Below are 57,671 nucleotides of genomic sequence, written 5' to 3' on the forward strand. Positions count from 1 at the left end.
TAAGAAAGAAAAGCAGGCTTTCAATCTCAGAAAGCCTGCTTATTGTTTTACTGACTAGAACGGAGAGCGAGAACAGTGTCGTTCGTTGTAGGAGTAGGGGTAGAAGTCGCGTCTTGAATTTCGCTTTCTACAGTTTGACCCGAAGGTTGAACATGGGACATGTCTGGTTGACCAGAACCATTGTCGGGTGCTGAGATAGAGCAGATTTCTTCTGTTTTATCCCCACATTCAAATTTAGGCGTCAATGCATAGTTAGCTGGATTTGTAGGATCCGAATTGACCAGCTCATTGTTGTACCAAGTCTGGTTGGCTCTTGTTGTTGTAGTTTTTGGCTCTACTTTCACTTCTTCTTTTTCCGTAAAACTTTGAGTACCGTATGCAAGACCCAATCCTAATACTGCTAATGTGCCGGCACGTAGCCAGCTGTTTCTTTTTGTTGCCATGGCAAAAAATTTAGTTTATAAAATGTTTATTAGCCAGCACGCATCGCTGGCTCTGATACAAAGTTGCATGCTTCGTCAGTCTGATATGTGCTGATCTATAGGTGCTTTTTTTGCACATATTTTCCAGTAAGCAGAAAATACTGAGCCAGCTGTACTGTATGTCGTGATATGCCCAGTAGATCGGCCTGCTCTTGCTGTGTAGTGACAGCTTTAATTTCGGGCAACAGCCGGGTAAAGTTAAGGTAGCGCTCAAAAGGAGAATAGCCCAATGTGGCCTGCCTTAACAAAACCAGTTGTCTTTTCTTTTTATTACCCAATACGTCAATCAATGTATCGATGGATTTTTCCTGTTCCTGAAACTGCCGCAACACATGGTGTGGGATCGCAATAATAATTCCCGAACGGAGTGCCACTATATGCCCGCTGTGTAAATGATGTGTATAGAGGTGATTGGTCGTCATCAAAGCCATATTAGGAATAGCCAGACTCATGATCCTGCGCTTGCCTGTTTCGTTGTTTTCTTCGACCCGCGCCAGGAGGCCTTTCGCGACAAAATAGGTCATCTCCGTATGACGGTCAGCTGGACTGAGCTGCTCGCCTCGTTTAACGATCTTGACTTTGAGGTTGTCCTTTACCCACTGATAGTGAAAATGATCTATTGTGTGATATTTCCCCCAAAAATCAAATAATAGTTTGAATCCCGCCTTGGGGTTATGCTTAATTGACATAATATAGTTTTTTTGGTTTATATGGCTTACTGTCAGTAATATATATTGCACTAACAAAACTACGACGATTGAAAATCATTGACGAAACTACCCCTATAAGGCCTTTTGCCTCTAGAAAAACCTCTTTTGCCACCCAAATTATCTACAAAATGGAAAGTTTAGGGACCAAATGGTAGATGAAGGCGATGTCCTTTGGCTCTCCAATTATTAGTTGAAATTTTACTCCCGATCGATCCACAGTCTTCAGTGCCTGAAGCCGTAATGCTGTTGCGAGAACAGCCTATGGTTTTATCTTTTACGAGAAACAACGTGGAAATAACAACAATTTTGGCCCAATTTGGTCTATACAATCCACATCCTCTGACCATCACTGACCTGATGTTAGGTATTGATGAAGAGGAAGATGGAGGGAAATGCAATATCGTTTTCCCTTAAAAGCATAATATAATAACTGAGTATGCTGTGCCTTATCCTTGGGCATAGCATATTCCCAATATTAACCCTAACGTATTTTTATATGCAATTTACTTGGAGAGCCGCAATGCAGGCTTATACCGAAAAAGACTGGCGGGACTTTGTTTTTTTTTCGGCCAATGTGCAGCATCTTTTGGGTATCCATCAGCTCGATACCCAGCAAAATCTACACCGTGCGGCAATCAATTTCTCAAGGCGACAGGCAGAAACGGACACCACAAAATTTCAGTTCCAGGACGAAACCAATTGGATTTTACCAGAGCGTGCTCAATTTATCCTAAGTTTTCATTTTGGCTACTATCGGGCTGTTCCTGCCTTTCTGGTTCACCGCGGCTATAAACTTTGTATTCCTGTGGCTAAAGATGTTATATTGCAGCAGTCACAGCATTACGCAACTTTGCTCGGTGATCGTTGGCAAAAACAAGTTGTATTTCTAGACGCCGAGGATCCTTATCTTTTCTTTAAGTTAAGACAGCAGATGGATCTTGGCTTTCACATATTCTGCTACCTCGATGGCGGGGTAAGTGCCGCAAAAGATTTACAGGCGCAAAAATTAAGCGAAATTCCTGTTCTAAATGGCAGCATTAAGATAAAGCATGGGATTCTACATATGGCTTTTTTGCTCCAAAAAAATATAACCGTTTTGATTGCCAAAATAGCGGCAGAAAATGAGCCCATTGTTATTTGTGCATTGAGTCATTGGTATAAAAACTGGTTTCCGAGCGCCAGGCAGTTTGCGGACTATTTTAGCCGCATCATCTATCAGGATTTTGAAGAGGTCCTGTTGGAATATCCGGAGGCTTGGGAAGCCTGGCTCTACCTGCACAAAACCATGTCACCGAGCTCGGATGTAGCAACCTGGTCGGAAAATAATCGCATAATTTCATTTAGCATGCAAGATAAACAGCTGTTGCTCGATAAGTTTACTTACCTGAGTTATCCCCTTTCTGTAACGATTTTATAAGAAAATAGGGGGAATACTTGTTTAAACATGATGTTATAATTATCTTTAGGTTATCAATTATAAACCAATAATATGAATAGGTTCTTTAAAAGAAAGTGGCTGTTGCACTGCTATTTCTGGATGGGATATAGTTTTTATTTTTTTGCTGTAAATGCACTAGGCAATTCCAGACTGAATCTGGGAGCTTCCTTCATCACCGTGTTTTATTGTGCGACTATCTTCTATGCGGTGTATCTGATCTTGAAGTATGTTTACGATCGGGGGCATATTCTGGGAACTATAGTGTTGATGATAGGCTTTTATTTACTCTCCGCCCTGATTGTGTACTATGAATTGTACGGAAGATTTGGACTGGAGATAATAAATAATAGGTATGTCATCACTAAACACACTTTTAGTTGGGCGAAGTATATCCAGACCTTTCTCGTCATGCATAGTAATTATACGGTGATGGCGGTGGGCTATTATTACTATAAGAGTAAGCTTCGTGAATCAAGTGATAAGCTTGAAGCTGTAAACGCACGTCTCGCCGCAGAATCAACGATGAAATCTTTTCAATATACGACCTTATCTGCACAGGTGCATCCGCATATGATGGCGAATATCTTTAGCCATTTAAAAAATAAGGTAGACCCATATGATATTGAATTGGGTAAACAGCTTTCGGAACTTTATCGCTTAATGAAATTCTATATGGAGGCCCATCATGTGGAGGGGGCAACCCATATTTTATTAGCGGATGAAGTGACAGCACTGAAGCAGTACTTGTCGATACAGGAGAAAGTCGAACCAAATCCTTTTTACATAAAACTTTCCTGCTCGGGTAACCTGATGCGATTTAGTATTGCACCAACAGTATTGCAGACGCTCGCTGGTAACTTATTTAAGCATGCGGAGTTGTGGGATAAGGATCACCCGGCCCGAATCGACGTCCTTGTCGGCCATGCCGGTTATCGGATAACGGTTCAAAATAGAAAACGAAGCGGTCCTCAAATCCTACCAAGTCACGATGTGGGACTTCGAAATGTACGAACACGCATGGATTACCTCTTTGGAACGGACTTTTCACTGGAAGAAAAGCAGGACGATGAGCATTATGAACTCACGTTATGCGTACAACGCTACAACTAATTAAAGGAACAAAAAATGACGGAAAATATGAATAGAATATGGATAGGAATCATCATTGATGACCAACAGTCGCATATCGACCATCTGCTTAAGATGGTCGAAGAGATTGGCTATGTGCAGATTGCCAAAACGTTTAGTGATCCGCAGGAAGCCCGAATTTTTCTGCGTGCCAACAAAGTGGACTTTATGATCCTCGACGTGGAGCTTGGAAGGATTAACGCTTTCGATTTTTTAAGGACCTTACCCAGCTCAAATCTAAAAACGATACTTTATACGGCACACCGCCAATACGAAGATCCGGGATATGATCTGGGTGTCGTTGATGTGTTGCTTAAAGAGGTGTCTAAGAGCCGTTTCTATGCCGCACTGCGCCGGGTGGATGAAGCGCTCGCTAAACTGATCCCACTCGCTGATCACGATTCGCTGGAAAATTATACGTATTATTTTATGATCAAAGGGCCGGTACGTTATCAGCGTACGGAGGTTCGTATGAAAGAACTTGTTTATGTGGAAAGTACCAATGGACATGTTAAATTTCACATGATCGGGGGTAAAACACTGAGCTGCAGCAGTACCATGCGTGAAGTACTGGCGGGACTGCCGGTCAAGTGGTTTAAGCAATGCCATCAGAGTATTGTAATTAATATCAATTTTTTTTACAGCTATGGAGTCGGCGGTGTCTTGATGACTGAAGGGACGAAAAAAACACTTCCTGTAGGTGATAAGAAACTGTATGCAGACTTCTTTAGCTTCATTAATTCCAATATCCTTGGTGGCTAAGCGTATTTGTCATTATAAACAATTAAAAATATGAGAAAAGATTCGTTTAACAATATCGGCCGTAAGACAGATGCGCATCTCTTGCAGGCTTTACATATTCTTTTTACAGAAATACAAGTATTAAAAAAAGCAATACAGGATGGCTTTCAGACAGCGGATACCACTGTCGAACTTCGTGACACAGCATTTGTCAAAGACACCGTAGGCGTATCGGACCGTACGTTGCTGCGGTATCAAAACTTAGGCCTTATTCAGGTGTACCAGCGCGATAAAGGGGGCAAAAAGTATTTTAAGCTTGATGACGTGCTCCGGCTCAAACGTTACTTAAATGGCTAGGCGCCTCGCACCTGCTTATGCCTTTATTCACTCCTTCCATAGGCTTTGTTCGCCGATATCCCTAGTCCGCACCTAGTTTAGACCTCGTGTTTACCTACTAAACTAGGTCGGAACTAGGGGCTCCGTCGGTAGCTGATAGGTTAACCTCAGACGCAGGTCATAAGCAGCCCTGTCAATGGTCTGTGCCGCGGCGTTGGCGATGGCTATTGGCGGTCGTCAGACAATTCGTAGGCAACCTTCGGACAAGCGTCGGACAATCGGTTCTGTCCTGTATTTTTCTGTTTATGAATGTCTTATGTTTGTTCTGTCAAGCAAAAATACCGGTATAAAAATCTTGGCGATTTATTTTTTAATCCTTAAAATTTTTAAAAATGGGAACAATAGTAAACGGAGCAAACGGGGGCTTTAGTGGTAAGGCCGGCTCAGTGATCGGTGCCAGCTGGAAGAGCATCAACTACATCAGAGGACTCGCTAAAAAGAGCAACAAACCTTATACGGAAGCGCAGCTGATCGTACAGGCAAGATTTAAGACACTGATGCGCTTTCTGCTGCCAATCAATAATTTTCTAAAAATCGGTTTTGGCCAGAAGAAGGCAGACCGTATCACGCCACTTAACTATGCTTTTCAGCTGAATCAGGAACTGGCTATTCAGGGTGTTTATCCTGCACTTAATTTGGATTATAGCAAGATCAGAATTGCCGATGGAATCTACGGTGGTGGTGGAACAGTAGAAGCGGGATTCGATTCAGATGCCCTAACAGTGGTCTGGTCGACGGCTAATAACGATGTCTACGAAACAAAGGGTGACGATCTATTTTATTTAATCTGTTATCATCCGGTGAAAGATGAATTTATGACTTCGCCGACCGTGGCGAAAAGGCAAGATGGAGAGGTCACATTTGGGGTACCTGAGCATCTGCTGGGTGATGCTGTGCATATCTGGTATTTTATGTCCGATCGGACAAAGACCAAAATCAGTAGAAGCAGTTATCTCGGTGAAATAATGCTCGCATAAGCTGGATCAATTGCCAGGGGATCATTTGCCCCTGGCAGATTTTGGAAAGGAAATTTGAACGTTATCATTAGTACAGTTTCAGATGAAAAAAAGAAAACAAAATAAGAATATAGGGATGCTGCTAACGCAGCAGAAGTTTTACCTGGCGAGCCAATATCTGCTTCCATTGGCATCGATTATTAAGGATGGGTTTGCGCAGCGTGTACAGCGGGAAAAAGCAAAGCATCTGTCTGCACGCAATCTGGCGATGGCGCATGCTGTAAAATATGCTATCAGGGGTGAGTACCCCCAGTTGTATGTTGATCCGGCTCTTATCCTGCTATCCGATGGCCCCGTGCAGGATGTAAGCGTCGAAAATATTAGACTGGAAAATAATGCCTTGCGGCTGAGTTTTGACGGTGGTGAGATTACATCCTTGAACCACGATGACGAGCTGCTACTAGTGGTTTATGATCCGATAGCCGGGGTTGCTATCCGTAATGAGACGCTGGTAACGCGCTCGGACTCGGGCTTAATGCTCCAACTGCCTGATTACATGCAAAATGTCGGCCTCGATGTCTTTATCTTGGTGCGCGACCGGAATCGAAACCGCTATTCGCGCAGTCAATATGTAGGTAAGGTATAACTATTTTATATCATTAAATTATATCACTATGAACAGTGTAGAAATGAAAGGACCATGGTATGGTCTAACACAAAAACTGCCGATTGAGCCCAAGTATCTGCTCGGTATGGCAAGTATATTACTGGTAATTATTTTCCTATTTGTTGGGAGTATATTACAATTTTTCGACCCGGCATCAGCTGCGCTTGATCTGGGGGTACTGTCCCTGCTTTATTTTGGACTAATGGCCGGACTGGTCTTTATATGTTGCTGCATCTGGTTGCTGGAATACCTATGGAGACCCTTCAAATATTATAGACAGGATATTTATTACCATTTTAATCAATTGAACTCATGGCAACAGTCCATTCTTTATTTCTCGGTTTTCTTTCTATTGTTCTTTGCATTTCTGCTCCTACTGGAAATGCTGTTTTAGAGAAAACGTATAGCAATGCTTATACGACAGGACGTAACACCGATCTGCTTAGGCAGCAGATCTATGAAATTGCAACAAATGAAATTGGGGTAAGGGAGACCGGAGGCGATAATAAGGGGCCAGAGATCTCGAAGTACCTGGCCTATGTAGGCCTAGATGAAGGTTATGAATGGTGTGCCGCATTTGCCAGCTGGTGTTATGGGCAGGCTGGTCTTTCAATACCGCGGAGTGCATGGAGTCCTGCGCTCTTTCCGAAAGCACGTCGTCGCCCACAAAGCCAAATCGATAAGGGATATGTCAAGCAGGCTGATCTATTTGCTATCTATAGCAGCCAATTGAAACGGATCCATCATGTAGGGCTAGTCAAAGCAGTTCATGGCCAAATGTTGATCTCGTTAGAAGGAAATAGCCATGACCGGGTAGAATCGCGGCGGCGTCCACTTGCTACTATTTATGCTATCGCAAACTGGATCAATTGAGGAGGACGCTGTCATGAACAAATACACAATTTCAGTCTTTGGCAGCCTAGTGTTTTGCCTCTTAGTTATAAGCATTGTAATGGTCATAAGTTGTAGCGTTTTCCGGGGAAAGCGGCAGCTGGAAGAAAATTCTACGCAGCGCTATAGTCAATATGAACAGTGGGATCTGGCCTATCATCAGAAACAGCAGGATAGTTTATCTTCTTATTGGTATTTTAGTACGGATAGTCCATTCTGGTTTGACCCGGATAATGGAATATGGGCTAAGGGCGGAAGACTTTTCTCAGATCAGTCGACCATAAAGCGAAAGGAAGAGAATTTGCAGCTGCGGCAGGCAAATAGCGAGGCGGCAAGCGTTTCGGATTCGCGTGTGAAGCGAGAAAATAAGGTGGTGTCAGCTGAATTTTTTGCGATAGGGGGCGTCTGCTAGCTGTGCTAGGGTATTGGATCTGGTGGCGGCGGAGAAAGTAGGTTCATAGATTTGAGGCTCAAATTGAAGTTCGCCTTAAAAAACGTGTGTTTTTAAGGCGAACTGTTTTTATAAAATAAATTTATGAGCAACTGGGAAATGCCAAAGCGACAATAGGCTGTCTACAGGGGCGAAGCATTGTGATACCGAACCAGGGTATATTAATCAATTCCATCAGTTTGCAAGAGGATAAGGCGTCGAGTGCGATAGAAAATATCTTTACGACAGACGATGAATTATATTAAGCATTCAGTGAGTCTCAGCAACCACAGGTACAGGGAGCTACCAAGGAAATTTTAAATTATCGGGAAGCATTACGCGGCTTGGCAATGATCATCGTAAATCCAATTAAACTTTCATTCGGCTGATGATCCAATAAAATCCTAGGGAAGCCGTAAGTAAAGTCGTACCAGCTACTTTCTTGATGCTGAAGCGGTACTCCTTTTGAGATGAGGTGTCCAACTGCAGGGATTGTGCAGCTGCACTATTAAATTGGAATTTCATTAGCAGTACACTAAAAAAGAATAAGAAAGATCGTATTTTTGCTTGCATATGTTTATTTATCCCGTTAGCTAGTCTCAAAAGTGCGGCATAAAGAACTGGTTTCAAAGTGCTTTAGTAATTAAATCGGGATTTGTTTAATAGGATTATACTGCTTGAAAGCAGAATTAAAAAATTAATAGACTTTAAATGAAAAAGCTGCTGCTTACTTTGCTCCTCTGTTACTCAGCTGCTGCTGGAGCGCAAACCGAACGCGTGAATGTCTTCTTAGGATCTTCCGGTGACCATGGCCAGCTTTCGCCGGCAGCGTCCTCTCCTTTTCACCAATTGAGTATCGTACCTTATACTAATCCTACAACGCATACAGGATACGAGTATCTGGCCAAAGAAATTAAGGGGTTTACTCACAATCGCCTGGAGGGGGTGGGCTGTATGGGCAGTGGAGGATTGATCCTGATTAAACCATTTATAGAAAATGATACAAAACCTTTGAATAAAGTCATTGAGCAGGCCAGTCCGGGTTATTATACGGTAAATACAGCAGAAGGCATTCAAGTTGAAGTCGCTGTTGATAATGATTTTGGCCGGGAACACTATAGCTTTCCCGCGGGGAGAAAAGGTTTTTTTATTGATTTGGAACATGCTTTCAATGGAGCTTTTGTTGACAATGAATTTATTCAAGCGGGTAATCTCCTTGTAGGTAAAATGCGTGCGAAAACGACCTGCCATGTTGGTGTCTATACTATTTATTATGCGCTGGAGATTCCTAAAGCCAGGGGATGGCGAAAAGAAGGAAATAAGATATGGGTGGATCTAAAAGAGGAAGCTTTAGTCGCAGATATTAATATCGCTTTTTCGGCTGTGAGTAAAAATGATGCAAAAATGGCGATCTCAGCATACGCTAAGCTAGATTTTGAGACCACAAAAAAACGCGCGGCTGATCGCTGGAAAAATTCCCTTTCAGGGCTCAAAGTAAAGGGCGATCCGGATAAAGTAGATCTTTTTTATTCCTTACTATATCGCAGTTTGCAATCTCCCTATAATATCAGCAACTCGCAGGGCGATTTTTGGGGAACAGACGGAAAAATGCATCGTTCAAAAGAGAAACGTTACCACGGCTGGGCCATCTGGGACAATTACAAAACACAATTACCACTTCTGGAATTGCTAGATCCCCATATGTATCAAGGCATCATCACGTCTATAGCCGACCTTTATCGTTATGGGAAATATGATTTTGCTGGCCCGCATGAACCTGCCAATTCAGTCCGGACAGAGCATGCCGCAGTGATCCTGCTGGATGCGGTCAGAAAGGGATATGAGGTTGATCTTGCTGGTATCAGAGACTCCTTGGTAGGTGATACCGCCCGCTTTGATTTTAAGAAACCGGACAAATACCTTGAAGCATGTTATGATATGTGGGCAATGGCCAAACTTTTTCCGCAGGAGCGCAAGACCTACCTGGGACGGGCAAAGTCATATCGAACTATTTGGAATAAAGATTTTAAAGATCTGACAAAACGGGATGTAGATCGTATGTCTGCGCGTGATATGTATCAGGGCACAATCAGGCAATATCGATGGAATGTACCCTTCGATGTCGCTGGATTAAAGCAGCTCGCAGGTGGCGAGGAAGACTTTCTGCGGGAACTAGATGAATTTTATGACGGCTATTATTTCAACAGGGCGAATGAACCGGACATGCAATCACTGACTTTGTATAATGCGAGCAAGTCGCCTTGGCGTTATCAAGAATGGATACATCGCATCGCTTTGGATACCACCATTCAATATTATTTCAACGACAATAGCCGAGGAATCGGAGCACATATCGATCGGATTTATAAAAATGAGCCCAAGGCTTTTGTGCGGACGATGGACGACGATGCCGGCGCGATGTCAAGCTGGTGGGTACTTTCGGCCATCGGATTGCAACAACCCTTGATCGGTGAGCCTATTTTCTATGTTAGCGTACCTTTTTTTGAACGGATTATTCTAGGTAATGGTTCAAATCCGCTGGTCATTGAGGTGCCGAATGCGAGTGACAAAAAGCGTTATATTAAATCAATCCTGCTCAATGGTAAGGATTTAGGGCGTTTATGGATAACACACGATGAGCTCAGAAAAGGGGGGACGCTCTCTATTGAATCTACGGAAAATCCTACAGATTATGGGGTGGCTAATAACTGGATAAGTAATGTCAACGACTAGTTTTAATCACTAAAACAGCTCCTAGAAATGGAGCAAGGATTTTGGCACTATTTTATCAGCTGTAAAAATAAAATAATTATATTAGCGTATATGAAAATTGCAGCTAATTTTCTGTTGTCTGTTTTGGAGCAGTGCCCTAGTGCGATCGCAATTTTTGATAGCAAAGAGCTAAATATTGCTTTTGTTAGCCAAGGGATGCTGGATATCTGGTGTGTGGATCGCTCCATCCTGGGGCGTAGTTTTTGTGCATGCTTTCCAAATTTTAAGGAAGAAGGTTTTTCATCCATTTTAAAAAATGTATGGAAAACAGGAATTGTCTATCAGGCTGAGGATACACCCGCTTATATTGTTCATGATGGCACGAAAATACTGCGATATTTTAATTTTGAATATAGACCATTGCTTGACGAGGATGGGAAAACCTATGCTATTATGCATACTGCAAGTGATGTAACGGACCGGCATCTTGCTTACAAGAATGTGAAAGAAAAGCAAAAGCAGCTTATGTTTAGCCGCGAATTGGACGTGCTCGCCAGCACATTGGCACATGATCTGAAAAATCCATTGTCTGTTTTGAAAATTGGGAATAGTTTTCTGAGTAAAAATGTGGGTGTTTCCGTTAAGGTAAGTAAAAAATGGTTTGAAACCTTTGCGGCATCTATTCAAAATATAGAAAGTATTATAAATCAGACGTTGCAGCTTGGCAAGATACGCCGTGCCGAGAAAGAAGTTGCGTGTGTGGCAATGGATAAAAAAATAGGCAATTGTATTGATGAAATTAAACTGGTATATCCCGACAAACACATGGAATTCATATTAGGAGATTTATTTCCTTTGTATACGGATGGTGGAATCGTTTATCAGGTTTTTATCAATCTCATTGGTAATGCCGTAAAATATGCAAAAAAATCAGGAGAGGCTTTATTGCATATTTTCAGTGAAAAAGCTGACAAGGGGGTAGTATATTATATCGAGGATAATGGCATTGGAATTCCCGGAGATGAGTTGCAGAAGGTTTTTCTTACGAATGAACGGGCGAGTAATACGGCCAAGGTTGCTGGAACGGGAATCGGACTGGCGTTGGTCAAACATCTCATGGAACATATCGGTGGGACGATTCATTTGTCGAGCGAACTAAACAAAGGTACTGTAGTTCGCCTATTTTTTCCGGTTTCAACGCGTTAAACACCTAACGGATCAAGGGGCCTATGCCGAAAATACGGCGCGTAAATATCTTGATCAGCTCTCCGAGATGGGGATACTCGAAAAACGTGCGGTGAGCCGTAACGTGTATTACTTAAACCTTGAATTATATCGCATTTTATCTGAATAAAAAGCCCTGCTCCAGAAAGAGCAGGGCTTATGTTTCTTAGCAACTGCCAGTTTCTATGGAGGAGCAGTTGCTTATAACGTAGCAGATGTAGGTCGCTTATATTAATTGGCCGTCAATGCAACTGCATTGAGCTGTCTTGAGGTTCCATCAGGACCTACAGCAACGATATTGTCGAAGATAACACGTGTGCCCGGTACAATGCCATTAAGTGCCGAAGACATGCTTGAGCTTAGCTGGCCACCAGAAGTGGACAATACGATTGCATCCGCACGCGGCTTGGCAATGATCATCGTAAATTTGGTGACTCTGAAAGTTGCATCAAAGTCAAAGTTATCCAGTTTTGCAAAAAGAGCATTTTGCGCTTTTAGTGCTACGGTAGCCATTGATCCACCTGTTTTGCCTGCAAACTTGGCAATAGGATCCGGAATGCGTTTCACACGGAATTCTGTCGAACTCAAGGTCTGCGTTTTTCCTGGCGCGACCTCAGCCGAAACCGAGATATGTGCTGTGCCCGGAGAACTTACTTTCACATTATACTTACCACCCCCGGCACTGGAAATACTACCGCCACTCATGCTGACACGGATTTTATCGGTAGATGTACCCGGAGCTGATACCGAAATGGGGTTGTTTACACCGATATACAGTACATTCATTTTGTCTGGGGATACCACCGCTGAAGGACGCGCGACTTGATAAGTCTGTACAGGGGTACGATATTCTTTATACGATCCATCGGTTTGTTTTACTTTGACCACACCGGTCCAGGTATAGATACCTTCGCGACTGGTATTGACGGAATAAACACCTTTTCCATCCACCACCTGAAGCGATGATCCATTGACCGAAATGGACGGTTCAGATTTGGAGTCGGATGCCGTCAGAAATACCTCGGCTTTGTAAGGTTGACCTTGAACCAAGTAAGAAGTCGGAGCGACAGCAACTGCTGCAAATTTATCGAGGTTCACGACGGCTTGATCCATTTTACCTAAAATAAGCTTAACCACATCAGACTCTGCGTTTTGTGCGTCGGTCTGTATTTTGGTCAAAATCGTCATGGCTGCGGTCAAAGGTGTACCACTGCCAAAGTTAATTTCCTCCCAGGATTTTTTGCCGTTTACAGCCTTCTCTGGATCTTTCGCCTCCAAAGAGAAGGAAACCATCTTTTGTTCTTCAGGGGTCAGTAGGGCCAATAGTTTGGTACGCGTTGTATTGATTTTGTCTTTTAAGAGGGTGCCCTTTTTCTCGTTGATCATCAGATTGGGGGAGATGTCTTCGTTTTCACGTTGAGCAAGATCGCCCTTTTCTTCATCGTAGCCACCACCTTGTTTAACGAACTCTTCTTTTAAGGAAGCGATATATTGATTGAGTTCCCCAATAATAGCCTGTGCTTTTTTAGCCTTCTCATAAATGGGCTTGGCACGTGCGGGCTCTTCCTTTAATTTGGTGTTTTCGAATGCGGTGAACAGCTGCTGAACGGCCGTGCTGACATTCGACTTGGATGTTTCGAGACTGTTGTTGATATTTTTGAATGCATCCAAGATGGAATCCGGTACATTGAGCGCCAATAAGGCGAGCAAGACCAGATAGAGGATGCCAATCATCCTTTGTCTTGGAGTTTCTCTTCCTAATGCCATTGTTTTTGATTTAAGTGATACAAGAATTAATTACACACGCGGTTGATTCATCGCGCTCAACATATTGCCATAGATGGCATTCAAGGCATTGAGGTTTTTCGCAAGCTTGCCCACTTCATCTTTGAATGCTTTGGAATCATCCAGCGATTCGTTGAAGTTCTGCATGGTAAAGCTTAGGTTCTCATAAAACTTGTTCATCGATTGTAAATGTGATGCCGAATCTCGTAACTCACGTTCATACATCGCATTTAATTGACTTAGGTTGGTTGTTAGACTTTTTACCTGTTCGTGGTAGTTGGATGTATCACCTGAGGTGTTCGACATGGCGACTAGGTTTTGTGAAGCTTTTTCAAAAGCGAGACTCAGGTTGTCAAATTTGGAAGTTGCTGTTCTGAGTTTATTTGTAAATTCCTCTGTTGCTAATGAAACATCAGATAGTTTATTGATGGCTGATACCTTTTCACTGAAATCACGTAGGCCACGACCTAGATTTTCAATGCTTGCCGGTTCAATGTTGGCATCGGCGAACATTTTATCTAAAGCTGCAGTTGCCGATGGTCCTGCCGGTTGCGCCACCACAGTTTTTCCTCTTTGTGGAAGCTCGCCATTAAAATTGTCATCCAATTCGGGATAAACACGGGTCCAGTCCGGTTCTGGTGCAGGCGGGTTGAAACCCATTAAAAAGAAAAGGAAGGCTTCTACACCTAAACCGATTCCGATCATATAGTTGGCTGTGGTGCCACCGATATGGAGAATCTTAAATAGTACCCCGATGATGACGATACTCGCTCCCCAGGATATGGCTACATTCAGCCATCTAGAATTGTCTTTTTTCTTGCTCATTGTTAATCTATTATGTTTTGGTTTAATTTTTTTTTTGGGAAGTTTGAAATTCCTACGCTTTAAATTTAATTATAAACGGTAAATACCTTTTTATCGTATGTTTAAGTGAAACAAGCTATATCAAGACAGTTATCTGTTTGTAATTGGCTTTTTTGACTCAAAAAACATACCAAACGGCTATTCATCAGGAGAAGGATAAGTAGATACTGAGAATTTAAGTTGAGAGAATGAAGTTGTTAGAGATATTTCTGCTCATCTGCTCTAGCTCGATTGGATTTCGCTGGATTCGTTGTAGAGGATTTCAAAGAGCACATTTAATGATGGAAAAATATAAAATAAAAAAGAAGGTTTTCAGTCGGGGAGAATGAAAACCTTCAAATAACCAATTATAAACCTATTAAGGTGATGTAAATATATGGATTTTTTATTTCTTTTTCAAATTTAATCTGTTTTTCTTGCTAATTTTTTAGATTAAAAGGGATTTTTATGGATATTTTAATTTATTATGTCTTTTATTTTTGAGTTTTCTACTAATATTCTGTGTTTTTTTGTTCAAATGTGTATTTATTTGTTCCGAGTAGGTGTTTTATTTGCTTTTTTTACTTCGAATGTAGTGTATGATGATGTTTTATCTGGTTGTAATCGTTTAGAAGGTGTAAAATTTTGGCTTAAAGCGAATTTTTTACGCAGGTAAATGCTCATCTATGTCTAGTACATGCTCAAAAATAATTTCAGGACGGGTCAAGGCATGGCTAAACGTTCAGCAGATGGCATGGCGAAGGGTATAGCAGAAGAAATTGAGAAACTGTAAATAAGTAGTTTTGAAATTTATAGTGATTTAATCAGCTACTCCAACTTGTATGTAGAGTAGCTGATTTTTTAAAAACGATTTATCGCTTCACAAATCCAATACCACTGATGCTTGCGGATCCGCCTGCCGTTAGGGGTTTAGATACTGTATTCCAGACCACGGGGTTGAATTGGTCATTGGTGATCGTCTTCTGGACCATAACACTGGTGGTGCCACTGTTTAATACAAATGCATCATGACTGCCTAAAGTACCCATCAAAACAGAAACATCATTTAAACTGATGCCAACTGAAAAATTCGTGTCGCCACCATCAACAACCAAGGCATACATCGTTTTATTGTCTGCGGATAGGCCAATGGCTGTTACCGCTTGAACAATAGCTGCTGTAGTCAAAACGTTATAACCCCGGTAACAAACCCAGTTGGTCCCGGATACCAGTCCGCTAAATTGATTCAAATCATAAGGCTCAAAAGCAAACTTGGTGGTATCGGGACAATTGCCAATATAAGGCGAGCCATCTTTGCGTATGGCAAAGAAAGGTCTGGTCTTTTCTTTGGTTTTTATATTACTGGTCGATACATTGATCTGCCGACCATTTTTAATGTAAGAGTAGGTCGTAGCTAAAGCGGCATTGATAGCCGATAGAATCTGCCCCCCCGCCCGCGGTTCATTATACTTTGCCATATCGCCAATTGGCTGACTAACATATAAATAATCGTCAAATGCACTCATAATTGAAGGGAATACCGCTTTGGATGAAAGGTCTACTGTTAGCAATTGAAAGCTCACCCGTTGATCGAGCTTATTCAGATAACGAATATGGGTGCGTGTAAGTCCATCCGTTACTTTGACGGATGAATCGACCAAAAACGTTTTGATCAGGTCAGTCCGTTCCATAATCGTTTTGGTGACCGCCTCCATCTGTGTATCGTTGGGGATTGTGTCTGTGATCGGATTTTCTACGACCTTATCATCAAAGGAGGGATAATCATCCCTCTGTTTGCACGAATTAGCTATACCCATACAGAATATGCATAGCAGGGCAAAACTAAAAATTGTTTTTCTTTCCATATCTATCGAACTAAGAAAAATGAAACATAGGGCTTCATGATGGTACTGGTAAATCCATCATAGCCTAAGGCATAAACAACATACGACCTGCGGTCAAGTATCGCTCCGGCATTGCTATAAGAGGCGATTACTGTACCATTTGTTACAGGTGATCCGGCTTTGCGGATCTTCCATGTCCGTGTCGCAATACGGTTCAGTTGGAAATAGGGGCTAGTCTCTAGGTATTTAACGTCTTTGGCGACAAGTGAATCCTGCACCGCAAGGGCATCCGCGCTTCCAGTTGCTGCAGCGCCATAATAGAGATCAATGGACGGGACATTGGGCATCAGATTGGTAAATCGGTATTTTGCCTGTGTACTGTCGGGCCGCGAAAGATCCTCTTCATTTAAGATCATTTTCGTATGCTGCGCTGTATCTGTAATATGCAGGGTATAGCGCTTGCCGGCACCAAGGTTTACGGATGATTCGGCCAATATAATGGAGTCGCGTCCATCATCGGTTTTATGTGGAAGGGCAACCTGTACTTTCACATTGCCGGCCTTCCATTTTAAAAAGTCGGGTCTGGAGTCCCCGCGGGTGTTGTACCCGCCGCCGGGAAAAGGTTCACGTCCCCGGATGAGCGAAGTGACGCGCTGGTCATCAAATTTGACATACATATAGCGGTCATCGGGATAGATAGATGCCATATTTACCTTCACAATGACATCATCGGGGCCGAGAAACTCTACTTTTCCAAAGTCTTGAATGGACTTCTCGCAAGAATATAGGGCAAATGCACCTAAAGCAAGAAATACTATTTTTTTGAAATTCTTCATAATTTTTTCTTTAATCCGTTAATAAGTTGAAGTGACAAACCAGGTCGGCTTAATCACATACTCCGGCTCTAGGGCGCCCCATCGTTCAAGCTCTGAAGCATTCCATACGTACTCCGAATTATAACGCGGCCGGACGCGGTAACAATAATCATTGTAAGTCAGCTGGCTGCCGGCCAATGGAATAAACTGCTTGAATATTTCCGTATTATAATGATATTTTCTTAAATCACACCATTGTTCAAGACCTCCCCAGCCCCACTGGACAATATACTTTTGTCCCATGATGTCTGCTAAGGTCAAATCAGCAGCAGAGAGGGGTATTTCTCCTCCCTTGATATAGTTATCTGCTTCAACAGAAGTGATGACTTTTTCGTTGGTGGTATTGATGTACTTATTGACGAAGTTTATGTGTGCATAAATTCCTTTGATGTATGCTTCATAGGCCTTTGCGGCATCGCCTTTGATAAATAGTGCTTCGGCCTTGACCATTTGCAGCTGCGCGTAGGTCATCAGCGGAAAATCAGCTGCGTCCCTAAAGATAAATTTGCCCACGCCGCTACTGACGTCTCCAAGGATGTTTGGAACTGTTGTGTTGGATACATTGGGATCGCCGCCGATGTAGATGCTGTCAACCGGATTGTTGATCATTAACATGCGCGAAAGACGTGGATCGGTCGATACTTTCGGGTTTTCAATGGGTTCACCGCGCAATCCTCCGGTGAGGTAGCGTACGATCGGCTTGCCTGCTCTGTTATAATAAGATGTGGTGTAAAGACCAAATCTGGAGCTTACCACATTGGCTGTTTCCGATTTATCACCGTCAAATTTAACGCCTGCATCATCGGACGGTGAATCAAATGAACGGTCCACAAAATAGGCAATGGAATCGGCATATTTTTCTTTAAAATCGGGTTTGTTGACCAAGTGAATGTACTGAAGTGCTTTTAAGCCGTAGACAAACTTTCGCCAGCGGTCCATATTTCCCCGAAATAGATTATCGCCTTTTTTTGAATTCAGGTTGGCACTATAATCGACAGGGCTTTTTTGATCCAGATAATATAAAGCCGAATCACACCATACACGTACTTTAGCATATACTTCGGGCTGGTCATTATATTTGAAAGATAACTGCTGTGTACGCAAGGCTTCATCGAGAATAATCGGGCCGTGGTAATCGGTGAGCATCTGATAGCCCCAGGCCTTTACGGCATAGCCGATCGCGGCGTATTCATATTTTTGATTGACTATTGCATCGTTGATCATCAGCTGCAGGTTGAGTCCATGATCAAAATAGACCATACGCCACATCACACCGCCAACATCACTTTGCTGCGGGAAACCATGACGTTCCCAGATCCGGGAGGATTCGTCTGTACTCGCGCCCAAGATGGTTTGATTGAATTTGTTCATCTGCCGTTGGTCATTGGCATAACCATTGGCCATCTGATAGATAATTGGAGCTAGAAGCAATTCGGCTTTGACAAGCTGTGGGTTGGACGGATTTTCATTGATGTCCAGGTATTTTTTACAACTGCTCAATCCGGCAAGGACTGAAAAGATGAGTATATAAAGTTTTGTTTTCATGATATATTCCTCCTAAAATCTCAAGTTAAGACCAAAATTGAAGCCTCTTGGCTTAGCCATGTTTCCGTAATCTATACCATATCCGCCGATGCCGCCAAGGCCGGCCGTATTACTATTGCTTTCCGGGTCAAGTCCTGTATAATTCGTAAAAAGAAAAAGATCGGTAGCGGTAAAAAATACACTTAATGCAGCTTGTGGCGAAATACGCTGTGTGAGATGCTTGGGAAGTGCATAGCGGAGCGTAACATCGCGCAGCCTAAATGCATAGATGTTTTTCTCGATAAACATCTGCGGTTCTATATTGGTCATATAGTAGGCTGAAGCTGAATAAGGGGTTACCGCAATACGGTTCGTTGTTGGATTGGCTGTATTTTCGAGTCCGTCCTCGAGTACCCCCTCAATCACCCGAGGGTTTTCCCGATTTAACGTCTTAACAGACTGCCCATAGGTATAGAGCCTATAATCCAGTCCATTGAGCACATCGCCACCTTTGCGCAGGTCCCATAAGAAGGTGAGGTAAAAATCTTTGTAGTTGAACTTATTGACAATGCCCAGCGTGAAGTCAGGAATACGATCTCCAATAGGATAATATTTGTCGGTGCCGGCGATGGGTAGACCGGTTTGAGGGTTTATCAAAATGTCTCCGCGATCGTTTCGCTTAAATTGTGTTCCAGTTAAGGTACCGATACTATAGCCCGGCATGACCGAAGACCTTACGCCGCTCAGTACCCAGGTGTCAGAATCATACAGTTCGGGCAATTCTTCCGCTAATGAAAGTACTTTTCCTTTGTACTGGGTAAAATTAAAGGTCATGTCCCAACTGAAATCGGTTTTTTTGATCGGGTTGACGTTGACTTGCAATTCGGTACCGTAAGTCTTGACTTCACCGCCGTTCATCATCCGTAAAACGAAGCCTGAGCCATAACTCAGTCGTGGTAGAATGATCTGCCCGGTGCTTAAACGGTTAAAATAGCTGAAATCAAATGTAAGCCGGCGCTTAAAAAAGCCAAATTCGAGTCCTGTTTCAAAATCGCGGGTCTTTTCGGCTTTCAGATCGGGATTTCCGCCATTCACACCATAGGCAAATCCACCACCTGTGGATAGCTTAGGCTCGAGATTAGATAAAGTGTAATAGCTTTTAAAGGGCGCTTTTCCCGTTGTTCCCACAGAGATGCGGTATTTTCCGTCGCTGAGCCATTGCACTTTATTTTTGAAGAAAGACAAGTCTGAAAAATTGAAGGCCAACGAAGCCGATGGATAGCCAAAATACGGATTATTGGGCATCATTCGGGAGGCTGCATCCAGTCGTCCGGTTAAATTTAGATACAGCAGGTTGTCAAGATATCCAAATCCAGCCTGTGCCAAAAATCCAACTGTCCGAAAGTTATTGGCAACAGATCTTGCCAGGCGCGTACTGGGGAATGTGTTGTTGATGCTGTAAAAGTTGGGATCGTAAAAGTCCTCGCCATACTGTGAGTTGGTGAGGGTATTATAATCTTTGAATTCAGTTCCCAAGTTTGCCCGAAAGCTGATATCACGGCCGATTTTTGTATTTGCCGTAGCCATGAATGATCCTGATAGCACACGGCCATTAACTTGATACACATTCATGGATCCGTTGCGTACATTGGTCGAAGATCCAGACCCGGAGTAGGATTGCGGATGGTAAACGCTTTGGCCCAGTGTGTTGGCGAAGTCGATGCCGATGATGCCGTTTAGACTTAGCCAATTTGTTGCGCGATACGTCATATTGGAAGTGGCCAGAATGCGGTTTACGTCATCATTAGCGGTATTGCGGTATACATCCCAAAAGGGATTGTCGAGCTCGTTGTAAATATCTGAATTGTGGATTACACGATTCCCTTTTTCGTCAATCCAGTCGCGCACATCATACAGCGGGTTGAAGCGCATTAGTGTAATCAAATAACCTGTATTTCCTTTTCGGGCTTTATCGTTCTGTGTATTGATATAATTGAAAGAGGTGTTGAATTCAAGCTTTTCGTTAAACTTAGCTGTTCCGTTGAGACGGGTCGAGAAGCGTTTATAGCTTGTATTTGGTACAATACCGGTATTGTCGCTGTATTCGTTGGACCAGCGGTAGGTCACTTTTTCAGAACCACCTTCAAAGGAGAGGTTATGCTTTTGGTTATACCCGGTGCGGAAAAAATTGTTGACATTGTCTTTGTAGAGGGTAGCTCCTTCAGGATATTTTGGCCCCATAGCGTAGACAGAGGTCCCAGAATACGTACCATTGGTACCCTGTGCATACACATATTGCCGCTCGGGATATTTATTTACCGTTTCAACGCGTCCAGATAAGGAATAATTGACTGTAAACTTACCGGCCTTGCCTCTTTTTGTGGTGATCAAAATAGCGCCGCCGGCACCTTGGCTCCCAAACTGAGCTGTAGCTTCGGGTCCTTTCAGAATGGTATAGGTTTCGATGTCCTCTGGATTAATATCCATGGCGCGATTAGAATAATCTAGATCCCTATTGGCACCATTGCTGGCGAGATCATTTTCGTTTAATGTGGAATTGTTGATGGGGACGCCATCGACTACAATCAGTGCATTATTGTCGCCAGAGATAGAGGCAAAGCCACGCAGTACGATCTGTGCAGATGCACCCGGCATACCACTTGTACTATTGATAGAAAGACCCGGTACGCGACCTTGGAGGCCCTGGAAAAACGATTCACGCTGTGTTTCGGATACATCTGACCCTGCGACAATAGGGGTCGAATACCCCAGGGTTTTACGATCACGCTTGATGCCGAAAGCGGTGACAACGACTTCGTCCAAAGAGGAACTGTTTTCGGATAGGCTGACGTTGAGGACTTGCTGGCCGGAAAGCGCTTTTTCGATCTGTTTATAACCGACATGTCTAAAAATTAAGGTGGCGTTTTCTTGTACCGTGATCTTGTAGATGCCACTATTGTTGGTGATGGATTGGGTGTTTTTCCCTTTTTCGAGAACTGTTACACCGCCTAATGCCGATCCATCTGTCGTAGAGACTTTACCGGTAACGATTTTTTGGGCCAGGGCGACACCATACGTACTCAGTAAACTCACTAGTATGAGCATACTTCTTTTCATAATAAAATTGTTGTTTGATTAGTTTCGTTTAATTTGTTTTGCTAATGCACCTGGTGCTTGGGCAAGGTAATACTGTACTATTCCATAAAAAATTCATAGCGGTTAGAAATCGGTTTGTATATGTTTTATACCAAATATAGCATAAAAGTGCAATATTTAAAATTTTTTGACGGTTTTTTACGTTTAAAGACGAACATTATTGAATAAAACCGCATAAATATGCTTTGTCTGGACTCTTTTGATAGCTATAGCGCAGTGCTTCAATAAATTACATTGCTTTTGGTTTTTAATGGATCAAAGCTTGAGTAAGCTGTAATATTCGCCAAAAAAAATAAAAAATAGTTGTTTTTAAAATTTATGTGCTATATTAGCAGAATTAAGCAAAACCGGTTTTGCTTAATCATTAGGGATAACCAATTTTAAAAATAACATGCATCATACCGAAAATATAATTTTATGTGTCGATTTGGGTGGTACCCATTGTTCTGCTGGTCTCGTATGTGAGCCTTCTGCACGTTTCATGGACGGATCCTACTTTCGCGGAAATGTAAATAGCAACGCAGAAAGAGGACAGATTTTGTCAGAAATAAAACAAACCATCGACAAAACCCTAAGTTCAACCACGCTCCTGCCATCCGAAATTCTCATCTCTTGCCCTGGTCCGTTCGATTACGAAAACGGTATATCCCTAATGGACGGAATGAACAAATATCAGTCGTTACTAAACGTTAATCTAAAAGCATTTTTTGCGCATATCACTGGAATTGATCTAGGTTCGATCCACTTTTATAACGACGCTGCAGCATTTCTGTTGGGGGAGGTTGTCGACAAAAAAATGGAAAATAAGCGCATTATAGGCTTGACCCTAGGAACAGGATTAGGCTCTTCGTTATACGAGGATGGAAAGATTGTAGATCTCAATTTAGGATCGGCGCCTTACCTTAATGGTATCGTGGAAGATGTGATCTCAACCCGGGGCATTCTATCCCATTTAAAAAAAGTCTTCGGATCGGTACCCGCAAACAATATAAAGGATTTAGTACAACAGGATCATTTGGAGGTTTATAGAAAGGAAGCTTTTGACTTCTTAAGCAACGAACTGATTACTTTCATTAAAGAATATATTGGTCCATTAACTCCAGATACCATTATCATTGGTGGCAGTATTGCCAAAGCTCACGCTCACTTTTTTGATAAACTGGCGTCCTCTCTTGACATGAAATTAGCTCTTGCGTCATTTGATGAACGCAACTTATTTCTAGGATTAACCCTTAAGACATTTAGTATATGAAGCCTATTTGGAAATTTACATTAATCGCATCCTTGGGCGGTTTTTTGTTTGGTTTCGAAACAGCCGTCATCTCCGGCGCGGAACAAATCATACAAAAACTATGGAACCTGGATGCTGTCCGCCACGGTCTTACTGTATCCATCTCCTTGATCGGAACTATTATAGGAGCTATTATCGCCGGGCGTATGGCCGACAGGTATGGGCGTAAACCCGTGCTTTATTTTGTTGCCTCTTTATATTTACTCTCGGCGTTGGGCTGCGCCGTAGCTTCTCTTTGGGAATTTTTCTTGCTGTTCCGCCTGCTGGGCGGGCTTGCTGTTGGGATTAGTTCTGTGGTCGGACCGGTTTATACCTCTGAAATTGCTCCTGCAAAAGACCGGGGTAAACTTACAGGAACATTTCAGATTATGATCGTGCTCGGCATTTTTACGGCCTATCTGACAAACTTTCTCTTTATGAACGTAAACTCAGAAGGCTGGAGATACATGCTTGGCATCATGGCCGTTCCCGCTCTATTGTTTGTGCTTTTATTGAATTTCATTCCCGAAAGCCCCAGATGGTTGTTGCAACGGGGACAGATTGACAAAGCGCATGCGAGTTATTTGAGACTAGATATAAAAGCTGAGATGCTGGGCAATCAGTCTCAGATACCGGCTAAAAATGTCAAACTTTTTCAAAAAAGGTATGCCAGACCGATACTCTTCGCTGTTTTGCTTGCCTTCTTCAATCAAATGACAGGAATCAATGCAATTCTATATTATGCACCACGGATTTTTGAAATGGCTGGATTTAATGCAGAATTAGCCTACCTTCAGCCTATTTTTATCGGTGGTACCAACTTGCTCTTCACCCTGGTGGGCATGAGCATCATCGATCGTTTTGGGCGGAAAAAACTGCTGTTGACAGGTGCCATAGGTATGTTCTTATTTCTTTTATTGGCCGCGTTTGGCCTAAAAGGCGTAAACGCACAATTTTTACTTTTCTACATTATGGGATTTATCGCATCTTTTGCGTTATCCCAAGGTGCTGTGATTTGGGTTTTTTTGGCCGAGATTTTTCCGAACGAAGTTCGCGCTCAAGGCTCATCCTTAGGAAGCACGACCCATTGGCTATTTGCTGCAATCATATCTTGGGTATTTCCCATTATCGTAGAGGGCAGTACGCTTGGCGGTTATTATGTTTTCCTATTCTACGCACTCATGGTCATCCTGTCTTTCGTGTTTATTCTGTTTATGCCCGAAACGAAAGGTAAGGTATTAGAGGAAATAAACTAAGATTACCTATATTAAATAATTGTTAATTTCTCACAAATAAACGCTATTGATTTATAAACTTCTTAGTTTCGCATTGCAAAACCGGTTTTCTAAATCAAATTGGCTATTAAATGATCTATAATAAATTTCGACAAGAATATAAATTAAAAAGTTAAAGCATATGAAACATAAAACACATTTAGTAACGTCGCTGTCTATAATGGCTACTTTGATAACTATTTGGAGCTGTAGCGTGCAAAAACAACAAGCACATTCCGGTCCAAATTGGGTAATGGGCGGTTTCGTTCGTCCAGCAGGGGTAAACCCTGTAATCGAGCCGGATAGCACCACAACATTTTTGGATCCCATGACTGGAAAACTCGTACAGTGGGAGAATAATGACACCTTCAATCCAGCCGCCGTTGTTAAAGGTGATAGTATTTATGTGCTGTATCGGGCTGAAGATAGGACAGGTGTGAAAATCGGACATCGAACTTCCCGCCTAGGGCTAGCCGCGAGTGCTGATGGGACACATTTTGACCGCCAGCATACGCCTGTGTTTTATCCTGGAAATGACAATCAACGTGAATTTGAATGGCCTGGTGGCACCGAGGATCCGCGCATAGCAGAAGCTGAAGATGGTACCTATGTGATGTTTTATACGCAATGGAATCGAAAAGTACCTCGCTTGGGGGTAGCTACCTCAAAAGATCTTAAAAACTGGACAAAATATGGACCTATTTTTAAGAAATCGAACATCCTTCCTGACCTAGTCAACAGATCGCATAAATCGGCATCGATTGTCACTAAACTGGAACATGGTAAGCAGATAATTACTAAAGTAAACGGTAAATATTGGATGTATTGGGGCGAGCACGGTGTATATGGTGCTACTTCGGATAATTTACTTGACTGGGAACCGGTTGTAGATGAGAAAGGTGAACTCAAAGCGTTCATTTCACCGCGAGCGGGTTATTTTGACAGCTCATTAACAGAATGTGGCCCGCCGGCCATCCTGACTGATAAAGGAATTCTACTATTGTATAACGGCAAAAACCATCCCGAAAAAGGAGATAAGCGGTTTAATAAAGGTACTTATTCAGCGGGGCAGGTCCTCTTCGATAGCAAAGACCCGGGAAAAGTATTAGCAAGGATGGACGTACCTTTTCTGCGGCCAATGGAAGCTTTTGAAAAAAGCGGTCAATACGTAGACGGGACAGTGTTTATCGAAGGCCTCGTTTATTTTAAGCAGAAATGGTTTCTCTATTATGGCTGTGCTGATTCAAAGGTAGGAGTAGCCATTTTTGATCCCAATAAGCCAGCTGCTTTGGATCCGCTGCCTAATTAGAAATAAGTTTAACTATATGGCCATATTGAAGAACGTCTACGTTTTTTAATTAAAAATAATAACCAAAATAATTTTATAGAATGATACAGCGTGATTTGAATGCGCCCTACAAAAAAGCTTTAAAGGTGAGTTTGCTAGGGCTCGCACTAATGACATCCGCGGCTTACGGGCATGAGCGATGGGACAATAATCCTATACGCATGGTCATAGCCAAAGCGCCCGTCCAGATAACTGGACAAGTAATGGATGCTGCCAGCAATCCCATCGCTGGGGCGACTGTGAAAGTAAAGCGCACACCGTCTATCGGAACCAGTACGGACGGCACTGGAAGGTTTTCCATTACAACAGAACCTAATGAAACGCTATTGATCTCTGCCACTGGCTATAAAAGCCAGGAAATCATGCTGGGGGGCAGAACGAGCTTATCCATTATTTTACAGGATAGCGTGGCAATGATGAACGAGGTGGTTGTGGTGGGATACGGGGTCCAGAAGCGTGCTTCGGTAACAGGTTCAGTTGCATCCATACAGGCTGAAGAGCTGATTAAGGTAAAGACGCCAAACGTCACAAATATGCTGGCAGGTCGATTGCCAGGGATCCGTGCGGTACAACGCAGCGGTGCTCCGGGTGATGATGGTGCTTCGGTCGATATCCGCGGGTATGGCAGTATGCTCGTTATTGTAGATGGGGTACAAAGGGATTTTGCACAGGTAGATCCTAATGATATTGAATCTATATCTATCTTAAAGGATGCTGCCGCCGCAGTATACGGATTTAAAGGCTCAAATGGCGTTTTATTGGTGACGACAAAAAAAGGAAGCAATTCAAAGACTAAAGTAGAATATAATGGCTATTATGGACTGCAACAGGTAACACGATACCCCCGCATGATGAATGCCTACGAATATGCATCCTTGTACAATGAAGCGATTTATAACTCCAATCCGTACACGGGGGTGCCCGCTTATAGCCAGGAACAGCTCGATAGTTACAAAAATGGAACGCAAGGGACTGACTGGTGGAGTTCCTTGGTGCGTGACAATGCTCCACAGAGCTCACACAACGTCAGCATCTATGGCGGAAATGATAAGGTCAAATATTATAATTCTGTTGGCTATGTTGATCAAGGGGGGATTTTGAAATCAGATGACTGGAACTTTAAACGGTATAATCTACGTTCCAATATAGATCTGAATCTTACATCAAATTTCACGGTCGGATTTAAATTGACAGGTCGTTTACAGGACCGTGAAAAACCCTATGGAGGTGATGATCTTTTTACGCAGGCACAGATGGCTATCCCGATTTATTCCATTTATGCCAACAATAATCCCAGTTACTGGCAGGCTATCGGAAATATGGCTAACCCTATACATAGCTCTTATATCGAAAATAGCGGATATGAGTCGCGGCTGAGAAGGGAGTTCAATGGGTCTGTGGATCTAAATTGGAAGCTACCGTGGGTAGCTGGACTTTCTTTGCGCGCTATGGTCGCTTATGACTATAAGAACAGCGAATGGAAAACATGGCAAAAGGCGTTGAGCGATTATCAGTATAATCAGGCGAACGATCAATATACCGAAGTTGCTTTACGAAAAAAGGCAAGTCTGGAGTCCAAGATGGAAAATCTGTATATGCCTACACAGCAGTATTCGATCAATTACAACCGTGTATTTGGACAAAAACATGATGTCAGCGGCTTACTGTTATGGGAAGCTTATCATGACCGTTTGACCGATATATTAGGTTTTAGGGAATCTTCCATCGGTATCATCGACGACATCAGTAAAGGGGATACCGAGAATCAGAATGCAAGCGGCAAAAGTGTAGAAACGGCTCACGCAGGTTTAGTGGGACGGTTCAACTACGCTTTTGACCGAAAATATCTGCTTGAACTGAATTTCCGCTATGATGGATCTTACAAATTTCAGCGCGACCGCAGATGGGGGTTCTTCCCGGGAGTGTCAGCAGGCTGGCGGATTTCGGAAGAGAAATTTTTCAAAGACAACTTACCCCACTTTGATAATGTCAAAATCAGAGGTTCATATGCCAAAGTGGGAGATGAGGGGGATTTTTCGGCATTCCAATACCTCGATGGATATGTGTATGGCGGAAGTTATGTGCTGGGCACAGGAGGCTTGTCTTCTGGGCTGAGAAGCAGTGGAATGGCCAATCCTTGGCTGACATGGTACGAGTCTAATATCATGAATCTAGGCTTTGAGGCTTCCTTTAAAAACGGATTGATCAATACGGAGTTCGACTGGTTTAGACGCGAACGCTCTGGCCTTCCGGCGACAAGACAAGGTACTTTCCCGACGACATTCGGCGAGTCAATGCCGCAAGAGAATTTAAATTCTGATATCAATACTGGTTTTGAATGGACGGTAGGCCATAAAAATAAAATTGCTGATTTTGCTTATAATGTTTCGGCCAATTTTTCCATTACACGCATTCGATATGGCTATGTTGAACGTGCAGCATCAACCAACCTTTACAATGACTGGCAGAACAATAACAATGACAGGAATAAGGATATCCGATGGGGGAAGACGGTCGTTGGGCAATTTTCATCTTATGAAGATATTTTAAACTCACCTGTGCAGGATAATAATGGAAATCGATCCCTGCTTCCTGGAGATTTAAAATTCAAAGATGTGAATGGCGATGGTATCATCGATGGGAACGATGTGGAACCGATAGGCCATGGTGCAACACCAAGAATGTATTATGGACTAAACCTGGGAGCAAACTATAAAGGATTTGATATGACCTTATTCTTTCAGGGTGCTGCAGGTCATGATATTTACATCAGCGGAGATATCCTTGATCCGTTTATTCAACAGGGGCTCGGCAATGGATTTGCATTTATGACAGACAGATGGCATCGGGCAGATCCTGCCGATCCGAATAGTGAATGGATTGCTGGCACGATGCCCGCCGCCCGGGTAACTGGCCAGGTGGATAACCGGTCTGATAACTCATGGTCTTTACATAAAGCGGATTATCTACGGTTAAAAACATTGGAAGTCGGGTATTCTCTTCCAAAAAAATGGATAGAGTCTTTAAAGATTGACCGATGCAGAGTCTATTTTAATGCCAATAACCTGCTGACTTTCACGGGGAGTGATGCGTTATTGAAAAATATAGATCCTGAAAGCAATCAAAGCCGATTGCGCTATTATCCACAATTGAAAACGTTCAATTTTGGTATTAATATAGTTTTATAAAACCCTATACTATGAAAATGAAATATTTCAGTCCACTTCTTCTGAGTTGTGCATTTACACTGAGTTTATATAGTTGTAACGATTACCTGGACCGGGAGCTCACCAGTGGAATTATCACCTCTGATCTCATCTGGAAAAGTCCGCAGGCGATACAGTCTGTATTGGTCACCATGTACGATGAAGGATTAAGATTAGATGAATTTGACGATTGGTTTACCGGGAAATCCAATCTGCTTAATTTGACATCCTTGTCGGATGAAGCCACAGGAGCTTATCAAAAAGATTATGCATTTAGCAATGCCAATTCGATATATACGTATAGTGATTATGTATTTGAAGATCCGTTTGCGACTAGATATGTGCAGATACGGCGTACCAACGACTTTTTGAAGAAACTGAGCGAGACTACAGTCTTGAGCGACGAGGAGAAGCGCCTAGTCGATGCTGAGGCACGGTGGATACGAGCGATGCAATATTTTGGTTTGGTTAAACGCTATGGTGGTGTCCCCTTGCTAACGACACCACAAGAATATGTGCCCGGCGATTTTTCGGCATTACAGGTTCCAAGAAATAAAGAATCGGAAGTTTACGATTTTATTATCAGTGAATGTAAGGCGATCAGCGACATACTTCCGGTATCGCGATCTGCAGAAAGTAAATATAGAGCCTCCAAAGGTGCAGCCCTTGCCTTATGGTCCCGTGCTTCGCTGTATGCCGGCTCGATTGCTAAATATGGTTCAAATGTAAATTTAAGTGGCGAGGCTGTAACGCGAGGTTATGTGGGTATAGCAGCCAATGAGGCAACACGTTATTTTACGGAATCTTATAATGCTTCAAAAGCATTGCTGGAGGCCGGCACTTACAGCCTTTATAACAAAAATTCCGACAAAGCAGAGAACTTCTATGAACTGTTTTCCAAAAGTGTAAATGGGAATAACGGGGAATATATCTTTCAGAAAACATTCAATGTTTCAGCGGGAAAAGGTCACATGTGGGATAAGATGAATGCTCCTTTTTCCTATCGTGGTGACGGGTGGGGATGCGGTGTAACACCTACGCTCGAAATGGTCGAAGCATTTGAATACAGCGATGGTAGTGTCGGTAAATTAGCCTTAAAAAATACGGATGGGACACCTCGTAGTTTTGATAGTCCCTACGATCTTTTTGTGGGGAAAGACCCGCGATTGTTTGCTTCCATCTACGTCCCCGGAGCTCCTTTAAAGGGCAGTAAGGTCGAATGGATACGGGGGGTAATTAACGGACAGAACGGCTCGGGACAAAAATATCAGGCACAGAATCAGCCGGACAAAGATAATGTGGCTACAATTGATGGTGTGAGGTACAATACTTCGGGTAAAGATGGCGGTGCAGACGTTGGGGATGCGTCAAAAACGGGGTTTTATATGCGTAAGTTTTTTGATGAAACTCTCACGGATATGACAAATATTGATGCTAAGCGCTCGGAGACACCTTGGGTGGTATTTCGTCTTGGTGAGATATACCTCAATTTTGCTGAGGCCTGCGTGGAGCTTGGTGGCAAAGATGCAGAAGCTCTTCAGGCGGTAAATAACATTCGTGCACGCGCCGGAATTCAACCTCTTGCAACGATATCCACTGCTAAAGTAAGACAAGAACGTAAGGTCGAACTTGCTTTTGAAAAGCTCCGTTTCTGGGACCTCAAGCGGTGGCGCGTGGCTCATCTGGATGAATCCCAGGGAGGACTTACTAACTATAGAGGTACAGCGTTATATCCTTGGTACAATGTCAAAAGTAAGAAGTATACTTTTGAAACTGGAGTTCCTCCAAAACAAAAGAGATTATTTCTGGAAAGAAACTACTATATCCGCATCAGTCCTACGGACTTGAGCACAAATCCGCAGCTGGTTCAGAATCCGGGCTACGGTAATTAATTTAGATGTATACAATTATGATAAGTATGAAGAATATTTTTTTTATGCTCGGTGTTATGCTTATGGCTGTTATGAACAGTTGTGAAAATGAGATCGATAATATGGAAGCTCCGAATGGCGGACTGCACGGTACCATATATGACATGGAAACTAACAAGCCTATTCCGCTGCCTGTGGAGGGATCGGGCGGCGTGCTCGTTTCTTTATTTGAAATAGGCACAAATGCGACTGCTTCTGTCGATTTCAGGGCGAATGCAGATGGATCTTATACCAATAATAAAGTGTTTAATGGGAAGTACAGGGTGGCCGTAAATGGCCCTTTTATAGGGGTTTGTGAAGGTTATACCACGGTCAATGGTGAGACGCAGTTCGATTTGAAGGCAACTCCTTTTTCCCGTATTACGGCTTCGGCGACTATTTCCGAAAGAAACCGGGTCGAAATAGCATTTAAGGTTGATAAGGCGGACGACTCCTTTACGTTTACCAACGTATCTGTCATGTGGAACTATACGCCGCGGGTAGATGAAAATAATGCTAATTATGTCACAAAGATTGCTAAAGGCAAAATAGATGAAGGTACGCATGTTTTTGAACTGGCCAATGATAAACAGTTTGTCGAAAACTTTTACAAGATCAAGGCAAATGGCAACAAAATCTACGTCAGGGTAAGTGCGACTGTAAACGGAGTCGTCAATTATAGTGATACCATAGAATTGATAGCAAATGACTGATCACATAGCACGCAAAGTGAAAACTAAAAACGAGTCACTGATGAAAAAAATCATAACATTAAGTATAATAGGTTTTTTATTGGTATCATGCAGTAAAAATGAAACCAAGGTTGAAGAGCAGCCTGTAACTGGTGTATCTGTCAAAACCATGACTTATAACATCTATTCAGCGCAAAAAAAGGGCATAGAGGCTATTGCCGAAGTGATCAAGAAAAATGATCCCGAACTGGTGGGACTGCAGGAGGTGGAGGTAAACTCCATCAATATGAATTATGATACGGGTAAGCGGCTTTCGGAACTCACGGGCATGCCTTATTATTATTTTGTTAAGGCGCGCGACCTAGCGCAAGGAGAATACGGAAATTTAATCTTATCTAAATTTCCGCTTAAGGAGACGAAAACGTATTTATTAGATGTTGTAACTTCGGAAGCAAATGCATACATCAGGGCGCTCGGAACTGTTAAGGTGACCAAAGAAAATAAGGACTTTTATTTCGCCGTAACCCATTTGGACCATTTGGCCGATAATGCAAATCGACTCCATCAAATAGATCTTATCCACCAATATACCAAAGACCTTACGTTACCAATTATCTTGTCTGCAGATTTAAATGCCAAACCGACAGAAGAGGGCTATAAAGTTTTGACCAAATGGTTTACACCTGGCTGCCTCAACGGATATTGTGGTTTTACGGCTGGGACACCTAAACCGGATGGAACTATAGATTATCTGATGTATGCGCCCACAGATGCGATAATCGCAGAAACTTATGATGTTGATTACAGTTCTTATTCGCAGTCAGATCATTTTCCGGTCACTGCTAACTTTTTGATCAAAAATCCATAAAAATTTTACCTAATAAACCATGACAACAATGTGTTTTTCTAAACGATCAGGTTCCAGATCCCTCCGCTTTGCAGCATTGATGGCACTCGCCCTGGGCATTCTGAGCTGTAATAAAGATCAAGGCAGCGACATGTCTTACCCTGATAAAACTGATGCGGTCCAAATTACGCAGTATACGCCGATCTCTGGAGGATCTGCAACTGAAATAGCGTTGTACGGAAGTAACTTTGAAACAGATCTAACAAAAATAAAAGTTACCGTCAATGATAAGGAGGCTACCGTATTGAGTTCCAATGGAAGGATTATTACGGCACGTATTCCACAGAATGCCGGTTCCGGCAGCGTGAAACTTGCTATAAATGGTCAAAATTATACTTACAAGCAAAATTTTGAATATGGTTACCAAACCGTCGTTTACACGTATTTGGGAAGTACCAAGGATGATGTAGATGGAGACTATGCCCAGGCTAAACTGTCGGGACCACGCTATTTGAAATGGAGCAAGGATAATGCCCTTTATTTTGTCGAAGAGGGGGCGAGTAGTCGAGATAATTTTGCTGCGCTCCGAGTTGCGGAAAATAATAAAGTAACCACATTGCTTAAGGCTTTTGAAAGCCCTTTATTCGAACGTCTCCGGGCTTTTGACTTTTCAATGGACCAGAGTACATTATTTCTTACTAATGACAATAACGCAAATGGCTCCATGGGGCTGGGCAAAATGACAAAATCTTCAGGTAAGTACAACAATTTGACGGCTGTGTCCGCGCAAGGAGGATTGACCGCTGTAGCAACGAACCCAGTGACAGATGAGGTATTTGTGGGGGTGTATTCTGGCGGAAAGATCTGTCGATTAAAATCCGATGGGAGCCTGGAGGGCCTGTTTGCTATCAATTCAAAAAATGTGAATGTCATGGATATTATTTTCTCTAAAGATGGTCAAACCATGTTTATTTCTGGCGCTTACAATGCACACAGTATATACCGCGTACCTTACGATATTACAAGCAAAACGTTTGGGACTGTGCAAGTTCTTGCAGGGCCAAATGCCAATGTTACAGGGAATGCAGAGGGGGATGGTGCATCTGCCCGATTTAATACGCCTGCACAGATGGACCTCGATACTGGTGGAAATCTCTATGTTGCCGATCGTAAAAACCATTGCATACGGAAAATTACTGCTGATGGTACTGTGACCACTTATGCAGGTATTGCTGGCACGAACGGCCTCCAGAATGGAAATGCTTTATCAGCAAAATTTTATGAGCCCGAAGGTCTGCAGTTTGGTCCCGATGGAGCATTGTACGTCGCTGATACGTGGAATCACGTTATCCGAAAGATCGTTGTCGAATAACTATAATATAATTTAACTCATTCTTACTTACATTAAAGAATAGGATCATTATGATGGCTTTCTCTAAAGCAAGAAATTTAAACTTGCGCCCCCTTCTGTGTGTTTTAGTAACCGTTCTTCTGTTATCAGTTCGCACGAACGAAGCATCCGCCCAAAAATTGAATAGTAAAGTTGAGATCAAAACGATGACCTACAACATCTATAGTGCTCGAAAAATGGGTATTGAAGCTATTGCAGCGGTAATCAGAAAGGTCAATCCCGATGTAGTCTCTCTACAAGAAGTAGAGCGCAATACCGATTTAAATCCGATGGATTTTTCAAAGGAAATAGCGGCGCTGACGGGTATGAAATATTATTTTTTTGCACATGCGCTCACCCTGAAAAAAGGTGACTATGGCAATGTTATCCTTTCAAAATATCCGCTTTTGCAAACAAAGTCCATTCATTTGAGCGTTGCTAATGATGGGGATGATATACGATCCTTTGGCTATGCGTTGCTGGAAAAGCAAGGTAAACAATTTTATTTTGCGACAACCCATCTGGGCTACAAAAAGGACGATGCCACCCGTTTAAAACAGATTGCTGAGATCTTGGCAGAAATCAAAAATTTAAAGAAGCCGATCATTTTGGGAGCAGATCTGAATTCACGGCCGAACTCGCAGACTATGCCAGCGCTGCAGAAGTGGTTTACCCTTCCCTGTCAGATCTCGGATTGTGAATGGACGGTACCGGTGCCAAAACCTACTTACACCTGTGATTGGTTAATATATGCCCCTCAGCACGCTTTTGAAGTTAAGGATTATGCAGTTCAATTTTGGGCGGAAAAAGAATCCGATCATTTTCCAGTTGTAGGAACATTTTATATGAAATAGTCTGAATAATTGAATGTAGTTATTAGAACATTATAAATAAAAATTATGAGAAAATTAATTTATGGACTACAGTTGCCACTTATATTGAGCTTTGTCTTTGCCGCTTGTTCCAAAGATCTGGTAAGTTCTTCGGCTACTGACGAAGAACTGTCCCTACCAACCGAAGTACAAAGTGCTGCAACAATAGCTGGAAACGGAGGGTATGTCATGATGACTTTTAATATTCGGCAGGATGCGCCAGATGAGGGAAACCGTGCCTGGACGGTCAGGCGATCATTAGTAAAAGAACGAATATTGGAACATGACTGTGATATAGTCGGTGTTCAGGAGGCTTTAGGGAATCAAATGGACAATATGTCTTCAGATCTACAAGACTATAGCAAAGTTGGTATTGGACGGGAAGGAAATACTTCTTCGGAGCATTCAGCCATATTTTATAAAAACACAAAATTTACAGCCTTAGAGAGCGGTACTTTTTGGCTTGCGCCGGGAGCTCCTACAAGCCCCACCGGTCCAGCTTGGGATGCTGCATACAAGCGCATCTGTACCTGGATAAAGCTTCAGGATAAACAGACGGCAATGATATTTTATGTGTTTAATACGCATTTCGATCATAAAGGTGCTGATGCAAAAACAAATAGCGCTAATCTTCTACTCAGTTATATGCAAAACAAAATTGGAGATCTTCCAGCGGTTTTAATGGGCGATTTAAACGCAAATCAAAACTCAGCGGCATATAATGTGCTCAATAGTTCCTCACTGTTAAAAGAAAGCTGGAATGTTGCGAATTCCAAATTACCAGCATTACGTGTAACGGGAAATGGTTGGAACATTAGTCCAACAGGAGATAGCCAGATCGACCATATCTTTGTTACTGGTCAGTGGTCAGTATCCGCTAGATTAGTGGATTGGTATCATAAGGATCCGGGCGGAATACTACCTTCTGATCATTTTCCTGTTATCGCTCGAATGAATGTGGAAGGTGTAAGTGTCTTTAAGGATGCTCATTATGGCGGAAAGGGAGTTTTCTTACCGAAAGGAAGCTATAATCTGGCAGATCTGAATGCCAAAGGTATTGAAAATGATTGGGCATCCTCCGCGAGAGTTCCAAATGGCCTTAGCTTGACGCTCTATGAACACCAAAATTTCTCTGGAACCAACTGGGTGCTGACGACGGATACTCCGCTGTTTTCACAATTAACTCCAACGGCCAACGATAAGGCGTCTTCAATGATAGTGGAATAACGGGTTGTAATTTTTTTAGATAATCTTCTGTCGATCAGTTGTCTAGGCTGGTCGGCAGGAGATTGATTTTTCTTTCCGATGACTTTCTTGTCTTTATCACTGAGGGCAACACGACATGACTACTATTATTCCTTGGTGCCTTTTCTATCTGCTTGAGCAATAATTTTATAATGTTGTTACTTAGTTCTTCCAATGGCTGGCGTATGGCGGTGATCGTTGGAGAGATCAGGTTAAATGCCTCATGATCGTCAAAGGACACAATTCCGAAATCCACTTTCCTATTAGCCGTTAGTTTATTTATCGCGGCCAACCCTGCAAGACAAAGATAATTGGTTCCAAAGATGATAGCGTCCAATTCCAGGTTTTTTTCAAGAAAATCTTTAATGAGTTGCTGTTTGACTGGTTTTTTTGATTCAAAGGGTACAAAGGCAACTTTAGAGTCAATAGCTAATTTTTCCATGGCCTCTTTATAACCTAATAATCGGTCATGCATTTGGCTTTGTGTAGATTCGAGTGTAACGAATCCAATCTGACGAAAACCATTATCATAAAGATGCATACAAGCTTCAATCATTGCTCCCTTGTTGTTGGTTCCGACGAAATCTACACCTTCGACGGGATCCCGGTCAAATAGAACAATTGGGATATGCTCATCCACCATTTCTTTAACTAGATCTTCTATTCCTTTGGTTGGTGCAATAATATAGCCATCCAGTTGGCTCCGTCTGAAAAAGTTTATAATCTCTACAGCTGTATTGGTGTCACCAAGGGTGCTACTATACATTATTCTATAACCCTTCGCTTTGGCTAGATTTTCGATCATAAGTGCTATTGGTCCAAAGAATGAGTCCGAAATATCTTCAACAATAAGTCCGATACTGTTGCTTCGGCCTGTTGCGAGGCTTTGCGCTAAGTGATGCGGGTAAAAACGAACCTCCCTAACATAGTCCAGTACCTTAGTCTGTAATTCTTTACTGATACGTCTTTCATCAGCTTTTCCGTTAATGATCAGTGATACTGTTGACTTTGCTATTTTTAAGTGTTTCGCAATGTCATTTATTGAGATTTTTTTATTTTCCATACCTTCTAAAGCTTAAAAATATAGATTTTTATTCACTTGTATCCATTATCGTTCAAAACTATAGAATTTACAGGCCTTTCCGGCCACAATAAGGACGATACGAACAGTAGCCCTGTATATTGGCTTGAACTATTTCGGTACATAAAGCATTTTATCTGAATAAAGTAAGCCCTGCTCTTTCTGGGAGCAGGGCTTACTACGTAGGAGATGTAGGTCGATTATATTAATTTGCTGTTCATGCAACTGCGGCAAATTTGTCCAGATTGACGACCGCTTGGTCAACCGATCTTTCTCAAAATAAAACAAACGTTAGGCCTTCATAGCGGTTATCTTTAAATAGGAAAATAAATCGTGAACACAAAGAAAGAACAGCATGATGAACGAAACATTAATTCAACTTTCACAGAAGTGGCCCGCCTGGCTCTGGAATATTGCATTAATCCTCTTTTCATTTTTGATCGGTATCCTGATTAAACTCATATTTATTCCTCTACTACGGCGTCAGGCCATCCAACAGGAATCCTACTCCCTTTTCCGTTCCTTTATTAGGCGTTTTAATCGTGTACTAAGTGTGTTTATCCCATTAATTGTTTTCAATAGTTTACTGCCGTTTACTCAATTTAACGAAAGGACATTTCGTGTGGTGAGCAAAATCAACGAACTTTTGCTCGTCAGTTTCTTTGCGGTTGCGCTGATACAGGGTATTAAGGTTTTTGAAGATTATCTCTATCATCGTTTTGATATTAACAAGGAGAATAACCTGCGCGAACGGAAGATCAGGACGCAAATTGTCTTTATCCGGAAAGTGGTCGTTACCCTGATCATCGTGATCTCCTTGGCGATTATCCTATTAAGCTTTGATAGTATGCAAAAGATCGGCGCCGGCTTGCTCACAGGGGTGGGGGTTGGCGGAATTATTATCGGTTTTGCTGCACAGAAGTCCTTGGGAAATCTCCTCGCTGGCTTTCAGATCGCTTTTACACAGCCCATCCGTATGGATGATGTATTGGTTGTCGAAGGGGAATGGGGGCGTGTGGAGGAAATCAATCTGACCTACGTGGTCGTCCATATCTGGGACAAACGCCGTTTAGTATTGCCCATCACGTATTTTATTGAAAAACCGTTCCAAAATTGGACGCGCACGACTTCTGAGATATTGGGAACCGTATTTATCTATACAGATTTTACCGTACCTGTAGGGCTACTGCGTGAGAAACTGACGGCCTTACTCACCGGACATCCGCTTTGGGATGGTAAAGTCAATGTGCTTCAGGTGACAGATTTTAAAGAACGTACCATGGAGATCCGATGTTTGATGAGTTGCCGCAATTCAGGCCAGGCTTTTGACCTACGCTGTTATATTCGGGAACAAATGATAGCGTATATCCACACAAACTTCCCGAATGCACTAGCCAGGACAAGGGTGGATTATCAGGAAGGTTCAGATGTGAAATTGAATAGCTGAGAAGTAATCACAGACGATGGTCTGTTGAAAATAAGCGTAATTTGTTTAAGTTTGTTTAAAATGTTAGCCCTAGCGATATGCTGATTTTCTATACTGTCTTTTCAGGGATATTAATTCTACTGAGTGTATTACCCTTTATCCAAAGCCAACATTGGATCTTTCGGGTAGCTGAATTTGTGAAGCTGCAGCTGCTGGTATTTCAGCTGCCGGCTTTGGCAATTGGTTTTTATCTCGTGGGGGAAGATTCATGGATCTGGTGGTTGCAAGGTGTACAGTTGGCGCTGATTGTATACCATGCCTATATATTGATCCGCTATACCAAATTTTGGCGTCGCGAAAAATATGAAAAGGGCAAGGATGCATCCGATAGCATTAAAGTAATCTCCTGCAATGTGCTACAATTCAATTCAGCGTATCATCGCTTTATTGAGCTGATCAAAAAAGAACAGCCGAATATTTTTTTGACCATGGAAAGTGATGCGGCATGGGAAAAAGCCTTGCGAGAGCTGGAGAGCGATTATCCTAATTTTGAGAAGGTAACATTGGACAACACCTACGGTATGCACTTTTATACCAATCTGAAGATCAACAAATGTGAGGTGCATTATTTTGTAGCCGATGATATTCCCAGTATTGAAGCTGAACTGGAAACTGCCGACGGACATCGTTTTATCTTTTTTGCCGTTCACCCGCCGCCGCCGAGTCCGACAGAAGAGGAAACTTCAAAAGAAAGGGATGGCGATCTGCTCAGTGTGGCCAAGCGGGTGCGCGATTATAAAATGCCCGTAGTTGTCACAGGAGATTTTAATAATGTGGCCTGGGCCAAATCTTCCCTTTTGTTCAAAAAAACCAGCAGATTGATCGATGCACGAATCGGACGTGGCATTCTTTCTACCTTTCATGCCAACTATTGGTTTTTCAGAGTGCCACTGGATCTGTTGTTTCATAGTCCAACCGTATTTATCGATAAGCTATTTATCTATCCATCAGTTGGGTCCGATCATTTTCCCATGGGCTGTACATTTTTTATCGATCGCTATTCCGAAGAGCAGGCGGAAGATATTGAACATTTGGAAGCTGGTGACATGGCGGATGTCAATGAGATGATTGCTGAGGGTAAAGAGGAAGAAAGCGACAATCGAATTCCAGAAGGGAAATAGGAAAGTTAAATTCCGTATTGTCTTTGTTTTTAATGAAATGGAAGGAAATTTGTTTATAATGCTTAATTAATGACATAAGCAAGACACCCAAACCCAATCCATGGAAAGAGATCGCTCTTATTCGTTAACTTCGTCAACTCTCTTGTCGAAAACTATCGATTTTTTCCGCTTCCCCCTGATCGTAGGGGTAGTATTTATTCATACCGATTTTTCGAATATCGTCATTCAAGGTTCAAAACAGGTTAACAAGATCCATTTTCCTGTTTTCGTACATGTCTTTTTTTTTGCGAAGCTTGTCTTCGAAATCTGTATGCCACTTTTCTTTTTTATTTTAGGTTTTCTCAAACTTGTGCAATGCCAATCCGTTGCGTGAAAAAAAACCTAAAGAGATAATTTATTTGGATAATAAATTTAATGCAGACGCATTCCTCTAATTGTGAAATGCGTTTTTTTTGTGTTCGGGATTTATTTACTAAATTGCTCCCTACTTCAGTATGATTGGTTGTCACGCGGTATATGCAGTAAATAATTGTTATGGAATTTGGAGTTCATCGGGTCATTGGTGTAGAACAAGATTCTTCGGAAATTAAAGATGCAACAGCAAAAGAGTATTATGTGGTTCTTTTTGTATCAAAGGGAGGCTGTAGTATGCAAATCAATAAACAGATTACGGAAATTGAAGAATATTGTTTAGTGCTGGTTCCCCGCGAAATAAAAATTGAGGCGAACCCAAGTGAGCGACGTGCTTTTCTAATTATTTACTTTTCGGAAAGCTTTTTTGCGCGAACGGCAGTTGATACGGCCTTTCTACGTAATTTTAAATCGTTTAATAAGAATGAATATACCTATCGTGTGTTGAGTGTGCCTAAAGACTATGCAACATACTATGAATTTGTAGGCGTGCAACTTAAGCTCTCTAAGCAAAATTATAACCAGGCAATTTATCGAGATTTGGCACATAACATCGTTAAGCAAATTGTGTTATTGGCGGCAATATATGCTGAAGATCGTTTCTCCGGTGAAATATTGGGTCAAAGTGCCGGTGCAACGTTGGTGAGGCGTTTTCAGGAACTGGTCGAGGAACATGTAAAAGAGGAGAAACAAGTTGCATTCTATACTGATAAGCTAAATGTCGGAGGTAAAAAATTGACGAATTTGACCAAGGATATTTTAGGGGTAACGCCAAAAGGGTTAATCATCGAAGTGCTACTTCGTGTTAGTAAAAAGCTCATCGTTGAGTCATCTCTCAGTATTAAAGAAATAGCTTGGGAGCTTGGTTATACTGATGTCAATAATTTTAGTGCTTTTTTTCTGAAAGAAACGATGGTGACGCCAACAGAGTACCGAAAAGGTAATCAACAATAGTTTAATTTTTTCATTTTTATATTTAAAACGGCCTTTACAGCCTACTATATTTGGTGGAAAAGGTTCGAAAAGTAGGTTTATGTACTAATATTTATCTTTTAAAGCTATGTCAAAAAATAGTAGTTCAATATCTTTTTGTCAGTTATAGTCGCTTTTTGTGGTTTATAGTATGTTTTTTTGTAGTCTTGTAGTTGAACCGCTACAAAATTTGCAATTTATATTATAGCTGTGAATTTTGTAGCAGACTCGCTGAAATTAGTTATATCTTTGCTTAAACAGTTCTACCATAGATTATTCGTAAAGCCACGTATAAAATCTATTTCGTTCAGCGATGTTGCTGTTTTATATTGATCTATTATTATTTAATTATGTATAAAAGAAAAAGCTTAAATCTCTTCTTGGTGGGTCTTGCAGGGATTACGCTCTTCGGGGCAAGTTGTTCAAAAGTAAAAGACTTGTACAACGAAACTGATACTGGCTCCGATTTCTCGTCCTTGTTTCCTGATGGGGTTAATGTTTCAAGTGATTTTATGTGGAACTCGGCGCGCGCTGTAGATGTGCGCGTTGCCATTGATGATAAATTTAGTGGTAAATACTTCTATCGGATAGAGATTTTTGATAAAGATCCAGCCCTTGGTACGGGAGCGAACCTTTTGGCTGCAGGACAGGCAAAGTCTGGTCAGGATTTCGTTGGCAAGCTGATGGTTCCGACCGTTGCAAAATACATCTATTTGAGAGAAACCTCTCCGCTGGGTGTTGCCGCAATCAGTATGGTTGAAGTTGGACAACAGAGTACAATCAGCATCAACGGTACACAAGCGGCGTCAGCTAGCAAAGCGAGTGTTTCGCGTGGCTCCACGTCTTCAGCCTTGCTTGCGAGCGGAGGCCTGACAGCTGCTGCGTTTATTGCAGAAGCTGCGACTGTAGTCGTTCCTAGCGATGCTGTTGAAATAAATGGTAATGGTTCTATATATGTTGAATCCAATAAATCATATGTCATCAAATCTGGAGTAACATTTACAGGTACCATTAATGCCAATAATGGTTCCAGTAATGTTAAAATATATGTTCAGGGGGCATGGAAAAATACAGGCAATGAATTCAATTTGGGGGGGAATAATACGTTAATAGTATCGCAGTCTGGTTCAATTCAGCTGGCTAATGTCACCCAAAATACCAACGGGAGGTTTCAAAATTATGGCGCTGCCTCTTTGTCTAGAATGACAACAACTAACAGTTCGCTCTATATCAATTATGGAACATTGGATGTTAATGAGGCAACAGTAACTAATGGAAGTTTTACAAACTATGGTATAGCTACAATTCAAAAGTTGACCAGTTCAACTACTGAAACGATCATTAGAAATGAGGGCACACTTACTGTTAATGACGCTTCTTTTACAAATGCAACATTGGAGGCTGTATGTCATACTACAATTAAGACAATGAAAACAAATGGGGCTACGCTCTCTATTGCTTCAGGATCATTATTGAGTTTAGAAGATTTAACTGCTACCGGAACAAAGATAAATTTGGCTGCTTCGTCTATATTGGATGTTACAACTAAAGTAACTTTTGATACCTGGTCTAATAATTTGACAGGCCCCTCCTCCGGTCAGGCCCTGGCACGTTTAAAAAAGGTTGAATTAATCAAAGGGGGAACGCCAATCACATACTCAGGAAATGTAGAAATTGCTTGCTCTGATCATACGCCTAATGAGCAATATAATACTTATTATGTGGTCAAAAGTCCAGCCAAGTTAGTTCCTTATGATAAATCAACAGTTGTAATTTCGGGCACCTCATGCAATGCTGGTGGGAATAATGCAGCTGGTGGTAATCCAAATGATCAAACTGTAACTGAAGTAAAGTTGGGTACTTATTCGTATGCTTTTGAAGATAATTGGCCGTCAATTGGAGACTATGATATGAATGACTTTGTAGTAGATGTGGCAATCACTAAAGTTCAAAATTCTGCAAATAAAATCACTAAACTCAAATTGGCAAATAAAATTAGATCTGTTGGTGCCAAAAATAGGCTTGCTGCAGCGATTCAGTTGGATGGTATATTGGCAACCAACGTGAAATCTGTAAAATATACAAAAGAAAATCTGGTCGGACAGAACTTACCCTTGGGTTCCAACGGTGTCGAATCTAACCAAAAGTATGCTGTAGTAACAGTATGTGATGATGCACATAAGGCATTTGGTATTTCAGATACGCAATTCATTTCAACGCAAAATGGCAATTTCCAACCGGTTGAAACTGAGATCACAATAGAATTTACATCTCCTTTGGATAATTTTACTTTTGCGGACCTGAACTCTTTTATTATTACAAATGGATATAAAGTAAGTTCACGAACTGAAATTCATTTGGTTGGATATAAAGCAACCGATAAAATGAACAAAGCGTTAGTGGAAAATCAAACCGCAAAAGGACAGCTTTCTGCTAATGATCCATTTAGATCATCAAAAGGAGAGCCATGGGGATTATGTATACCTGTGTCGTTTGTTTATCCAAATGAATATAAAAAAATAACCGGTGTTTATCCCAAATTCGAAAGTTGGGCATTGAGTGGCGGTTCTCAGGATGCCAATTGGTATGTGAAATAGAAAAATATTGATATAAGAGGTAAAAAGACTACATCTAAAAGAGTACCCCTCCCATGGGGTACTTAAAACTAATTAATTTTGTTTTTTAAAGTATACAATTTGTTTGGTTAATTACCGTTAAAAAACGTAGGAGATCCATGAAAAAAAAGATTGTAATAATTGATGATAAGCCGGCTATAGGCCAGTTAATTACGTTGTACTTAAACGCGGATTACGATTTTCGCTTCTTCAATAATGCATTGGATGCTTATAATTGGTTGAAAGATGGAAATGGGGTCGATTTGATTCTTTCTGATTATACAATGCCTGAAATGAATGGCTACGATTTACTGCTGATGATCAAACAAAACGAGTTTTTGAAAGATATCCCTATTATCTTTTTGTCTGGTGAAGATAATTCGAATACACGGATTAACTTGCTCGAAGCGGGAGCGGAAGATTTCATTTTAAAACCTTTTAATCCGCTTGAGCTCAAGTTGCGTATTAAAAAAGCATTAAAATAATGCCTCAATATAGCGATTATATATACTTCGGTGATAATATCGAAACTTTTGGTTATTTTTATAAACAAGTCCATGATACTTTGGGTGTGGATTTGAAATTTTTTAATTCTTTCGAGACCATGGGTATGTATTTTCAGAAGCAAAAAGATCAATTTTTTTCGGTAGTATTCTTCGAAAAAGGTAAAAGTCTCTCCAAAGATCTAGCGCAGTTGGCCAAGCTGGCCACGGAAGGCAAGGATATTTTGCTTATTTTGGTCGGAAATGACTTTTCGCGTTTTGAAAAACAATCCTATTTTGATGCCGGGGTTACAAATACCATCAGCCCTCGTGCAAGTAGAGATGTATTTCAATCAGTAAAAAAATATATACATTTATATTTTGAAGCTACGGCGCAAACTGAAAAATTTGAATCCATTACACCTTCTTTTCCTAAAATTAGTATTCCTTTTGGTAAAAGGATGTTTGATATGGTTGTGTCATTGATTTTAATCTTGTTCCTTTCTCCTATTCTTTTATTCGTTTATTTTGCAATTAAGTTGGAAAGTAAAGGGCCGGCGGTGTATAAATCCAAACGGATCGGTTCAGGTTATTTTATGTTTGATTTTTATAAATTCAGATCGATGTATCCGGATGCAGATAAACGATTGAAGGAATATATGGCGCTCAATCAGTATACGGATACGACACAGACTGTTATTCCCATTGTTTCCAGTACACATGACAGTGGTGAAGCGCAATATTTCACGTTAGATGAACTTCGTGATGTTCTTATTGATGACGAGGTGGTTGTCAAAGGTGCCGATACTGGAAACAAGCAAAGAAAAGCTGCTTTCTTTAAGCTGGAGAAAGATCCACGAGTAACCAAGGTGGGACGCATTCTCCGCAAATATAGCCTTGATGAACTTCCGCAATTATTTAATGTGCTTAAAGGGGATATGTCCATTGTTGGAAATCGACCTTTACCTTTGTATGAGGCGGAGATGTTAACGACAGACGATAGTGTCGAACGTTTTATGGCTCCTGCAGGTATAACTGGATTATGGCAAGTGGAGAAAAGAGGAGATAATGGAAGTATGTCTGACCAGGAACGAATTCAGCTTGATATTAATTATGCCAAAAATTATTCGGTCTGGATGGATTTGAAGATTTTGTATAAAACCTTTTCTGCATTTATCCAAAAGGCGGATGTTTAAGTCTTAGGAATGGTAAATAATTAAATGAAAATATATAACGGGCTCATGTCTATAAAATGTTGTTGTCTGAATATGAAGAAAATTATCCTGATGCTTTTATTCTTAATTACTGTTGGTTCGCTCAGTTACGGGCAAAGTGTTCTTCAGATAGCGGAAGGATTGGACTATACTAAACTTTTACTTCCCTCGCTGGAGGAACTTTTTGAGAATGCGAAAAGGAGCCCGAGTGTTGAGATGTTTGAATCTAAGATGATGGAGCAGGATAATTTACTTAAATCTGAGAAGAGAAGCTGGTTAAAGTATTTTAAGGTTGGTGGATCATGGCAATATGGAAATATAGGGGTGAATTCAATGTTCACGGATCAGAATACACCTTTGTTTTACCAGTATTCCGGGGCGAAGCAAAATGCCCTTTTCGTAAGTGGTACAGTTTCCGTGCCATTTGATGACGTTTTTGATCGATCTAATCGTGTCAAACGACAAAAGATGCAACGTCGTTCTACTGAATTGGAAATGGAAAAATGGTTTGACGAACAGAAAGTCCGCATTATCGATTCTTACGTTAAATTGACCAACGCAATGTCCATCTTAAAAAAGAAAACGGAAAATTTAACATTAACCGAAGCACAATTAAAAACTGTAGAAGCTGATTTTGCTAATGGGCATGCAGCGATTTCTGATTTAAACGCTGCTAAAAAGATGGAGGTAGAAGCATATGAGGCTTATAAATTGACAGAAAGCACCATAACAGCTGAGCTTTTACATTTGGAAATTTTGAGTCGAACTAAAATTATCAGTAAGTAAGATGGGTATAGTAATTTACATTATAAAATCTTTATATAGATTTAAATGGTGGTTGATTGTGTTACCATTGATGGTCATGGGTATTGTTATTTATTTCACTAGAAATATGAATAGACAATACGAATCAGATATGACCATTTATACAGGCATAATCTCTGCTAACGGTACTGATCTTAGCCAAGATGGTAAGCAAGACTGGAATATCCTCAAAAATTCGTTGTTAAACGTGATCAATACGATCGGGTCAAAAGAAACGATGCGGGTAGTGTCTTTAAAACTATTCGCCAGAACGATGATTAATGGGGATATGGAGAAAGACAATATTTATATTTCTAGTGCTCATTTCCGTCAACTGTTAGATATTACACCACCTGCTGTCAGAAAATTAATCGATAAAACATCCGAAGAACGTACCGTAGAAAATTTAAAAAGGTACGAGAAGATGGATGCTAAAAATTTTGTCTATGGCTTATTTAATTGGAATCATCCCTACTTTAGTTATGGAGCTTTAAGCAAAATAGATATTAAACAGATCGATAATAGCGATATTCTGCATGTCTATTATGAAAATAATGATGCTGGCATCACCTACCAAACATTAAATATACTGAGTGAAGTTTTTGGGGACGAATATAAAACTCTTCAATATAGCAATACTAATAATGTAATCAAGTATTTCGAAGCGGAACTGGCCCGCATTGGAAAAGACTTATTTATGAAAGAGGATTCTCTTACCAAATTCAATGTGCAAAACCGTCTTATTCATTACGATAAACAAACCGAGGCTGTTACGATTTTGGATAAAGATTACGAAATCCGTAAACAGGATGCCTTATCTGCGCGTAACAGGGCGCAAGCGAGTATAACGCAATTAGAGTCGGGAATTGATGCAAATACTAAGAGCATTAAAAACAATGCGCAATTTTTGGCTAAGATGAATGAAATATCGGATTTAAATTATTCAATTTCTCAGATTCAATCCTATCAGACTGATTCATTAAACACAGTCAAAAATTCAGCGTCGACACTTCAAGATCTTAAATCGAAATTAAGAATCCAGGAGCGGGATTTCCGCAACTTTATTCAGGATTATTCCAGTCAAAAATATACTAAAAATGGGTATCCGAATACAAATTATGTGACATTGTGGGTTGACGAGTTATTGAAACTGGATCAGGCTCAGGCAGATATCAAAGTAGTGGATGATTTTAAAGGTGAATTGGATAAAATGTACTCGCATTACTCCCCAATAGGTTCATTACTTAAACGTCAGGAACGCGGTATTAATTTTACTGAACAGAGTTATCTTTCTGTTTTGGGAGGGTTGAATGCTGCGCGTCTCCGCCTAAAGAGCTTGGAGATGAGTGCTGCCACATTAAAAGTAATCAATCCTGCAACTTATCCACTTAACTCCAAACCAACCAAACGTAAAATGCTGGTTATAGGATCTTATTTTGCTACCCTGGCATTTTTACTGGGCTGCATTCTGGTCTTGGAATTGCTAGATCGAACATTACGGGATAAACAGCGAACAGATCGTGTCACAAAAGGGAATGCTGTCGGCGCATTTCCGAATAAAAAAATGGGACGATATAGCGAGCAGATCAAAAGAATGGCATCAAAATCTTTGGCAAATCAGTTGTTCAACTACCATCAGCGAGGAAATGCTGTCAATTTTATTAATGTATTAAAGTTAGATGAAACTATTGATAGTGGAAATCTCATGCAATACATTCGGGATGAATGGGAAAAGATCGGCCTTAAGGTTGGTATGCTGAAAGAGGGAAAAGACTTTAATGCCAAATCTCGTGAATTTTTGATTGAATCAAAGCTGTTGGAACGAATCAAGCTTAACGAAAATGATTTTACACTTGTAGGTCATACAAATGCATTTGATATCCCTGTCCCCCCATTCTACCTCTCTCAGGCAGCTGTAAATCTATTGTTGTTAGACGCAGAGTCTGCATGGAAGGAGGAAGATGATGAATTATTTAAGGAGATTGTTGAACGAAGCGGCACAGTGCCTGTTTTAATATGTCTTATGAATGCAGATCGATTTGCTACAGAGACATTTACGGGGATGTTGCCACCTTATAATTTCTTCAGAAAGTTGGAATATAGATTTTCACAATTGGGAATCACTGCATCTAAAGCTTAGATGGTACCAAAAAGGAAATGGCGAAGGAAATTTTTTTTGATAAAATTGGCTTAAAGTTATTAGCTGTCCTAGGATGTGCGCTGATTACTTTTTTGGCCATATCCGGAGGTCTCTTGCCTAGTCTTGGAATTGCAGTCGCACCTTTTCTTCTTTGTTTTTTAATTATTTGCATTCGGAATCCTTTTATTAGTTTTCTTTTCTTATTTGCTGTATGTTTTTTCGTCATGGGAGTATTACGCTATGTACGTATTCCTATGCCGCCGAGTATTTTAGTAGATCTTGTTATTCTCTTTAATTTTATTGTAATTGCATTAAATCATCTTTATAGAAATTATAATGCTAAGCTGAAAATACCATTATATTTCTTTATCTCTTTAGCTTGGGTGGCCTACTGTATGGTTGAAGTGTTTAATCCGGATGGTGTCTTGGGTAACTGGATTGCTGCTATCCGGAGCACGGCACTTTATTTGTGTTTATTTCAATTTTTAATCTATTATATTTTTAAAGATAGATCCAAGCTCAGATCTTTTTTTATTTTCTGGGCGATTTTAGTATTACTAGCAGCTCTAAAGGCAATTGGGCAAAAATTTATTGGCTTCGACACAGATGAAAGAATTTGGCTTTATACACTTGGGGCTCATACGCATCTCATCTATAGTGGAGTTCGCTATTTTTCCTTTTTTACCGATGCCGCTAATTTTGGCTGCCATATGGGGCTTGGAATGGTTGTTTTTTCCATTTTGTTTTTCTATGAGAAGAATAGAATTGTTCGGATTTTGTATGTCACTGTCACTATTTTGGCGATGTACGGTATGTTGATATCCGGCACCCGTTCTGCCATGGCAATTCCCATGGCTGGATATGCATTTTATATTCTGTTATTAAAACAATGGCGGATCGTGATTTTGGGATCGACGCTATTTATTTGTGTCTTTTGCTTCCTATCGCTAACAAATATTGGAAATAGTAATGCAGACATTCGAAGGATGCGGACAGCTTTTCAATTTAAAGAGGATGCATCTTTTAACTTGCGAAAAGAAAATCAGGCCAAAATGAAAAAATTTATGCGTGATTTTCCGATTGGGTTGGGTTTGGGCGCCGCAAAGAATGCTAACGAAGGAGATCTTTTACACGGCCTTCCAACAGATACTTCTTTTGTTTTTATATGGGTAGAGACGGGCGTAATTGGGTTGGTGCTCTATTTGTTGATCTGGATTTCTTGTTTGGCGATTTGTTTTTACCTTGTTTGGTTTAAATTAAAGGATCCCGTGATTCGGGGATTTTGTAGTGCTGCAGCGGCTGGTGTTGCAGGTATGATGTTGGCTGGTTATGGAAATGAAGTCTTGCATCAATTCCCAACAGGAGAAACTATTTATATTTTAATGGCAATCGCGATGTTGTGCCCATATTTACAAGAAAATGAAAAAAATGGACAACAGATCTCATCCTAGAGTTTCATTTATTACCGTTAATTTTAATGGTGCCCCTGATACAATGAATCTGCTGCAAACGATCTTTGAGCATATCAAAAGCTTCTGTTTTGAAGTCATTGTAATTGATAACGCTTCGGATACAGACGAATTTCAATTGATTCGGCACAGTTATCCGTTGGTGAAGGGAGCGCATTTGCCGAAAAATTTGGGATTTGCGGGCGGAAATAATAAAGGACTGGAAATTGCTTCTGGCGATTATTTGTATTTTATTAATAATGATACTTTATTACCTAAAGACGCTGCTTCACAAATTGAATCCATGATTTCATTTTGCGAAGCGAACCCACAAGTAGGAGGGCTTTCTCCCAAAATAATGTATCATACACCCCGTAATTTAATTCAGTTTGCAGGAAGTACTCCATTGACCCCGATTACGATCAGGAATAAACAAATTGGCCATAGGGAAATAGACCATGGTCAATACGATCAAATCGTTCAAATTCCTTATTTTCATGGTGCCGCTATGTTTGTTCCTAAGACTGTAATTGAGCAGATTGGCAACATGCCTACATGCTACTTTTTGTATTATGAAGAGTTGGATTGGTCAAATAGCATTACCAAATGTTTTCAATTATTTTATTTTCCTGCAGCCCAGATCGTTCATCTAGAGAGCGCTTCTACTGGAATCGGTAGTCCCCTTAAAACCTATTATATCACGCGAAATAGAATAATTTTTGCCTGTAGGCAAAGAAAAAATAATTTGCGGCTACTCGCACTTAGTTATTTGATTTTGGTGGCTTTTCCTATGCATTTGTGTTTACTTTTGTTTAAATTGAAGTTCAAACTGGCTGCGGCGATGGTTAAAGGGGTTTGGTCTGCCTGTCGTTGGTTGATGGTAGTAAGTCATTAATAAATATATCCTGTTATGCTTATAACAATCCTTTGGTACATTGACTTTTTATTTTTCTTCGCATTCACGTTGTGGGTATGCTATGTAGCTTTATTCGCGTTCGCATCACGAATAAGAAGAAAGATTATTTTCCCGGATAGCGATACATCACTACGATTTGCCATATTATTTCCCGCTTACAAAGAGGATAATGTCATTATGGAAAGCGTTACACGTTTTAAAGCACAGAATTATCCTGCCGATAAGTTCGAAATCGTAGTTATTTCGGATGCCATGGAAGATCGTACTAACGATCAGCTTCGGGCAATGGGTATTTCACTTATTCATCCAGATGAAGGCCTGCGGTCGAAAGTTGCAGCATTAACAGCAGCAATGTCTAGGTTAGATACACAATTGTTTGATGTAGCGGTTGTGATGGACGCGGACAATATCGTTTTTCCTGATTTTCTCAGCAAACTGAATAATGCTTTTGCTTCTGGGGCGAAAGCTATACAAACCCATCGTACGGCTAAAAATAATACAACGGCGACTGCAATTTTGGATGGTGTAAGCGAAGAAATTAACAATTCAATTTTTCGTTTAGGACATGCTCGTCTTGGTTTGCCTGCTGCGTTGATTGGCTCGGGTATGGCATTCGATTTTAACTGGTTTAAGCAAAGGATAGCAGCAATCAAATCGATGGGAGAAGATAAGTTTTTGGAATATTTCCTCCTATTAGATCGCATAAACACGATATATTTGGAAGACGTTGTAATTTTAGACGAAAAAATTCAATATAGTGACGATTTTTCGAAACAACGTCGGCGTTGGATCGCTTCACAAATCGATATCTTCTGTCTTGCGATTAAACAGACGCGACGTGCGCTTGTTTCCGGGAATTGGGCTTTAATCGATAAAATTTTCCAGTGGTCTATGCCGCCGCGAATTATTATGCTTGGTATTATTCCTCTCTTTTTGCTGATTTCGTTTTTTGTCGTCGACATTTCTTCCCTAAAATGGTTTTTTTTAATTACTTTGTATATGATGAGCTTAGGTTTGGCCATTCCAAAAAAATTGTATAAGAAGCAATTGTTGCTGGCAATATTTACCTTGCCTCGTATATTTTTTGCGATGGTAAGCAGTATAATCCATTTTCGTTCAGGACGGTCGACTTTTATACATACGAAACATGGTGCTGCACCCGATGAACATGAGTAGCAAGAAACAGTATGGTGATAATGTTTTTGAGTTGATATGGGGCTAAAGGAAAAAATAATGCGTTCTCCCCGCATAAAGCAATGGCTGCATGGGATGTTAATGCATCCTGTAAGAACGCGTCCGAGATGGTATTTAAGATTATTTCAGTTTTTATATGTACATAAAGGACATGGGGCTGTTATCTATTGTAGCGTGCGTAAAGATTTGGTACCATTTAGAAAATGTCAAATTGGTGCTCGGACTGTGGTGGAATCATACTCCTTAATTAATAACGCGGTAGGAGATCTTATTATCGGCAGTAATTCGAGGATCGGTGTCGGTAATACAGTAATAGGACCTGTTTGGATTGGCGATTATGTACAAATAGGACAACATGTATTAATTTCAGGGCTCAATCACAAGTATGAAAATATTGATATAACGATCGCAGAACAGGGGATAGAAGTCTCACCAGTAAAGATAAATAATAATGTATGGATAGGGGCAAATGCAGTAATATTAGCCGGAATTACTATCGGGGAGCATTGTGTCGTGGGTGCTGGCTCAGTGGTAACCAAAGATATCCCACCTTTTTCCGTAGTCGTCGGAAATCCGGCTAAAGTGGTTAAAAAATGGGACGATCAGCAACAAAAATGGATCAGGAATCATGAGAAATCCTCCTGAAATAACTGTAGTGATGCCAGTTTTCAACACAGAAGCATATGTTGATTGCGCGGTAGAGAGTGTCTTGTGCCAGACTTTTGAAAATTTTGAATTGTTATTGATTAATGATGGTTCTACTGATGGAAGCCTCTTACGTTTGGAAAGGTGGGCCAACCTAGATGCTAGAGTACATGTATTTTCTCAAGTGAATCAGGGCTTATCGGGAGCTAGAAATACAGGGATCGCACATGCAAAAGGTGAGTTTATTTATTTTATGGATAGTGATGACCTGATTAAGAAAGAAACCCTACATACCTGTTACGAATATTGTAAAAGCAATCGATTGGATTTTGTGTTTTTTGATGCCGAGGTAATCGAAGATGGGGCTCAAAATTCGGTTTTATTGGAAAAGTTCGATTATAAAAGGGCACATACCGAAAGTATGATCTTGTCTGGGATTGAAATGTTTGCTAATCTGCTAAAGCATAGGGAATTTTTTTCGTCAGTGTGCCTTCTCTTTATAAACAGGGAATTTTTAAATAAAATAGGCCTTCTATTTGAAAACTATATTGTGCATGAGGATGAGCTGTTTACATCAATATTATTTTTGGAAGCTCGAAAAACCAGCTATATACCCGCCTCGTTTTTTTTGCGTCGTTTACGGGCGGGATCTATCATGACAGTTCCTTATTCGATGAAAAATATAAATAGCTATTTTGTGGTGGGAACTAAATTGTTGGCATACAAAAAAAGAAATAAAAAACAACGCGATGTTATCGATTTTTATCTCAAGGAGATGATCAATGCTGCTGTATGGAAGGCTTACACTATGCCCTGGAAAAATCGAATTTATATTCTTATCTTATCCTTAAAAAGCTGGCGCAAATATGTTAGGATAAAAACACTATTCGTATTATTGTTTAAAAAATATACAGGAAGCTAATGCAAAATGCCAAGCAACAGGTTATATCAGGCGTTTTTTTTACTGCAATAGCAAAATATGCCAACTTGGTCATTTCTCTCGGTGTGACTGCAGTTCTTGCCCGGCTTTTGTCGCCAGAGCAATTTGGTGTAATTGCTGTTGCGATGGTTATTATAGCTTTTTTGAATTTGATTGCAGATATCGGTCTTTTTCCTGCCGTGATCCAATATAAAAATTTGACTAAAGATGAACTCGGTAATCTGTTTTCTATTTCTTGTTATTTAGGATTTATACTGGCATTAATTCTGGTCTTGATTGCTCCGTTGATAGCCGACTATTATGGGCAGCCTTTGCTTCGAAATATAATCAGGTTATTGGCGATTGGCCTATTCTTTACAGCAAGCTCGGTAGTACCCAATGCCTTATTCTATCGTGAAAGAATGTTCAAATTTATCGCTATCAGAAGCTTTATTATTCAGATTGTATTGGGGGCGGTGTCAATAAGTGCCGCGTTTTATGGTGCTGGAATATATGCGCTCCTAATTAATCCCATTCTGTATAGTATACTTCTTTTTATCGTTTCCTATGTGCATTTTCCATTGCCTTTTAAATTGAGGATATCTTTAAATACCATGCGGCCGATTTTGCGCTATTCTACCTTTCAATTTCTATTCAACATCGTAAATTATTTTAGTAAAAATTCGGACACATTGCTTATCGGAAGATATCTAGGAATCAATATCTTGGGTTATTATGATAAAGCTTATCAATTGATGTCGCTACCACTGCAAAATATTACACAAGTTATTACACCGGTGATACATCCCATATTGAGTCTAAAAAAAGAGGATAAAATGAAGCTAATCGCTGCGACGGAACAACTCATCGCAATATTGGCTTTAATTGGATTTCCGCTTGCAAGCTTTCTTTACTTTGCTGCCGAAGATCTGATTTACCTATTTTTTGGAGCGCAATGGGGGCTTGCAGTTCCCGTATTTCAGATCTTGAGCTTGACCGTGGGGATTCAACTCATTCTGTCCTCCTCAGGGTCGATTTTTCAAACCACTGGAGATACTAAATATATGTTTTTCTCCGGATTACTTTCGGCCTTGTTGAATGTATGTGGTATATTGCTGGGGATTTTTTATTTTGATTCTATTTCCGCAGTCGCTGGATGTCTTGTCATAACAAATTGTATCACATTTGTCTTTACTTATGCCATCATGTATACAAAGGTTTTTAACAAAAACTTTCTTTGCTTTTTTTATCTTTTGGCAAAGCCAGTTATGGCGGGTTTATTGTTGACGTTTCTGCTGTATATGTGTGGAATATTTTTGAGTACTGAAATTGTCTGGTATAAACTGTTTGTCAAGATCGTTGTATCTTCTCTTTTTTTTATCGCTTTTGTTTGGTTTGCTGGATATAGGTCTTATATAGCGTTATATTTAAAGAGGAATAATTAGAGATACGGAGAATATGGAACTAAAAGTTTTATTTCTAGTCTTTCATGGCTTTAGTGCCCATAATGGTATTAGTAAAAAGATATTTGGACAGGTTAAAGGTCTCCGGGAATGTGGGGCTGAGGTCAAACTATGTTACTACGAAGTATTGGACAGTGGACATCGTGCATGGATTGTAGAGGACGAAATTATTGCTGATTTGGGGAAAGGACCTTGGGCCAAATCAAGAAAGAGATGGGATTTTAGGGGCTTAACTGCTTATGTATCAAGTGAACGGTTTGATTTGATATACATGCGTTCTTATCATAACTCGAGTCCTTTTTTGATTAACGCCGTGCGAAAATTTAGGCAAACCGGTGCGAAAGTCGTCATGGAAATTCCGACCTATCCTTATGATCAAGAATATATTCGTTTGATAGACAAGATAATGCAGGTGCCCGATCGTTTTTTTAGAAAAGCTATGGCTTCTGTATTAGATGGTATTGTAACATTTACCGAAGAGGAAGAAATTTTCGGTGCAAAAACTATCAAAATTTCTAATGGTATCGATTTGAATGAGCTTCCCTTGCGCGTTAAAAAAACTCATGATGAGTATGAGATTCATTTGCTAGCGGTAGCAGAAATCCATTTCTGGCATGGATTTGATCGGGTTATAAAAGGGTTAGGGATATATTATAAGGGAAATCCGACGTGCAAGGTCTTCTTCAACATCGTTGGAAATCTGAGTGGAGCAAGGGAACAAAATGAAATATTTTCGGCTATCGAAGCGGCGGGAGTACAGGAGTATGTTTTCCTGCATGGTGCGCTATGGGGTAAGAAACTCGATTTAATGTTTGACCAGGCTGATTTCGCTATCGGAAGTCTTGCAAGACATCGTAGTGGGATAACATTTATCAGAACGTTAAAGACAAGGGAGTATGCTGCGAGAGGGATACCTTTTATGTATTCAGAAGTCGACTCTGATTTCGAAGATAAGCCTTATATATTGAAGGCCAAACCAGATGAATCTCCTATTGATATCAGACAGATTGTATCTTATTGTTCGTCCGTAGATTGGGAACCATTGAGCATTAGAAACGATATTTATGAATTATCTTGGCGCAATCAAATGAAAAAAGTTATTGATCATTTAAATTTAAGCTAATGCTATCATTCCTACATAAATTTAAAGATAAGTTTCGCTATAATGTGATTATAGAGTGGTATAACATGTTGGAACTTCTAACAGGAAGAGAACAGCGTGTGAAGCCAACGGTTATGACAATTGAAGAAACTATTGAGCATATTATTTCCGAGAAGTCATCAGTTAGTCGGTTTGGCGATGGTGAAATGCTCTTGATTGGTGGAGAGGGAATACGATTTCAGCATGATGACGATGAGCTTTCTAAAAGATTGGCTGAGGTACTGACAAGTGATCTTACAAACCACATCGTGTGTATCTCGGATGCATTTGTTGACCTAGATAGATATAATAGACGGGCGCGTCGTTTTTGGCGGGCACATTTTTATTTGTATGGCGATTTATGGGATAAATATCTTAAGAAAGGAAAGAGGTATGGAAATACTTTTATTACAAGGCCCTATATTGATTTCAGCGACCGGAAAAAATCTGTCTACTGGTTTAACCTGTTAAAACAAATTTGGAGCAAGCGTGATATTGTATTTATAGAGGGAGAAAAGAGTCGCTTAGGCATAGGAAATGATCTTTTTGATAATGTTGAAAGTGTTGGGCGAATCTTATGCCGGTCCAAGGGTGCATTTGATCAGTATGATGTGATCTTTCAGGAAGCGTGTAAATTAGCAAAAAATAGTCTTATCTTAATCGCTTTGGGCCCCACAGCGACTGTATTGGCTTATGACTTGTGCAAATTGGGTTATCAGGCTATAGATGTCGGGCATATTGATATTGAATACGAATGGTTAATGATGGGAGCTAAACGTAAAGTTAATATAAAGTCTAAATATGTCAATGAAGTGATCGGCGGGGATCAGGTTGTGGTACATGGCGAAGATCTTTATCAACGTCAGATTTTAAAAAAGCTGTTTTGAGAAGATGAAAATTTTGTATTATTTACCTTCACTGTATACTTCTGGTGGATTGGAACGGATTATCGTTTTTAAGGCAAATTATTTTGCCAATCATCTGCCGGATGCGCAAGTTATTTTGGTGACATCGGAACAGCGAAATAAGCCCAGCTTTTTTCCGCTTTCGCAAAATGTGAAACATATCGATTTAAATGTTTGTATTGACTATCCATTTGATCAGTCGTCCTTGCTTAAGTTATTTCGTTTCCCTTTTCTTTACCGAAAGTTTAAAAATCGATTTCTAAAAATCCTTGAACAGGAGATGCCCGATATCGTAATTTCAACAATTAGAAGGGAAATCAATTTTTTACCACTGCTGAAGGATGGTAGTATTAAGGTGGCAGAATTGCATGTAACGAAGGATTTTTATCATCCCAATTTTCCGAAAGGAATGAACCGCTTATTACGAGAAAGAAAAGATCGTGTCAGGCTCAAAAAATTAAAGTTGATGGATGCTGTCGTTTTTCTCACTGCTCAGGAAAAGAGTTTTTGGCCAGAGCTTTCAAACGTGCACGTGATACCTAATCCTTTAGTTTTAAGGCCTAAAGACGTATCTACCTGCCAAGCTAAGCAAGTCATTGCGGTTGGAAGATATGTTCCTCAGAAAGGATTTGACTTGTTAATAGAGGCTTGGTCTATCGTGAATGCTTGTTATCCCGATTGGGTCTTAAAAATTTATGGCGACGGTAATCCCGTTGAACTACAAGATCAGATAGATCGTCTTAGCTTAACCGAAAGTTGCAAATTAAAGCCCAGTACCACGATGATTGAAGAGAAATATTGTGATAGCTCTATTTTTGTGCTATCTTCACGGTATGAGGGCTTTGGTATGGTATTGGT

The 57,671-nt window shown here is 40.9% G+C and carries 50 protein-coding genes and 1 pseudogene (2 of these 51 cut by a window edge); 41 read left to right on the top strand and 10 right to left on the bottom strand.

The genetic code is table 11. The annotated features are described in order from the left end of the window. Window positions 1-3 carry the 3' end of a RagB/SusD family nutrient uptake outer membrane protein gene (locus B4N43_RS16420; RefSeq protein ID WP_286735641.1) on the top strand. The gene continues 1,353 nt to the left of window position 1, outside the view, so the window shows 3 of its 1,356 coding nt (coding positions 1,354-1,356); its start codon lies off the left edge, out of view; it ends in the stop codon at window positions 1-3. Window positions 4-47: 44 nt separating this feature from the next. Here B4N43_RS16420 and B4N43_RS16425 read toward each other — a convergent pair whose 3' ends face one another. Further along, entirely contained in the window at window positions 48-443 is a 396-nt protein-coding gene (locus B4N43_RS16425; RefSeq protein WP_286735642.1) for a hypothetical protein, read from the bottom strand. A gap of 95 nt (window positions 444-538) precedes the next feature. After that, window positions 539-1,171, bottom strand: a complete 633-nt coding sequence (locus tag B4N43_RS16430; RefSeq protein WP_286735643.1) for a Crp/Fnr family transcriptional regulator — start codon at window positions 1,169-1,171, stop codon at window positions 539-541. 517 nt (window positions 1,172-1,688) lie between these two features. On the opposite strand from B4N43_RS16430, the gene B4N43_RS16435 reads away from it, so the two are divergent. From B4N43_RS16435 to B4N43_RS16480, 10 genes are all read left to right on the top strand, one after another. Continuing rightward, window positions 1,689-2,609, top strand: coding sequence for a hypothetical protein (locus B4N43_RS16435; RefSeq protein WP_286735644.1), 921 nt, complete (start codon window positions 1,689-1,691; stop codon window positions 2,607-2,609). A gap of 72 nt (window positions 2,610-2,681) precedes the next feature. Further along, window positions 2,682-3,740: a histidine kinase gene (locus B4N43_RS16440; protein ID WP_286735645.1), complete on the top strand. Its 1,059-nt coding sequence runs from the start codon at window positions 2,682-2,684 to the stop codon at window positions 3,738-3,740. A 27-nt stretch (window positions 3,741-3,767) separates the two neighbouring features. Then, window positions 3,768-4,520 carry a LytR/AlgR family response regulator transcription factor gene (locus B4N43_RS16445; RefSeq protein ID WP_286735646.1) on the top strand — a complete coding sequence of 251 codons (753 nt, stop codon included), beginning with the start codon at window positions 3,768-3,770 and terminating at the stop codon, window positions 4,518-4,520. A 30-nt stretch (window positions 4,521-4,550) separates the two neighbouring features. After that, the gene (locus B4N43_RS16450) at window positions 4,551-4,856 is read left to right on the top strand and encodes a hypothetical protein (RefSeq protein ID WP_286735647.1); all 306 of its coding nucleotides are present in this window, start codon (window positions 4,551-4,553) and stop codon (window positions 4,854-4,856) included. A gap of 371 nt (window positions 4,857-5,227) precedes the next feature. Beyond that, entirely contained in the window at window positions 5,228-5,872 is a 645-nt protein-coding gene (locus B4N43_RS16455; protein WP_286735648.1) for a DUF6266 family protein, read from the top strand. An 82-nt stretch (window positions 5,873-5,954) separates the two neighbouring features. Then, complete coding sequence (locus tag B4N43_RS16460; RefSeq protein ID WP_286735649.1) at window positions 5,955-6,497, top strand: DUF6266 family protein; 543 nt, start codon at window positions 5,955-5,957, stop codon at window positions 6,495-6,497. Window positions 6,498-6,525: 28 nt separating this feature from the next. Beyond that, a complete protein-coding gene (locus tag B4N43_RS16465) occupies window positions 6,526-6,912 on the top strand; it encodes a hypothetical protein (protein WP_286735650.1) in 387 nt (128 codons plus the stop codon). Continuing rightward, window positions 6,831-7,391, top strand: a complete 561-nt coding sequence (locus B4N43_RS16470; RefSeq protein WP_286735651.1) for a CHAP domain-containing protein — start codon at window positions 6,831-6,833, stop codon at window positions 7,389-7,391. The genes B4N43_RS16465 and B4N43_RS16470 overlap by 82 nt, the downstream gene beginning before the upstream one ends. Window positions 7,392-7,470: 79 nt before the next feature. Next, window positions 7,471-7,821 (top strand): hypothetical protein, encoded by a 351-nt coding sequence (locus B4N43_RS16475; protein WP_286735652.1) that lies wholly within the window; start codon window positions 7,471-7,473, stop codon window positions 7,819-7,821. Between the two features lie 131 nt (window positions 7,822-7,952). Next, window positions 7,953-8,105 carry a Fic/DOC family N-terminal domain-containing protein gene (locus B4N43_RS16480; protein ID WP_259655421.1) on the top strand — a complete coding sequence of 51 codons (153 nt, stop codon included), beginning with the start codon at window positions 7,953-7,955 and terminating at the stop codon, window positions 8,103-8,105. Window positions 8,106-8,208: 103 nt separating this feature from the next. On the opposite strand, the gene B4N43_RS16485 is transcribed toward B4N43_RS16480, so the two are convergent. Then, window positions 8,209-8,364: a hypothetical protein gene (locus B4N43_RS16485; protein ID WP_286735653.1), complete on the bottom strand. Its 156-nt coding sequence runs from the start codon at window positions 8,362-8,364 to the stop codon at window positions 8,209-8,211. Between the two features lie 186 nt (window positions 8,365-8,550). Between B4N43_RS16485 and B4N43_RS16490 the strand changes: the two genes are divergently transcribed. From B4N43_RS16490 to B4N43_RS25445, 3 genes and pseudogenes are all read left to right on the top strand, one after another. Continuing rightward, window positions 8,551-10,572, top strand: coding sequence for a glycoside hydrolase domain-containing protein (locus B4N43_RS16490; protein WP_286735654.1), 2,022 nt, complete (start codon window positions 8,551-8,553; stop codon window positions 10,570-10,572). Between the two features lie 90 nt (window positions 10,573-10,662). Then, window positions 10,663-11,757: a PAS domain-containing sensor histidine kinase gene (locus tag B4N43_RS16495; protein WP_286735655.1), complete on the top strand. Its 1,095-nt coding sequence runs from the start codon at window positions 10,663-10,665 to the stop codon at window positions 11,755-11,757. A gap of 46 nt (window positions 11,758-11,803) precedes the next feature. Beyond that, window positions 11,804-11,905 (top strand): annotated as a pseudogene (locus B4N43_RS25445) (hypothetical protein); the annotation flags it as partial. A gap of 101 nt (window positions 11,906-12,006) precedes the next feature. On the opposite strand, the gene gldM reads toward B4N43_RS25445, so the two are convergent. The 6 genes from gldM to B4N43_RS16525 form a co-directional block, all read right to left on the bottom strand. After that, entirely contained in the window at window positions 12,007-13,542 is a 1,536-nt protein-coding gene (gene gldM, locus B4N43_RS16500; RefSeq protein WP_286735656.1) for a gliding motility protein GldM, read from the bottom strand. 30 nt (window positions 13,543-13,572) lie between these two features. Next, a complete protein-coding gene (gene gldL, locus B4N43_RS16505; protein WP_046673819.1) occupies window positions 13,573-14,385 on the bottom strand; it encodes a gliding motility protein GldL in 813 nt (270 codons plus the stop codon). 890 nt (window positions 14,386-15,275) lie between these two features. Beyond that, window positions 15,276-16,268, bottom strand: a complete 993-nt coding sequence (locus B4N43_RS16510; RefSeq protein ID WP_286735657.1) for a phosphodiester glycosidase family protein — start codon at window positions 16,266-16,268, stop codon at window positions 15,276-15,278. A gap of 2 nt (window positions 16,269-16,270) precedes the next feature. After that, entirely contained in the window at window positions 16,271-17,083 is an 813-nt protein-coding gene (locus B4N43_RS16515) for a DUF4397 domain-containing protein (RefSeq protein WP_286735658.1), read from the bottom strand. 18 nt (window positions 17,084-17,101) lie between these two features. After that, on the bottom strand, window positions 17,102-18,667 hold the full coding sequence (locus B4N43_RS16520; protein WP_286735659.1) for a SusD/RagB family nutrient-binding outer membrane lipoprotein: 1,566 nt from the start codon (window positions 18,665-18,667) through the stop codon (window positions 17,102-17,104). A 12-nt stretch (window positions 18,668-18,679) separates the two neighbouring features. Continuing rightward, complete coding sequence (locus B4N43_RS16525) at window positions 18,680-21,763, bottom strand: SusC/RagA family TonB-linked outer membrane protein (RefSeq protein ID WP_286735660.1); 3,084 nt, start codon at window positions 21,761-21,763, stop codon at window positions 18,680-18,682. Between the two features lie 430 nt (window positions 21,764-22,193). Between B4N43_RS16525 and B4N43_RS16530 the strand changes: the two genes are divergently transcribed. From B4N43_RS16530 to B4N43_RS16575, 10 genes are all read left to right on the top strand, one after another. After that, window positions 22,194-23,054 (top strand): ROK family protein, encoded by an 861-nt coding sequence (locus B4N43_RS16530; protein WP_286735661.1) that lies wholly within the window; start codon window positions 22,194-22,196, stop codon window positions 23,052-23,054. Then, the gene (locus B4N43_RS16535; RefSeq protein ID WP_286735662.1) at window positions 23,051-24,328 is read left to right on the top strand and encodes a sugar porter family MFS transporter; all 1,278 of its coding nucleotides are present in this window, start codon (window positions 23,051-23,053) and stop codon (window positions 24,326-24,328) included. Before B4N43_RS16530 ends, B4N43_RS16535 begins: the two co-directional genes overlap by 4 nt. 160 nt (window positions 24,329-24,488) lie before the next feature. Beyond that, complete coding sequence (locus B4N43_RS16540) at window positions 24,489-25,655, top strand: glycoside hydrolase family 130 protein (protein WP_182983117.1); 1,167 nt, start codon at window positions 24,489-24,491, stop codon at window positions 25,653-25,655. Window positions 25,656-25,735: 80 nt separating this feature from the next. Beyond that, window positions 25,736-28,882 carry a SusC/RagA family TonB-linked outer membrane protein gene (locus B4N43_RS16545; RefSeq protein WP_286735663.1) on the top strand — a complete coding sequence of 1,049 codons (3,147 nt, stop codon included), beginning with the start codon at window positions 25,736-25,738 and terminating at the stop codon, window positions 28,880-28,882. A gap of 11 nt (window positions 28,883-28,893) precedes the next feature. Then, a complete protein-coding gene (locus tag B4N43_RS16550; RefSeq protein WP_286735664.1) occupies window positions 28,894-30,792 on the top strand; it encodes a RagB/SusD family nutrient uptake outer membrane protein in 1,899 nt (632 codons plus the stop codon). 26 nt (window positions 30,793-30,818) lie between these two features. Beyond that, complete coding sequence (locus B4N43_RS16555; protein ID WP_286735665.1) at window positions 30,819-31,523, top strand: DUF3823 domain-containing protein; 705 nt, start codon at window positions 30,819-30,821, stop codon at window positions 31,521-31,523. A 40-nt stretch (window positions 31,524-31,563) separates the two neighbouring features. Continuing rightward, on the top strand, window positions 31,564-32,370 hold the full coding sequence (locus B4N43_RS16560; protein ID WP_286735666.1) for an endonuclease/exonuclease/phosphatase family protein: 807 nt from the start codon (window positions 31,564-31,566) through the stop codon (window positions 32,368-32,370). Window positions 32,371-32,398: 28 nt separating this feature from the next. Next, window positions 32,399-33,721 (top strand): IPT/TIG domain-containing protein, encoded by a 1,323-nt coding sequence (locus B4N43_RS16565; RefSeq protein WP_182983120.1) that lies wholly within the window; start codon window positions 32,399-32,401, stop codon window positions 33,719-33,721. 158 nt (window positions 33,722-33,879) lie between these two features. Beyond that, window positions 33,880-34,593, top strand: a complete 714-nt coding sequence (locus B4N43_RS16570) for an endonuclease/exonuclease/phosphatase family protein (protein WP_286735667.1) — start codon at window positions 33,880-33,882, stop codon at window positions 34,591-34,593. Window positions 34,594-34,638: 45 nt separating this feature from the next. Beyond that, the gene (locus B4N43_RS16575) at window positions 34,639-35,838 is read left to right on the top strand and encodes an endonuclease/exonuclease/phosphatase family protein (RefSeq protein ID WP_286735668.1); all 1,200 of its coding nucleotides are present in this window, start codon (window positions 34,639-34,641) and stop codon (window positions 35,836-35,838) included. 34 nt (window positions 35,839-35,872) lie between these two features. On the opposite strand, the gene B4N43_RS16580 is transcribed toward B4N43_RS16575, so the two are convergent. After that, entirely contained in the window at window positions 35,873-36,919 is a 1,047-nt protein-coding gene (locus B4N43_RS16580; protein ID WP_286735669.1) for a LacI family DNA-binding transcriptional regulator, read from the bottom strand. A gap of 373 nt (window positions 36,920-37,292) precedes the next feature. Between B4N43_RS16580 and B4N43_RS16585 the strand changes: the two genes are divergently transcribed. The 17 genes from B4N43_RS16585 to B4N43_RS16665 all read left to right on the top strand — a co-directional run. Then, window positions 37,293-38,384 carry a mechanosensitive ion channel family protein gene (locus B4N43_RS16585; RefSeq protein ID WP_286735670.1) on the top strand — a complete coding sequence of 364 codons (1,092 nt, stop codon included), beginning with the start codon at window positions 37,293-37,295 and terminating at the stop codon, window positions 38,382-38,384. A gap of 77 nt (window positions 38,385-38,461) precedes the next feature. After that, window positions 38,462-39,544: an endonuclease/exonuclease/phosphatase family protein gene (locus B4N43_RS16590; RefSeq protein ID WP_286735671.1), complete on the top strand. Its 1,083-nt coding sequence runs from the start codon at window positions 38,462-38,464 to the stop codon at window positions 39,542-39,544. A 534-nt stretch (window positions 39,545-40,078) separates the two neighbouring features. Next, window positions 40,079-40,909: a helix-turn-helix domain-containing protein gene (locus tag B4N43_RS16595; RefSeq protein ID WP_286735672.1), complete on the top strand. Its 831-nt coding sequence runs from the start codon at window positions 40,079-40,081 to the stop codon at window positions 40,907-40,909. Between the two features lie 368 nt (window positions 40,910-41,277). Beyond that, window positions 41,278-43,524 carry an LruC domain-containing protein gene (locus B4N43_RS16600; protein ID WP_286735673.1) on the top strand — a complete coding sequence of 749 codons (2,247 nt, stop codon included), beginning with the start codon at window positions 41,278-41,280 and terminating at the stop codon, window positions 43,522-43,524. 137 nt (window positions 43,525-43,661) lie between these two features. After that, complete coding sequence (locus B4N43_RS16605) at window positions 43,662-44,027, top strand: response regulator (protein WP_286735674.1); 366 nt, start codon at window positions 43,662-43,664, stop codon at window positions 44,025-44,027. Then, window positions 44,027-45,220 (top strand): sugar transferase, encoded by a 1,194-nt coding sequence (locus B4N43_RS16610; RefSeq protein ID WP_286735675.1) that lies wholly within the window; start codon window positions 44,027-44,029, stop codon window positions 45,218-45,220. The genes B4N43_RS16605 and B4N43_RS16610 overlap by 1 nt, the downstream gene beginning before the upstream one ends. A 72-nt stretch (window positions 45,221-45,292) precedes the next feature. Then, window positions 45,293-46,024, top strand: a complete 732-nt coding sequence (locus B4N43_RS16615) for a TolC family protein (protein ID WP_286735676.1) — start codon at window positions 45,293-45,295, stop codon at window positions 46,022-46,024. A 106-nt stretch (window positions 46,025-46,130) separates the two neighbouring features. Beyond that, window positions 46,131-48,182 carry a hypothetical protein gene (locus B4N43_RS16620; protein WP_286735677.1) on the top strand — a complete coding sequence of 684 codons (2,052 nt, stop codon included), beginning with the start codon at window positions 46,131-46,133 and terminating at the stop codon, window positions 48,180-48,182. Between the two features lie 224 nt (window positions 48,183-48,406). Beyond that, window positions 48,407-49,633 carry an O-antigen ligase family protein gene (locus B4N43_RS16625; protein WP_286735678.1) on the top strand — a complete coding sequence of 409 codons (1,227 nt, stop codon included), beginning with the start codon at window positions 48,407-48,409 and terminating at the stop codon, window positions 49,631-49,633. Then, entirely contained in the window at window positions 49,611-50,525 is a 915-nt protein-coding gene (locus B4N43_RS16630) for a glycosyltransferase family 2 protein (RefSeq protein ID WP_286735679.1), read from the top strand. Before B4N43_RS16625 ends, B4N43_RS16630 begins: the two co-directional genes overlap by 23 nt. A gap of 15 nt (window positions 50,526-50,540) precedes the next feature. Continuing rightward, complete coding sequence (locus B4N43_RS16635; protein WP_286735680.1) at window positions 50,541-51,722, top strand: glycosyltransferase family 2 protein; 1,182 nt, start codon at window positions 50,541-50,543, stop codon at window positions 51,720-51,722. A 57-nt stretch (window positions 51,723-51,779) separates the two neighbouring features. Then, window positions 51,780-52,385, top strand: a complete 606-nt coding sequence (locus tag B4N43_RS16640) for an acyltransferase (protein WP_286735681.1) — start codon at window positions 51,780-51,782, stop codon at window positions 52,383-52,385. After that, on the top strand, window positions 52,369-53,307 hold the full coding sequence (locus tag B4N43_RS16645) for a glycosyltransferase family 2 protein (RefSeq protein WP_286735682.1): 939 nt from the start codon (window positions 52,369-52,371) through the stop codon (window positions 53,305-53,307). The genes B4N43_RS16640 and B4N43_RS16645 overlap by 17 nt, the downstream gene beginning before the upstream one ends. Then, window positions 53,307-54,749 (top strand): lipopolysaccharide biosynthesis protein, encoded by a 1,443-nt coding sequence (locus tag B4N43_RS16650; RefSeq protein ID WP_286735683.1) that lies wholly within the window; start codon window positions 53,307-53,309, stop codon window positions 54,747-54,749. The genes B4N43_RS16645 and B4N43_RS16650 overlap by 1 nt, the downstream gene beginning before the upstream one ends. Window positions 54,750-54,762: 13 nt before the next feature. After that, complete coding sequence (locus B4N43_RS16655) at window positions 54,763-55,890, top strand: hypothetical protein (RefSeq protein WP_286735684.1); 1,128 nt, start codon at window positions 54,763-54,765, stop codon at window positions 55,888-55,890. Beyond that, entirely contained in the window at window positions 55,890-56,795 is a 906-nt protein-coding gene (locus B4N43_RS16660; protein ID WP_286735685.1) for an SP_1767 family glycosyltransferase, read from the top strand. Before B4N43_RS16655 ends, B4N43_RS16660 begins: the two co-directional genes overlap by 1 nt. A gap of 4 nt (window positions 56,796-56,799) precedes the next feature. After that, window positions 56,800-57,671 carry the 5' portion of a glycosyltransferase family 4 protein gene (locus tag B4N43_RS16665; RefSeq protein ID WP_286735686.1) on the top strand. 274 nt of this gene lie beyond the right edge of the window, so only the first 872 of its 1,146 coding nucleotides appear in the window; it begins with the start codon at window positions 56,800-56,802; its stop codon lies off the right edge, out of view.

It is taken from the genome of Sphingobacterium sp. UBA1897, assembly GCF_002337775.1.
Classification (GTDB): Bacteria; Bacteroidota; Bacteroidia; order Sphingobacteriales; family Sphingobacteriaceae; genus Sphingobacterium; species Sphingobacterium siyangense.

Bases quoted from the DNA above. Each gene is read 5' to 3' on its own strand.
- B4N43_RS16560 (WP_286735666.1), top strand. From the start codon at position 31,564: ATGAAAAAAATCATAACATTAAGTATAATAGGTTTTTTATTGGTATCA.
- B4N43_RS16630 (WP_286735679.1), top strand. From the start codon at position 49,611: ATGGACAACAGATCTCATCCTAGAGTTTCATTTATTACCGTTAATTTT.
- B4N43_RS16440 (WP_286735645.1), top strand. From the start codon at position 2,682: ATGAATAGGTTCTTTAAAAGAAAGTGGCTGTTGCACTGCTATTTCTGG.
- B4N43_RS16485 (WP_286735653.1), bottom strand. From the start codon at position 8,364: ATGAAATTCCAATTTAATAGTGCAGCTGCACAATCCCTGCAGTTGGAC.
- B4N43_RS16425 (WP_286735642.1), bottom strand. From the start codon at position 443: ATGGCAACAAAAAGAAACAGCTGGCTACGTGCCGGCACATTAGCAGTA.
- B4N43_RS16600 (WP_286735673.1), top strand. From the start codon at position 41,278: ATGTATAAAAGAAAAAGCTTAAATCTCTTCTTGGTGGGTCTTGCAGGG.
- B4N43_RS16635 (WP_286735680.1), top strand. From the start codon at position 50,541: ATGCTTATAACAATCCTTTGGTACATTGACTTTTTATTTTTCTTCGCA.
- B4N43_RS16640 (WP_286735681.1), top strand. From the start codon at position 51,780: ATGCGTTCTCCCCGCATAAAGCAATGGCTGCATGGGATGTTAATGCAT.
- B4N43_RS16535 (WP_286735662.1), top strand. From the start codon at position 23,051: ATGAAGCCTATTTGGAAATTTACATTAATCGCATCCTTGGGCGGTTTT.
- B4N43_RS16565 (WP_182983120.1), top strand. From the start codon at position 32,399: ATGTGTTTTTCTAAACGATCAGGTTCCAGATCCCTCCGCTTTGCAGCA.
- B4N43_RS16620 (WP_286735677.1), top strand. From the start codon at position 46,131: ATGAATAGACAATACGAATCAGATATGACCATTTATACAGGCATAATC.
- B4N43_RS16460 (WP_286735649.1), top strand. From the start codon at position 5,955: ATGAAAAAAAGAAAACAAAATAAGAATATAGGGATGCTGCTAACGCAG.
- B4N43_RS16645 (WP_286735682.1), top strand. From the start codon at position 52,369: ATGAGAAATCCTCCTGAAATAACTGTAGTGATGCCAGTTTTCAACACA.
- B4N43_RS16475 (WP_286735652.1), top strand. From the start codon at position 7,471: ATGGTCATAAGTTGTAGCGTTTTCCGGGGAAAGCGGCAGCTGGAAGAA.
- B4N43_RS16625 (WP_286735678.1), top strand. From the start codon at position 48,407: ATGGGAGTATTACGCTATGTACGTATTCCTATGCCGCCGAGTATTTTA.
- B4N43_RS16655 (WP_286735684.1), top strand. From the start codon at position 54,763: ATGGAACTAAAAGTTTTATTTCTAGTCTTTCATGGCTTTAGTGCCCAT.
- B4N43_RS16490 (WP_286735654.1), top strand. From the start codon at position 8,551: ATGAAAAAGCTGCTGCTTACTTTGCTCCTCTGTTACTCAGCTGCTGCT.
- B4N43_RS16445 (WP_286735646.1), top strand. From the start codon at position 3,768: ATGAATAGAATATGGATAGGAATCATCATTGATGACCAACAGTCGCAT.
- B4N43_RS16525 (WP_286735660.1), bottom strand. From the start codon at position 21,763: ATGAAAAGAAGTATGCTCATACTAGTGAGTTTACTGAGTACGTATGGT.
- B4N43_RS16470 (WP_286735651.1), top strand. From the start codon at position 6,831: ATGGCAACAGTCCATTCTTTATTTCTCGGTTTTCTTTCTATTGTTCTT.
- B4N43_RS16430 (WP_286735643.1), bottom strand. From the start codon at position 1,171: ATGTCAATTAAGCATAACCCCAAGGCGGGATTCAAACTATTATTTGAT.
- B4N43_RS16555 (WP_286735665.1), top strand. From the start codon at position 30,819: ATGAAGAATATTTTTTTTATGCTCGGTGTTATGCTTATGGCTGTTATG.
- B4N43_RS16580 (WP_286735669.1), bottom strand. From the start codon at position 36,919: ATGGAAAATAAAAAAATCTCAATAAATGACATTGCGAAACACTTAAAA.
- B4N43_RS16550 (WP_286735664.1), top strand. From the start codon at position 28,894: ATGAAAATGAAATATTTCAGTCCACTTCTTCTGAGTTGTGCATTTACA.
- B4N43_RS16530 (WP_286735661.1), top strand. From the start codon at position 22,194: ATGCATCATACCGAAAATATAATTTTATGTGTCGATTTGGGTGGTACC.
- B4N43_RS16605 (WP_286735674.1), top strand. From the start codon at position 43,662: ATGAAAAAAAAGATTGTAATAATTGATGATAAGCCGGCTATAGGCCAG.
- B4N43_RS16590 (WP_286735671.1), top strand. From the start codon at position 38,462: ATGCTGATTTTCTATACTGTCTTTTCAGGGATATTAATTCTACTGAGT.
- gldL (WP_046673819.1), bottom strand. From the start codon at position 14,385: ATGAGCAAGAAAAAAGACAATTCTAGATGGCTGAATGTAGCCATATCC.
- B4N43_RS16650 (WP_286735683.1), top strand. From the start codon at position 53,307: ATGCAAAATGCCAAGCAACAGGTTATATCAGGCGTTTTTTTTACTGCA.
- B4N43_RS16465 (WP_286735650.1), top strand. From the start codon at position 6,526: ATGAACAGTGTAGAAATGAAAGGACCATGGTATGGTCTAACACAAAAA.
- B4N43_RS16610 (WP_286735675.1), top strand. From the start codon at position 44,027: ATGCCTCAATATAGCGATTATATATACTTCGGTGATAATATCGAAACT.
- B4N43_RS16595 (WP_286735672.1), top strand. From the start codon at position 40,079: ATGGAATTTGGAGTTCATCGGGTCATTGGTGTAGAACAAGATTCTTCG.
- B4N43_RS16495 (WP_286735655.1), top strand. From the start codon at position 10,663: ATGAAAATTGCAGCTAATTTTCTGTTGTCTGTTTTGGAGCAGTGCCCT.
- B4N43_RS16615 (WP_286735676.1), top strand. From the start codon at position 45,293: ATGAAGAAAATTATCCTGATGCTTTTATTCTTAATTACTGTTGGTTCG.
- B4N43_RS16455 (WP_286735648.1), top strand. From the start codon at position 5,228: ATGGGAACAATAGTAAACGGAGCAAACGGGGGCTTTAGTGGTAAGGCC.
- B4N43_RS16585 (WP_286735670.1), top strand. From the start codon at position 37,293: ATGATGAACGAAACATTAATTCAACTTTCACAGAAGTGGCCCGCCTGG.
- B4N43_RS16435 (WP_286735644.1), top strand. From the start codon at position 1,689: ATGCAATTTACTTGGAGAGCCGCAATGCAGGCTTATACCGAAAAAGAC.
- B4N43_RS16520 (WP_286735659.1), bottom strand. From the start codon at position 18,667: ATGAAAACAAAACTTTATATACTCATCTTTTCAGTCCTTGCCGGATTG.
- B4N43_RS16575 (WP_286735668.1), top strand. From the start codon at position 34,639: ATGAGAAAATTAATTTATGGACTACAGTTGCCACTTATATTGAGCTTT.
- B4N43_RS16450 (WP_286735647.1), top strand. From the start codon at position 4,551: ATGAGAAAAGATTCGTTTAACAATATCGGCCGTAAGACAGATGCGCAT.
- B4N43_RS16515 (WP_286735658.1), bottom strand. From the start codon at position 17,083: ATGAAGAATTTCAAAAAAATAGTATTTCTTGCTTTAGGTGCATTTGCC.
- B4N43_RS16545 (WP_286735663.1), top strand. From the start codon at position 25,736: ATGATACAGCGTGATTTGAATGCGCCCTACAAAAAAGCTTTAAAGGTG.
- gldM (WP_286735656.1), bottom strand. From the start codon at position 13,542: ATGGCATTAGGAAGAGAAACTCCAAGACAAAGGATGATTGGCATCCTC.
- B4N43_RS16660 (WP_286735685.1), top strand. From the start codon at position 55,890: ATGCTATCATTCCTACATAAATTTAAAGATAAGTTTCGCTATAATGTG.
- B4N43_RS16540 (WP_182983117.1), top strand. From the start codon at position 24,489: ATGAAACATAAAACACATTTAGTAACGTCGCTGTCTATAATGGCTACT.
- B4N43_RS16510 (WP_286735657.1), bottom strand. From the start codon at position 16,268: ATGGAAAGAAAAACAATTTTTAGTTTTGCCCTGCTATGCATATTCTGT.